This is a genomic window from Geodermatophilus sp. Leaf369 (genome assembly GCF_001424455.1).
Lineage (GTDB): Bacteria > Actinomycetota > Actinomycetes > Mycobacteriales > Geodermatophilaceae > Klenkia.
The window spans coordinates 1,417,704-1,475,374 of the sequence record NZ_LMQA01000001.1; the positions used below are offsets into that span (position 1 = coordinate 1,417,704).

General features: G+C 73.6%; 51 protein-coding genes and 1 pseudogene (1 of these 52 only partly in view). 24 read left to right on the forward strand and 28 right to left on the reverse strand.

Annotation, left to right across the window (positions count from 1 at the left end):
* From ASG36_RS07070 to ASG36_RS22570, 3 genes are all read left to right on the forward strand, one after another.
* Positions 1-112, forward strand: the 3' end of a protein-coding gene (locus ASG36_RS07070; protein WP_055761190.1) for a bifunctional phosphatase PAP2/diacylglycerol kinase family protein. Its footprint begins 1,313 nt before the window's first position; 112 of the gene's 1,425 nt are visible here — the last part of the coding sequence; its start codon lies off the left edge, out of view; its stop codon occupies positions 110-112.
* A gap of 100 nt (positions 113-212) precedes the next feature.
* The gene (locus ASG36_RS07075; protein WP_157498598.1) at positions 213-764 is read left to right on the forward strand and encodes a DUF6318 family protein; all 552 of its coding nucleotides are present in this window, start codon (positions 213-215) and stop codon (positions 762-764) included.
* Between the two features lie 410 nt (positions 765-1,174).
* Complete coding sequence (locus ASG36_RS22570; protein WP_235494669.1) at positions 1,175-1,657, forward strand: hypothetical protein; 483 nt, start codon at positions 1,175-1,177, stop codon at positions 1,655-1,657.
* Here ASG36_RS22570 and ASG36_RS07085 read toward each other — a convergent pair.
* The gene (locus ASG36_RS07085; protein ID WP_157498600.1) at positions 1,638-2,330 is read right to left on the reverse strand and encodes a hypothetical protein; all 693 of its coding nucleotides are present in this window, start codon (positions 2,328-2,330) and stop codon (positions 1,638-1,640) included. The two genes, ASG36_RS22570 and ASG36_RS07085, sit on opposite strands and share 20 nt — an antisense overlap.
* Positions 2,331-2,498: 168 nt before the next feature.
* On the opposite strand from ASG36_RS07085, the gene ASG36_RS07090 reads away from it, so the two are divergent.
* Positions 2,499-3,086: a DoxX family protein gene (locus ASG36_RS07090; protein ID WP_055761204.1), complete on the forward strand. Its 588-nt coding sequence runs from the start codon at positions 2,499-2,501 to the stop codon at positions 3,084-3,086.
* A gap of 11 nt (positions 3,087-3,097) precedes the next feature.
* A complete protein-coding gene (locus ASG36_RS07095) occupies positions 3,098-4,123 on the forward strand; it encodes a PHP domain-containing protein (protein WP_055761207.1) in 1,026 nt (341 codons plus the stop codon).
* Here ASG36_RS07095 and ASG36_RS07100 read toward each other — a convergent pair.
* Positions 4,108-4,848 carry a hypothetical protein gene (locus tag ASG36_RS07100; protein ID WP_055761211.1) on the reverse strand — a complete coding sequence of 247 codons (741 nt, stop codon included), beginning with the start codon at positions 4,846-4,848 and terminating at the stop codon, positions 4,108-4,110. The two genes, ASG36_RS07095 and ASG36_RS07100, sit on opposite strands and share 16 nt — an antisense overlap.
* A gap of 351 nt (positions 4,849-5,199) precedes the next feature.
* Between ASG36_RS07100 and ASG36_RS07105 the strand changes: the two genes are divergently transcribed.
* Positions 5,200-6,297, forward strand: coding sequence for an LCP family protein (locus ASG36_RS07105; protein ID WP_055761214.1), 1,098 nt, complete (start codon positions 5,200-5,202; stop codon positions 6,295-6,297).
* Positions 6,298-6,321: 24 nt separating this feature from the next.
* Here the strand turns inward: ASG36_RS07105 and ASG36_RS21815 are convergent, their stop codons facing one another.
* A complete protein-coding gene (locus ASG36_RS21815) occupies positions 6,322-6,483 on the reverse strand; it encodes a hypothetical protein (protein WP_157498602.1) in 162 nt (53 codons plus the stop codon).
* 144 nt (positions 6,484-6,627) lie between these two features.
* Positions 6,628-8,142, reverse strand: a complete 1,515-nt coding sequence (locus ASG36_RS07110; RefSeq protein ID WP_055761219.1) for a sugar transferase — start codon at positions 8,140-8,142, stop codon at positions 6,628-6,630.
* Between the two features lie 499 nt (positions 8,143-8,641).
* Between ASG36_RS07110 and ASG36_RS07115 the strand changes: the two genes are divergently transcribed.
* Complete coding sequence (locus ASG36_RS07115) at positions 8,642-10,210, forward strand: oligosaccharide flippase family protein (RefSeq protein WP_055761222.1); 1,569 nt, start codon at positions 8,642-8,644, stop codon at positions 10,208-10,210.
* Between the two features lie 71 nt (positions 10,211-10,281).
* On the forward strand, positions 10,282-11,292 hold the full coding sequence (locus ASG36_RS07120) for a glycosyltransferase family 4 protein (RefSeq protein WP_055761224.1): 1,011 nt from the start codon (positions 10,282-10,284) through the stop codon (positions 11,290-11,292).
* 21 nt (positions 11,293-11,313) lie between these two features.
* Here the strand turns inward: ASG36_RS07120 and ASG36_RS07125 are convergent, their stop codons facing one another.
* From ASG36_RS07125 to ASG36_RS07140, 4 genes are all read right to left on the reverse strand, one after another.
* Positions 11,314-12,906, reverse strand: a complete 1,593-nt coding sequence (locus ASG36_RS07125) for an FAD-dependent oxidoreductase (protein WP_055761227.1) — start codon at positions 12,904-12,906, stop codon at positions 11,314-11,316.
* Between the two features lie 82 nt (positions 12,907-12,988).
* Positions 12,989-15,043 (reverse strand): hypothetical protein, encoded by a 2,055-nt coding sequence (locus tag ASG36_RS07130; protein WP_055761230.1) that lies wholly within the window; start codon positions 15,041-15,043, stop codon positions 12,989-12,991.
* Positions 15,044-15,136: 93 nt separating this feature from the next.
* Positions 15,137-16,078, reverse strand: a complete 942-nt coding sequence (locus ASG36_RS07135; protein WP_055761233.1) for an aldo/keto reductase — start codon at positions 16,076-16,078, stop codon at positions 15,137-15,139.
* Positions 16,075-17,367 carry a glycosyl hydrolase family 28-related protein gene (locus ASG36_RS07140; protein ID WP_055761236.1) on the reverse strand — a complete coding sequence of 431 codons (1,293 nt, stop codon included), beginning with the start codon at positions 17,365-17,367 and terminating at the stop codon, positions 16,075-16,077. Before ASG36_RS07140 ends, ASG36_RS07135 begins: the two co-directional genes overlap by 4 nt.
* A gap of 280 nt (positions 17,368-17,647) precedes the next feature.
* On the opposite strand from ASG36_RS07140, the gene ASG36_RS07145 reads away from it, so the two are divergent.
* Genes ASG36_RS07145 through ASG36_RS07160 form a run of 4 tightly spaced genes read left to right on the forward strand, consistent with a single transcriptional unit; the run spans position 17,648 to position 22,680 of the window.
* Complete coding sequence (locus ASG36_RS07145; protein ID WP_055761239.1) at positions 17,648-19,348, forward strand: hypothetical protein; 1,701 nt, start codon at positions 17,648-17,650, stop codon at positions 19,346-19,348.
* Positions 19,341-20,240: a glycosyltransferase family 2 protein gene (locus ASG36_RS07150; RefSeq protein WP_055761242.1), complete on the forward strand. Its 900-nt coding sequence runs from the start codon at positions 19,341-19,343 to the stop codon at positions 20,238-20,240. Before ASG36_RS07145 ends, ASG36_RS07150 begins: the two co-directional genes overlap by 8 nt.
* On the forward strand, positions 20,237-21,589 hold the full coding sequence (locus tag ASG36_RS07155) for an oligosaccharide repeat unit polymerase (RefSeq protein ID WP_162245171.1): 1,353 nt from the start codon (positions 20,237-20,239) through the stop codon (positions 21,587-21,589). Before ASG36_RS07150 ends, ASG36_RS07155 begins: the two co-directional genes overlap by 4 nt.
* Entirely contained in the window at positions 21,586-22,680 is a 1,095-nt protein-coding gene (locus ASG36_RS07160; RefSeq protein ID WP_055761248.1) for a glycosyltransferase family 1 protein, read from the forward strand. The genes ASG36_RS07155 and ASG36_RS07160 overlap by 4 nt, the downstream gene beginning before the upstream one ends.
* Positions 22,681-22,686: 6 nt before the next feature.
* Here the strand turns inward: ASG36_RS07160 and ASG36_RS07165 are convergent, their stop codons facing one another.
* The 4 genes from ASG36_RS07165 to ASG36_RS07180 all read right to left on the reverse strand — a co-directional run bounded on the left by ASG36_RS07165 (position 22,687) and on the right by ASG36_RS07180 (position 27,781).
* On the reverse strand, positions 22,687-23,517 hold the full coding sequence (locus ASG36_RS07165) for a methyltransferase domain-containing protein (RefSeq protein WP_055761251.1): 831 nt from the start codon (positions 23,515-23,517) through the stop codon (positions 22,687-22,689).
* Positions 23,518-23,673: 156 nt separating this feature from the next.
* Positions 23,674-24,825: a glycosyltransferase gene (locus ASG36_RS07170; protein WP_055761255.1), complete on the reverse strand. Its 1,152-nt coding sequence runs from the start codon at positions 24,823-24,825 to the stop codon at positions 23,674-23,676.
* Between the two features lie 94 nt (positions 24,826-24,919).
* Positions 24,920-26,335 carry a glycosyl hydrolase family 28-related protein gene (locus ASG36_RS07175; RefSeq protein WP_157498607.1) on the reverse strand — a complete coding sequence of 472 codons (1,416 nt, stop codon included), beginning with the start codon at positions 26,333-26,335 and terminating at the stop codon, positions 24,920-24,922.
* Between the two features lie 294 nt (positions 26,336-26,629).
* Positions 26,630-27,781 (reverse strand): glycosyltransferase, encoded by a 1,152-nt coding sequence (locus ASG36_RS07180; RefSeq protein ID WP_055761260.1) that lies wholly within the window; start codon positions 27,779-27,781, stop codon positions 26,630-26,632.
* A 356-nt stretch (positions 27,782-28,137) separates the two neighbouring features.
* Between ASG36_RS07180 and ASG36_RS07185 the strand changes: the two genes are divergently transcribed.
* Positions 28,138-28,845 (forward strand): hypothetical protein, encoded by a 708-nt coding sequence (locus ASG36_RS07185; protein ID WP_055761263.1) that lies wholly within the window; start codon positions 28,138-28,140, stop codon positions 28,843-28,845.
* On the opposite strand, the gene ASG36_RS07190 is transcribed toward ASG36_RS07185, so the two are convergent.
* The 6 genes and pseudogenes from ASG36_RS07190 to opgC all read right to left on the reverse strand — a co-directional run bounded on the left by ASG36_RS07190 (position 28,826) and on the right by opgC (position 38,031).
* Positions 28,826-30,031, reverse strand: a complete 1,206-nt coding sequence (locus tag ASG36_RS07190; RefSeq protein ID WP_157498609.1) for an oligosaccharide flippase family protein — start codon at positions 30,029-30,031, stop codon at positions 28,826-28,828. The genes ASG36_RS07185 and ASG36_RS07190 overlap by 20 nt on opposite strands.
* 212 nt (positions 30,032-30,243) lie before the next feature.
* On the reverse strand, positions 30,244-31,095 hold the full coding sequence (locus ASG36_RS07195; RefSeq protein ID WP_157498611.1) for a hypothetical protein: 852 nt from the start codon (positions 31,093-31,095) through the stop codon (positions 30,244-30,246).
* A gap of 92 nt (positions 31,096-31,187) precedes the next feature.
* Positions 31,188-32,369 (reverse strand): NrfD/PsrC family molybdoenzyme membrane anchor subunit, encoded by a 1,182-nt coding sequence (nrfD, locus tag ASG36_RS07200; RefSeq protein ID WP_235494671.1) that lies wholly within the window; start codon positions 32,367-32,369, stop codon positions 31,188-31,190.
* A complete protein-coding gene (locus ASG36_RS07205) occupies positions 32,366-33,457 on the reverse strand; it encodes a 4Fe-4S dicluster domain-containing protein (RefSeq protein WP_055761272.1) in 1,092 nt (363 codons plus the stop codon). The genes nrfD and ASG36_RS07205 overlap by 4 nt, the downstream gene beginning before the upstream one ends.
* Positions 33,454-36,747 (reverse strand): annotated as a pseudogene (fdh, locus tag ASG36_RS07210) (formate dehydrogenase). Before fdh ends, ASG36_RS07205 begins: the two are co-directional and overlap by 4 nt.
* Before the next feature lie 33 nt (positions 36,748-36,780).
* Positions 36,781-38,031: an OpgC domain-containing protein gene (opgC, locus tag ASG36_RS07220; RefSeq protein ID WP_369794067.1), complete on the reverse strand. Its 1,251-nt coding sequence runs from the start codon at positions 38,029-38,031 to the stop codon at positions 36,781-36,783.
* Positions 38,032-38,111: 80 nt separating this feature from the next.
* On the opposite strand from opgC, the gene ASG36_RS21820 reads away from it, so the two are divergent.
* Positions 38,112-38,270, forward strand: coding sequence for a hypothetical protein (locus tag ASG36_RS21820; RefSeq protein WP_157498615.1), 159 nt, complete (start codon positions 38,112-38,114; stop codon positions 38,268-38,270).
* 138 nt (positions 38,271-38,408) lie between these two features.
* Positions 38,409-39,143 carry a hypothetical protein gene (locus ASG36_RS07225; protein ID WP_055761281.1) on the forward strand — a complete coding sequence of 245 codons (735 nt, stop codon included), beginning with the start codon at positions 38,409-38,411 and terminating at the stop codon, positions 39,141-39,143.
* Between the two features lie 125 nt (positions 39,144-39,268).
* Here the strand turns inward: ASG36_RS07225 and ASG36_RS21825 are convergent, their stop codons facing one another.
* The gene (locus ASG36_RS21825) at positions 39,269-39,751 is read right to left on the reverse strand and encodes a hypothetical protein (RefSeq protein WP_055761283.1); all 483 of its coding nucleotides are present in this window, start codon (positions 39,749-39,751) and stop codon (positions 39,269-39,271) included.
* Positions 39,752-39,764: 13 nt separating this feature from the next.
* Positions 39,765-39,914 carry a hypothetical protein gene (locus ASG36_RS21830; RefSeq protein WP_157498616.1) on the reverse strand — a complete coding sequence of 50 codons (150 nt, stop codon included), beginning with the start codon at positions 39,912-39,914 and terminating at the stop codon, positions 39,765-39,767.
* Positions 39,915-40,098: 184 nt separating this feature from the next.
* Here ASG36_RS21830 and ASG36_RS07235 point away from each other — a divergent pair, with 184 nt between their 5' ends.
* From ASG36_RS07235 to ASG36_RS07260, 6 genes are all read left to right on the forward strand, one after another.
* Positions 40,099-42,729, forward strand: a complete 2,631-nt coding sequence (locus ASG36_RS07235) for a bifunctional diguanylate cyclase/phosphodiesterase (protein WP_157498618.1) — start codon at positions 40,099-40,101, stop codon at positions 42,727-42,729.
* Positions 42,726-45,272 (forward strand): diguanylate cyclase domain-containing protein, encoded by a 2,547-nt coding sequence (locus tag ASG36_RS07240; protein WP_055761288.1) that lies wholly within the window; start codon positions 42,726-42,728, stop codon positions 45,270-45,272. Before ASG36_RS07235 ends, ASG36_RS07240 begins: the two co-directional genes overlap by 4 nt.
* Before the next feature lie 27 nt (positions 45,273-45,299).
* Positions 45,300-46,091 (forward strand): MBL fold metallo-hydrolase, encoded by a 792-nt coding sequence (locus tag ASG36_RS07245; RefSeq protein WP_055761292.1) that lies wholly within the window; start codon positions 45,300-45,302, stop codon positions 46,089-46,091.
* Positions 46,088-46,693, forward strand: a complete 606-nt coding sequence (locus ASG36_RS07250; protein WP_055761295.1) for a DedA family protein — start codon at positions 46,088-46,090, stop codon at positions 46,691-46,693. The genes ASG36_RS07245 and ASG36_RS07250 overlap by 4 nt, the downstream gene beginning before the upstream one ends.
* On the forward strand, positions 46,690-48,822 hold the full coding sequence (locus ASG36_RS07255) for a phage holin family protein (protein ID WP_055761297.1): 2,133 nt from the start codon (positions 46,690-46,692) through the stop codon (positions 48,820-48,822). The genes ASG36_RS07250 and ASG36_RS07255 overlap by 4 nt, the downstream gene beginning before the upstream one ends.
* A 137-nt stretch (positions 48,823-48,959) precedes the next feature.
* The gene (locus ASG36_RS07260) at positions 48,960-49,943 is read left to right on the forward strand and encodes a glucosyl-3-phosphoglycerate synthase (protein ID WP_055761300.1); all 984 of its coding nucleotides are present in this window, start codon (positions 48,960-48,962) and stop codon (positions 49,941-49,943) included.
* Here ASG36_RS07260 and ASG36_RS07265 read toward each other — a convergent pair.
* Genes ASG36_RS07265 through ASG36_RS07275 form a run of 3 tightly spaced genes read right to left on the reverse strand, consistent with a single transcriptional unit; the run spans position 49,936 to position 51,716 of the window.
* The gene (locus ASG36_RS07265; RefSeq protein ID WP_055761304.1) at positions 49,936-50,601 is read right to left on the reverse strand and encodes an HAD family hydrolase; all 666 of its coding nucleotides are present in this window, start codon (positions 50,599-50,601) and stop codon (positions 49,936-49,938) included. The two genes, ASG36_RS07260 and ASG36_RS07265, sit on opposite strands and share 8 nt — an antisense overlap.
* 30 nt (positions 50,602-50,631) lie before the next feature.
* The gene (locus ASG36_RS07270) at positions 50,632-50,922 is read right to left on the reverse strand and encodes a hypothetical protein (RefSeq protein WP_055761307.1); all 291 of its coding nucleotides are present in this window, start codon (positions 50,920-50,922) and stop codon (positions 50,632-50,634) included.
* On the reverse strand, positions 50,919-51,716 hold the full coding sequence (locus ASG36_RS07275) for a DUF427 domain-containing protein (RefSeq protein WP_055761310.1): 798 nt from the start codon (positions 51,714-51,716) through the stop codon (positions 50,919-50,921). Before ASG36_RS07275 ends, ASG36_RS07270 begins: the two co-directional genes overlap by 4 nt.
* A 59-nt stretch (positions 51,717-51,775) precedes the next feature.
* Between ASG36_RS07275 and ASG36_RS21835 the strand changes: the two genes are divergently transcribed.
* Positions 51,776-52,234, forward strand: coding sequence for a DUF5946 family protein (locus ASG36_RS21835; RefSeq protein WP_157498620.1), 459 nt, complete (start codon positions 51,776-51,778; stop codon positions 52,232-52,234).
* A 40-nt stretch (positions 52,235-52,274) separates the two neighbouring features.
* Entirely contained in the window at positions 52,275-53,024 is a 750-nt protein-coding gene (locus ASG36_RS21840) for a TetR/AcrR family transcriptional regulator (protein WP_055761316.1), read from the forward strand.
* Here ASG36_RS21840 and ASG36_RS21450 read toward each other — a convergent pair.
* The 3 genes from ASG36_RS21450 to ASG36_RS07300 all read right to left on the reverse strand — a co-directional run bounded on the left by ASG36_RS21450 (position 52,922) and on the right by ASG36_RS07300 (position 54,884).
* Positions 52,922-53,545 (reverse strand): TetR-like C-terminal domain-containing protein, encoded by a 624-nt coding sequence (locus tag ASG36_RS21450; protein ID WP_235494673.1) that lies wholly within the window; start codon positions 53,543-53,545, stop codon positions 52,922-52,924. The genes ASG36_RS21840 and ASG36_RS21450 overlap by 103 nt on opposite strands.
* Positions 53,546-53,677: 132 nt before the next feature.
* On the reverse strand, positions 53,678-53,983 hold the full coding sequence (locus ASG36_RS07295) for a hypothetical protein (RefSeq protein ID WP_055761322.1): 306 nt from the start codon (positions 53,981-53,983) through the stop codon (positions 53,678-53,680).
* A 10-nt stretch (positions 53,984-53,993) separates the two neighbouring features.
* Positions 53,994-54,884 carry a 1,4-dihydroxy-2-naphthoyl-CoA synthase gene (locus ASG36_RS07300; RefSeq protein ID WP_055761325.1) on the reverse strand — a complete coding sequence of 297 codons (891 nt, stop codon included), beginning with the start codon at positions 54,882-54,884 and terminating at the stop codon, positions 53,994-53,996.
* A gap of 52 nt (positions 54,885-54,936) precedes the next feature.
* On the opposite strand from ASG36_RS07300, the gene ASG36_RS07305 reads away from it, so the two are divergent.
* Positions 54,937-55,722: an endonuclease/exonuclease/phosphatase family protein gene (locus ASG36_RS07305; RefSeq protein ID WP_055761328.1), complete on the forward strand. Its 786-nt coding sequence runs from the start codon at positions 54,937-54,939 to the stop codon at positions 55,720-55,722.
* Here the strand turns inward: ASG36_RS07305 and ASG36_RS07310 are convergent.
* Together ASG36_RS07310 and ASG36_RS07315 are read right to left on the reverse strand one after the other, a co-directional pair.
* Positions 55,703-56,368, reverse strand: coding sequence for a Pr6Pr family membrane protein (locus ASG36_RS07310; protein WP_055761331.1), 666 nt, complete (start codon positions 56,366-56,368; stop codon positions 55,703-55,705). The two genes, ASG36_RS07305 and ASG36_RS07310, sit on opposite strands and share 20 nt — an antisense overlap.
* 7 nt (positions 56,369-56,375) lie before the next feature.
* The gene (locus ASG36_RS07315; protein ID WP_055761333.1) at positions 56,376-57,617 is read right to left on the reverse strand and encodes a hypothetical protein; all 1,242 of its coding nucleotides are present in this window, start codon (positions 57,615-57,617) and stop codon (positions 56,376-56,378) included.
* Positions 57,618-57,671: the final 54 nt, after the last annotated feature.

Below are 57,671 nucleotides of genomic sequence, written 5' to 3' on the forward strand. Positions count from 1 at the left end.
GGAGTCCCGGTCGGGGCCGCAGACCGTGGCCTACGACGGGGAGACCGGGTCGGCCGCCACGTCGTTCACCTTCACGAAGCGTCAGCGGCTGACTGTGTACTGCAACCGCTGATCCCGTTGTCCACAGCGGGGGTCGTCGCGGGCCTCTGACCTGCATAGACTCCCGTGACTTCTGTCGGGAGACGCGGGGGCGTGGGATGCGGGTCGGGTCTGTGCTGGCGGTGGGAGCTGTTCTCGCGCTGCTGCTCTCCGGGTGTTCGCGGGGGCAGGAGGCGAATCAGACGCTGCCGACGGCGTCGAGTTCTGCGTCCGCGGAGGCGACGCTCGAGCCGCTGGGGCCTCCCGATCTGCCGATGCCGGCTGAGGCGCGGGAGCAGACACCGACCGGGGCTGAAGCGTTCATTCAGTACTACATGGACATATACAACCTTGCCCTTCGCGATCTGGACCCTACGTTTATGGACCAGTTCAGCCAAGGGTGCGAGACATGCGACGAACTCATATTAAACCTGAGGGAGGACGCCGAGAGTGGATTGAACTATCAAGGCGGCCTTGTGGCGTTGAATTACGTCGACGCCACCATCATCGACGAGAGATCAGAAGCCGCCTTCACCCTGAACCAAGAAGCCTTAACCGTCATTGATTCGACGGGTTCCGAGCAGACAGACCTCAGTGGTCCCCCTGCATCGTTGAATTGCGGGGCCATTCTCAACTGGTCCAGCAGTTCGCAGTCCTGGCTGTTCACGCAATGGGACGTCAACTAGGGGTACTGCTGGTCGCGGGGCTCCTATTCCTCGGTCTGATCAGCTTCGATGTCGCTTCTGCAGAATGTCGCCAACTTCAGTGCGTCACCACAGGATTGAACGACGGGGCCGCATCCATCAGTGCCGAGGATGTCCAAGGTCCCATCGATGGCGTTTACGTTGCCACCAACCTCCCGCCCGCTGGGCCCCGTCTGTATGCCTGGCGCTTGCTCACGCAGTGCGAGTTGGCTGACACGAACATCGGGGCGTGCGGCACCACCAATCTCACGTGCGAAACGCGAGACGGTCGGGTGGTAAGTGCCTATCGAGTGCAGCGACAGCGGCTGGTACAGGTAGACGCCACGAGCGTCGATAACTTGCCAGCGCCCCCGGGCCTCGCCGCCGGGACTCTGTATGGGGGCTGGACAACGGTGGATATCGCGTGCGTCGACGTCACCGACCTGAACCCCCCGCCGTCCCCCGAGGAGGTCTTCCGCTACTTCCAGACCCTCCCGCTCCCCGAGCTGCTCACCCAGCAGCAGCCGCCGGGCAATGCGCTGGTCGGGCTGCCGGTCATCTTCTTCACCGACAGCCCGACGCAGCAGACGTTCACCGTCGACATCCGGGGCTTCCAGGTCGTGATCGTGGCGGGGGCGCAGTCCTACTCCTGGCACACCGGCGACGGCACCACCCTCACCAGCACCGACCCCGGCGCCCCCTACCCCGGGCAGACGGTCACCCACGACTACTCGTCCGGCAGCTACACGGCCTACGTCACGGTCACCTGGGGTGCGACGTTCAGCGTCGACGGCGGCGCGCAGGTCGCCGTCCCGGGCACGACCACCACGGACGGGCCGGCGGTCACCTTCGCCGTCCTAGAAGCGGGCGCCGTCCTCACGAACCCGTACGACTGAGCCGACCGCTGCCGGCGTGCTGCCCTCGCCCGCCGAGGCGACGCCGCGCCCTGGCCCGGGCGACGGCCCCCAGCAACGCGACCGCGGTCAGCGCCTCCCCGAGCTCCTCGACGAAGGTGGCAGCCGTCAGGGGCAGCGGCTGGGGCTGCACGACCGCGACCGTCCGGGTGACCACGTCCAGACCCAGGGCGGCCACCGCGTAGACGGCCAGTCCCAGCACGACGAGCCCGCTGCCGGCGACCCCCCACGCACGGCCTGCGGCCCACAGTGCGGGCAGACCCACGACGGTGCAGACGGTCCCCACGAGCAGGGTCAGCGTCGTCCCGTCGGAGGTCTCCAGCACCGAGTGCGCGCTCACGAGCTTGGCGAAGACCAGCCCCGCGCCGATCGCCGTGACAGCGCTCCACCAGAGCCGGGACGTCCCCCGCGTCTGCACCGCAGCGACGGCGGCCGCCACGGCGGTCGCGGCGAAGACCGCGGTGGTGAACAACCGCGGCAGCCCGCCGATGGCGTCCAGGTCGACGATCCACTCCCGGCCCGGGAGGGGGCAGGACCCCACGGCGCACCGCCACCGGACCAGGAACCCCAGGGAGAACAACCCCAGTGCCAGCCCGACGAGGGCCCACAACCACGTGTCGTCCCGCGGACCGGGAGATGCCGGTCGCGGGGTCACCTGACCAGTGTGCGCGCCCCGGGCCGGGCCGGGACCTGCGCCGTCGGTCACACCCAGGGTCTCCCCAGGCGTCCCCCACCGGACGTCACTACGGTCCTGACGAGGGTTGCCCGGCGGTCACCGCGGGCACAGGACCCGCCGACGTCGTCGATGGAAGAGGTACTCCCCATGTTGGTCCGCCGGATCGCTCGGCCGCTGCTCGCCTCCTCGTTCGTGTACGGGGGCATCAGCACGCTGCGGAACCCCCAGAGCCGGGTTCCGGGCGCCACCAAGATCGTCGGTCAGCTCGCGGAGCAGGCCGACAAGCAGCTCCCGGTCGAGGTCTCCAAGGACGTCGAGCAGTGGGTGAAGGTCGACGCCGGGATCAAGGTCGGCGCCGGCGCCACGTTCGCGCTCGGGGTCTTCCCTCGGCTGTCCGCCCTGGCCCTCGCCGCGTCGATCGTGCCGACCACGCTGGCCGGGCACCGCTTCTGGGAGGACAGCGACCCGGAGAAGAAGTTCAGCAACCAGGCGCACTTCCTGAAGAACGCCGGACTGCTCGGCGGTCTGCTGATCGCCGCCGTCGACACCGAGGGCAAGCCCTCGGCCGGCTGGCGCGTGAAGAACGTCAGCGAGCGCACGATCAACAAGGCCGAGAAGAAGTTCGAGAAGGCCTCGAAGAAGGCCGAGAAGGCCCAGAAGAAGGCCGCCCGCGGCCGCACCGGGCGCAAGATCCGCAAGCAGGCCAAGGCTGCCAAGAAGGCCGCCGGGCTCTGAGCACCACCGGCATGACACCCGCGGGCGCGCTCCGGAGGATCGCCTTCCTCCTGGAGCGCGCCCGCGAGCCGTCCTACCGGGTCAAGGCGTTCCGCACCGCGGCGGCCGTCGTCGACCGGATGGCCGACGGGGAGCTCGAGCACCGGGTGCGGACCAGGACGCTGAAGGACCTCTCCGGCATCGGCGACAAGACGGCGACCGTCATCCTCGAGGCCGCGGCCGGCAAGGTGCCCGCGTACCTGCAGGACGTCGAGGACAAGCAGGTGCCCGAGGAGCTCAGTGGCCCCGCCGCCGAGCTGCGGGCGGCGCTCAAGGGCGACCTGCACACCCACTCCGACTGGTCCGACGGCGGCAGCCCGATCCGTGAGATGGCCGAGGCGGCCCGCGACATCGGCCACGACTACCTGGCGCTCACCGACCACTCCCCCCGGCTGACCGTCGCGAACGGGCTCACCGCCGAGCGGCTGGAACGCCAGCTGGACGTGGTCGCCGAGCTGAACCTCGAGCTGGCCCCGTTCCGCATCCTGACCGGGATCGAGTGCGACATCCTGGCCGACGGCTCGCTCGACCAGGACGAGGACCTGCTGTCGCGGCTGGACGTCGTCGTCGCCAGCGTGCACTCCGACCTCCGCGCCCCCAAGGCGCAGATGACCGAGCGGATGCTGGCCGCGGTCACCAACCCGCACACCGACGTCCTCGGGCACTGCACCGGCAGGCTGCTGGTGGAGCGCCAGCAGGCCGGCGGCAAGACCCAGCGGCCACGACCGGAGAGCACCTTCGACGCCGAGGCGGTGTTCACCGCCTGTCTCGAGCACGGCGTGGCGGTCGAGATCAACTCCCGCCCCGAACGGCTGGACCCGCCAATGCGGCTGCTCCAGCTCGCCGCCGACATCGGGTGCGACTTCTCGATCGACACCGACGCGCACGCGCCCGGTCAGCTGGACTGGCAGGGCGCGGGGTGCGAGCGGGCGGCGCAGGCGGGGATCGGTTCGGACCGGGTGGTGAACACCCGGGCCGCAGATCAGCTGCGGGGCTGAGTCCGCCGGTCGGCCTCGACCGGCTCCGGGCTGCCCTCGTCGTCCTGGCGGCGGAAGGTCCAGCCTGCCGGGAGGACGAGCTTGGGTGCGACTCCGAGGAGGACGGCGAGCAGGAACCCCACGCCGGCGATCCCCTCGGTGCTCTCCTCGACCAGGGCGGCGGCTGCCGTCAGCGGGTGTCCGTGACCCAGTGCGGTCTCGACAACCCCCGAGACGGTGGACAGGCCCACCGACGCTCCGGCGTAGACGGCCAGCCAGGTGAGGACCCGTCGACGGTCGCGCCTGTCATGCCGGCTCAACCACCACAGCCAGGCGATGCCCGCTGCGGCCACGACTCCGAAGAAGGCGAGGGCGCGGACCGGGTGGGCATAGCCGTCGATGGCCTCCAGAACAGCCTTGTGCACAACGCTGCCGGCCTTGACCACGGCGATGAGCCCCGCGACGCCGGCGACAGCGGTCCACCACGTCCGGCGTCCGCGCATACGGATCGCACCGCTGAGCGCAGCACAGGCGACGCCGGCGAAGACCGCGGCCACCACCAGGCGCGGGGCGGAGAACGGCAGCTCCATGGAGAGCGGCCGAGCGAGCCATCGGGGAGCGTGCAGTACGCGGAGCAGGAAGCCGACGACCTCGAGTCCCACCACCACGACGCCCAGGCGCCAAGCCCACTTCGGCACCGGGGGACGCAACCGCGCCCGGTCGGTGAGGGCGAAGGCGCTGGACACAGGGTGTGTCTACTCCCTCACACGGCCATCTCAGGCGGAGGCGCTCCCGACCGTCACCCGATCGAGAGGACCGTCACGCACGCATTTGGGCGGGTCGTCAAGACGCCAGGCTCATGGCCGCCGGCGTGCAGCGCCTGCGCCGGCGGCCTGAACCGGGTATCCGCTCCGCGCCTGAAAAGACGTTGGTACCCGCACAGGTCCGCACGCAAGGCCTGGTGACACCTGGTGGGGTGCTCACGAGAGCATCACGGCCCGAACCGGTACCCCCTCCGCTTCACCCGTGCGGATGACCAAGCGCTCTTCTCTCTAAGCATCGCCGTACGGTCGTCACCCGGGGACACGAGGGAGACCATGAGCGGCACCGACGGCGACACCGGCACGGACGATGCACAAGACGGGCTGCTCGACGACCACGTCCATGCTGCCGGGACCCCGTCCCGCCGGCGCCGCATCGTGCGGCGAGTGGCCCTGGGCATCGGCGTCCTCACGCTGGTCGTGGCCCTCGTCGTCGGCGGCGCCGCCTGGTACCTGACCGACCGCTACGCCGGCAACATCGACCGGGTGGGCGACGTCTTCGCCGGCCTGGACCCCGAGAGCCGTCCCGCACCGGCCACGCCGGAGGACGGCACGGACGCCGAGCCGGTCACCTTCCTCCTGGTCGGGTCCGACACCCGGGCCGACATCGCCGGTGGAGAGCTCCCGGACGCGCGGTCGGACGCGATCATGATCGCCCGGCTGTCCGGCGACCGGCAGCACGTCCAGGTCGTGTCCATCCCCCGCGACTCGTGGGTCGACATCCCGGGGCACGGCAAGAACAAGATCAACGCCGCCTACGCCTTCGGTGGGCCCAGCCTGCTGGTCCAGACGGTGGAGCAGCTCACCGGCGTGCGCATCGACCACTACGCCGCGATCAGCTTCGAGGGCCTCATCTCCATGACCGACGCCCTCGGCGGGGTGGACGTCGAGGTCGCCGAGACCACCAGCTGGGGTCCGTACACCTTCACCCAGGGCACGAACCACCTGGACGGCGACCAGGCCCGCTGGTACGTGGGCCAGCGCTACGACCTGCCCGGCGGGGACTTCGACCGCGTCCGGCGGCAGCAGAACTACCTGCGGTCGCTGTTCACCAAGCTCTTCCAGCAGGGCACGTTCTCCAGCCCGGGACAGCTCGACGAGGTGCTCCTCGCGGTGACCAGCTCGATCGCCGTCGACGACTCGCTCGGCAACGGCGGCCTCCTGTCCCTGGCCCTCTCCGCGCGGGGCGTCACCCCGGACGGGGTCGACTTCTTCACCGCGCCCGTGCTGGGCACCGGGACCGAGGGCGCCGCGAGCGTCGTGTACCTGGACACCACGACCGCCGAGCGGATGTGGGGCTACCTGCAGTCGGACTCACTCGGCCAGAACGCCGACGAGTTCACCGACGAGGCGCTGGACGCCGTCCCCAACTGACCGGGCCGGCGACCCGCGGACCGGTCAGCGGTCGGCGGGGACGGCGACGCCGCCGTGTGCCGCGGCCAGGACGTCGTCCAGGTACAGGTCGCGCGCCTCGTGGTGGTCTGCCATGCGGACGGCCGCACCGAGCACGAACGCCAGGGTGATCGCGGCGAACACCCACACCAGCAGCATCAGGACCATGAGCCGAGCATCGGCAGGACCGGGTGCGTTGTGTAGCCCACGGCCGGGCGACTCCACCCGTCCGGGTGGTGACCCTGGGTAGGACGCAGACCGGCCCGGACCTGGGCAGGTCCGGGCCGGTGCGAACTCAGGTGCTGCTGGGGGTCAGTACGCCCCGGAGCTGCGGACGACGGCGCCGACGGTCTTCGCCAGGATCATGAAGTCGAAGGACAGCGACCAGTTCTCCACGTAGCGGACGTCGATGCGCACCGACTCGTCCCACGAGAGGTCCGAGCGGCCGCTGACCTGCCACAGGCCGGTGATGCCCGGCTTGACCAGCAGGCGGCGACGCATGTCGTGGCCGTACTGCTCCACCTCGCGCGTCACGTGCGGACGGGGGCCGACCAGCGACATGCTGCCGCCGAGGACGTTGAGCAGCTGCGGCAGCTCGTCGAGGGAGTAGCGGCGCAGGAACGCACCGACCCCGGTCACCCGCGGGTCGCTCTTCATCTTGAACTGGACGTCGTTGCCCTCGTTCTGCAGGAAGAGCGTGTCGACCTGGCGGTCGGCACCGGGCACCATGCTGCGGAACTTCAGGACGTGGAACGGCTGACCGTCCAGACCCACGCGCTCGTGGCGGTAGAACACCGGGCCGGGGCTGGTCACCTTGATCGCGATCATGATGGCGACGAAGACCGGCAGCAGGACGAGCAGCAGCAGCGAGGCCGACACCTTGTCGAAGGCGGTCTTGGCCAGCCGGCGGGGCCCCCCGAACTCGGGGCGCTCGACGTGCAGCAGGGGCAGGCCGGACACCGGGCGGATGGCCACCCGGGTGCCGACGACCTCGGTGACGGCAGGGGCGAGCAGCAGCTCGGCCTTCGTGGACTCGAGCTCCCAGCCCAGGCTGCGCAGCGCCGGACCGTCGAGCTCGGGGCACGGCAGCACGGCGACGGTGTCGACCTGGTAGTCGCTGACGACCTCGGCGACCATCGACAGGTCACCCAGGACGGGCAGACCGTCGAAGGACGGCGGGACGGTGCCGCCCACCGCCGGGGGCACGAGGCAGCCGATGACGCGGTAGCCGTGGTGGGCCTCGCGGTCGATCTGCTCGTGCAGCGCGGCGACGGCGCTGCGGTGGCCGACGATGATCGTGGTCTGCACGTGCTCACCGGCGGTGCGACGGCGGTGCAGGATCTTGCGGTGCACCCAGCGCTGGGCCAGCGTGAGGACCGCGGCCAGCGGGATCGCCGTCATGACGAACCCGCGGGCCAGGTCCAGCTTCAGCGCCCAGGACACCAGCGCGGCGCCGGCGAGCAGCATGAGGGCTGCGCGGAACACCCGGCGGTACTCCTCGGGGCCGATCCAGAGGAACCGCTCCTCGTAGGAGCGGGAGGCCCCCATGACGAGCAGCCACACGACCGGCATGAGCAGCGCGAACCAGCGGGCGGCCGGCTGGGAGACCGCGGTGACCGGCGCGGCCGGACCGAAGTGGAAGAGGTAGCTCACGGCCGTCGCGGCCGTGGCGGCGAGGACGTCGCCGGTCGCGATGCTGCGGCGGTAGGTCGTCCGCCACGCGCGGCGGGCGTCGGTGCCCTCGCCCCGGAGTCGGGCGGTGGCCGCTCGGGCGTTGAGACGCCGGTGCGCGGGCCCACTGGGCCGGTGGTCCTGGGTGAAGAGCAAGTCTGAAACGCCCCCGAAGGCATGGGATCAGGGCACGCAGGTGCCCTCCGGTCCGGCCCGACGCTGGGCTCGCTGACGGGTCCCAAGCTATCTGCCCTCGTCACGGAACGACACCGCAAGCGAGCATCGTCACCCGATGGATGACCACGATCGGGGCCGCTCGTAGACGCTTCGTGCACAAATCGTCACTCTGGGTCGAGTGACAGGGGGCGTGCTCACCCCGAGGCTCCACCCAGAGTGATCTGGGCGACTCGACACCTCTACCTGAGTGACTCCCGTCATGTCGGGCGTGGCGTCCCCTGCAACCCATGTCGCCTGAACGAGCTCGAGCCGGCGCCCCTGGCACGCCTACCCTGGTGCCGACCTCGGAAGAACCGGTGGCAGAGGACGAGAGGGGGGACCCGTGGAACCCTCGGACCGCTCGGAAACGGGCACGAGGGCTGCTCCTGTCGTCGGCGTCCAGCTCGACGACCCCGCCACGGGGACGACCGAGCCAGCGGTGCAGAGCGGACTGGACACCCGGAAGGGTGCGTTCGCAGGCGGACTCTGGAACGCGGCCTCGGCCGTCCTCCCCATGGGCGCCACCCTCGTGCTGTCCGTCGTCGTGAGCCGCGAGCTGGGTCCCGCCGTCCTGGGCCAGCAGAGCCTGGTCGCGTACGTGAACTCGTTGATGGTGTCCGTCCTCATCTTCTCGTTCACCTCCGCCAGCGTGCAGATGCTGGCGGCCACGAACGCCGGGGACGACCGGGACCGGCTCGCCTGGTTGTCGCGCTGGTCCTTCGCCGCCCACCTGACCGGTGGTCTCGTGTCGGCGCTGCTGCTCGTGTCGATCGGGTTCGCCCGCAGCGACTACCAGGCGCTGTGGTTCCTGGCCGCGGCCACCGCGATGGTCGACTCGATCGGCTGGGCACACGCCAGCCGCGACATCGCCCGGCACGGGTGGGGGCCCACGGCGTCCCGCAGGCTGGTCGCGCAGGCCGTCAGCCCTGCGCTCGCCATCGCGGCCGTCTACGCCGGCCTGGGCATCGAGGGCGTCTTCACAGCCCAGTTGGTGGTGGCCGTCGTGCTGCTGCTCGTGCTGCGCCGGGTCGACCGCCGCACCCAGACCCCGTCGGTGGCCGGCACGGACCGTCCCGCATGGGCCCCGGTACTGCGGCTCTGGTCGATGTTCTCCCTCTCGGTCCTCATCACCCAGATCGTCGAGCGCCGCCTGGAGCTCGTCTTCCTGGACTGGTTCCACTCCCCGGAGACCGTGGCCATGTTCTCCGTGGCCTTCAACGTCGTGGGCATCCCGACGATGGTCTCCGCAGCGCTCATCGGGGCGTCGATGCCGGCCATCGCAGCCCGGCACGCCCGCGACCCCGGATCGGTCACGGCTGCTCTGAGCAGGGCCGCCCGCGTGGTGGTGGCCGTCAACCTGGTCCTCACCGCAGGCACCATCGCCATCGGCCCACGGCTGGTCACCACCGCGTACGGGGAGGACTTCGCCGAGGCCGGCACCCTGGTGCGCCTCCTGGGCCTCACGCTCCTCATCCTGCCGCTGGGGCACCTCTACAGCGCGCTGTGGACCGGTACCGGCCACCTGCGCCCGGTGCTCATCGCGGGAGGAGCAGGCGCCGTCGTCGACATCACCCTCGCGTGGACGCTGGTGCCCCCGTTCGCAGCCTCGGGTGCCGTGGTGGCCTCGCTCGGCGCCGCAGCCGTGTCCGCGGGTCTCATCGCCGTCCACACCCACCGCCGCGGCATCCGGCTGGAGATCAGCCCGGGCCGGTTGGCCGTGACCACGGCCATCGCCCTGGCTGCGGGCGGGGCTGCGCACGGCACCCTCCTCCTGGTCGGCGGTCTCGCCGGTGTCGTGCTGGCGGTCGTCGCCTTCGGCCTGGTGCTCGCGGTGACCGTCCGCTTCCTCGGGCTGGTGGGCCGGGAGGACACCGCGTGGCTGGCCGGGACCTTGCCCGGCCCGGTCGGACGCGTCTTCGCCGGCTTGTCACCCCGACCGGCCCGCACGGCCCCCACCAGGGCCGGGGGTAGGCACCGGGGCTCGCCCGGCGGACCGTCGGACGGTTAGCCTGGCCGCCGCTGTCGGCGAGCGGGCTGACCCCGGAACACCAGGAGAGTCAACTGCGCATCACCCATGTCGTGGGCACCGACCAGTTCGCCGGCCTCGAGCGCTACGTCGTGGAGGTCGCGTCTGAGCAGTCACGCCGCGGCCATCACGTGTCCGTCGTCGGGGGTGACCCGGCGTCCATGCAGCGGCTGCTGACCCCCGCCGTCGAGTGGCACCCCGGTGCCACGCCCCGGGACGCGCTGCGGGCACTGGTCCGGCAGGGGCGGCGGGACGTCGTGCACAGCCACATCACGAAGGCCGACTTCGTGGCGCTGGCCGCAGCACCCGTGAACCGCGGGCGGCGCTTCTCCACCCGTCACCTGACCGCCCCGCGCGGCCACGGTCCCCGCGCCCAGCGCCTGGCGCCCCTCGTGCGCCGGGCGCTCCACCGTGAGATCGCGGTGAGCCGGTTCGTGTCCGACGAGGTCCGGCCTGCCTCCGACGTCGTGCTGCTCAACGGGGTGCGGGAGCAGCCGGACACCAGTCCTGACCGGCAGCACGTCGTCCTCATGGCACACCGACTGGCCCCGGAGAAGGACACCGAGACCGGCATCCGCGCCTGGGCCCTGTCCGGTCTCGCCGACCGTGGGTGGACGTTGGTCATCGCCGGCCACGGTGCCGAGCGGGACCCCCTGGAGCAGCTGGCCCGCGAGCTCGGTGTCGCAGACAGCACGGACTTCGTCGGCTGGCTCCCCGACCCCACCGACGCATTCCGGACGTCGGGGGTCCTGCTCGCCCCGGCCCTCGCCGAGCCCTGCGGGCTCAGCATCCTGGAGGCGATGTCCTTCGGTCTCCCCGTCGTCGCCTCGGCCTCGGGGGGCAACCCCGAGACCGTCGGCACCGCCGCGGGAGCGACGCTCTTCCCCGCCGGGGACGCCAACGCAGCCGCCGACCACCTCCGGGCCCTGGCCGACGACCCCACCCGGCGGGCCACGTACGGACGCGAACTGCAGGAGCTGCAGCGAGCCGAGTTCAGTCTCGGCGTACACGTCGACCGGCTCACCGAGGTGTACCAGCGCGGGGAGTGGGGCGGCCCGCGATGAGGCCCTCGGAGCGTGACCTGCTCAGCGGCGGGCCGGCAACCCCGCCAGGTGATGGGCCAGCCGCAGGCTGAGCGCGACGATCGTCAACGTCGGGTTGGCGTAGCCGGCGATGGGGAAGACGCTGCTGCCCGCCACGAACAACCCGTCGAGACCGTGTACCCGGCTGTCGGTGTCCACGACGCCCTCAGCGGGGTCCACGCTCATCCGGGTCGTCCCCGCCGGGTGGTAGGCGTCCACCACCTGGGCGCGCCATGCCGCGTCGTCGACCATCGCAGGCAGCTCGGTGACCTCGGCCAGGCCAGCGCTCCGCAGGTCGTCGGCGACCCAGCGGCTGAAGACGCGACTGGTCTCGATCTCCTGGTCCGCCAGGCGCCAGCGCACGTCGGCCACGGGGAGCCCGAGGGGGTCCGAGGCCGCGCCCAGGGTCACCCGGCTCTCCCGGTCCGGGACCTGCTCCAGCCAGATCTGCAGACGCACCGAGGACGACGGCCGCCCAGCCGACAGCCCGCGCACCCACCGCCGGTAGGCCGTCCGGGCGACCGCAGGCACCGAGCCCACGGCCCGGACGACGTCCCGGCGCAGGGATTCCGGGCGGGTCCGCGCGACCGCCGATCCGAGCAGTCGGCGGACGGCCTCCAGACCCGGGTCGTCGTGCTCGTGCACCAGGACGGCGTTGGCCGCCACCAGCCGCGAACCCTCCTGGGCGGCCCGGCTGAGACGGACCTTCGGGTAGAGGCGACGGCGGCCCCGGTGCAGGTGCGAGGTCCGGTCCTGCAACCAGGACCGTCGCGTCGGGTGGATCTCCAGCGTCTCCACCACGGGGTGGTCCTGCAGGTACCGCCCGGTGACTCCGCGGCCGGTGCCCAGCCCGATGCCCTCGGGGTCGCTCAGCATGAGGATCCGGGCGTTCTCGATCGCGCCGGCGGCGAGCACGACCCGACCGCCCCGCAGCTCGACCTCCGCACCGGAGCGGTCCCGCAGCCGCACTCCGACCGCTCGTTGCTCCTCGACCAGGACACCGACCACGGTGGCGTGCTGCACGGTGGTGACCGTGCTGGAGCGGGTCAGCCGGCGGCGGTGTTTGCTCCCCAGGTGCGGGGTGATCGTGTACTCGCTGAAGTCTGCCTGGAGCTTGTCCGGTGACCACGGGATGGGGCTCACGGAACGGTGCTCGGCCCACCGCTCCGCGTCGTAGCCACGGCCGCTGAGCCCGAACCACGCTTCGGCTGCGGTGTACCAGGGCTCCAGGTCGCTCGGCCCCAGAGGCCAGCCGCTCCCGGGGACCCACGGACGGACCGCCAGGTCGGAGTCCCGCAATCGGGTGCACTGCCCGTGCCAGAGCTGGGTGGCCCCGCCCAGCACCCGCGCCCGGCCGCCCTCCAGCCCACGGTAGGGGGCACCGGACACCTGGCCGACGTTGAGCTTCGAGGAGGCGGCCTGCGCCTCGACGTCGCGCGGGTCCCCGCCCGACTCCAGCAGGACGACGGGGCGCCCGCGGTCCTCCAGGCCGAGTGCCACTGCCAGGCCGGCCGCTCCACCACCGACCACGAGCGTGGCCTGCGGGTCGAGGCGGCCCAGTGCCACCTGCCCGGCGGTGTCGAGGTCGATGATCATCGGTGCGGCCTCACAGAGGTAGACGTTCTGGAGGGCCCCATTGTGCCGCGCCCGGCCGGGTCGCCCGGGACCGGACCTGGCCTCAGCGTCGACCGTGTCGCAGGACCCACTCCGCGCGAAGCCGTCTCGGCAGGCGCCGCAACCGTGGCACCGCCCGCTCCCCTCGGTCGACGGTCGCCAGCACCGGCCGCAGGGGTGACGGGGTCAGTACCAGTGACCCCGGCAGCCAGTAGGTCGGCTCACGCCACTCACCGGCTCGCACACCGAGTCGGGCCAACACCCTGCGGACGGTCATCGGGCTGGCCAGGGGGACGGCGTGGTCGTTGCCGAAGTCGTCGCCGAAGGGCTGGCGACCCCAGGCACGCGCCTCGGCCGGAGACGGCCGGCGCCAGAGCCCGAGCAGCGGGGCCCAGGTGGCCGACCGCAGGTCGACGGCGAGGTCCGCGGCCGGGCCTGGGTCGGTTCGGGCATAGGCATCGACGGCGTCCAGCACCCCGGTCCGGTACTCCTCGAAACGCCACCGGTCGGTCTCCGGATTGCGCTCGTGGGCCAGGACGGGGACCACCCGGGCGCCCTCGTCGGCAAACCCGACGGTCGTGCCCTCCGCGCCCATGCACAGGGTCTCGATCAGGCGGACGAAGTCCTCGGCGTCACCGTCGGGCACCCGGCCACGGCCCCCGTCGATCATCCAGCCCTCCGAGCGCTCGAAGAGCTCGGGACCCATCGCTTCGGGGGCTGCCCGCGTGAGGCCCACGTAGAGGTGAGCCACGGGGAGCGGGCGATCGGTGCCGGCCAGCACGTCCTCGAAGACCCGCGCGGCCTTCCCGCTCCACCCCACGTCGACGAGGGCGACCCGAGCGGAGGGGTCGGTGACGCCCTCCTGGTCGAGGTAGCGGAGCAGCCGTTCCCTTCCCGACCGTGCGCGTTCCCGCGCGATGCCGGCCAGCGGCTCCTGGGCGACGGCACGGACGATCTCCCCGGCCAACCCCGCACCACAGGGCCGGTCGGCACGGCCGGCAGCGCTCAGGCCGCTCACGGCTGAGCCCGCCAGGTCCTCCGGCCGCAGGTCGATGAGTGCCAGCAGCTGGCGCGGCGTCTTGTTCGCTGCAGTCTCCTGGTCGGGCACCCAGGGGCGGCGTGAGTCGTCGGCCCGCGCGCCACCACGGGCGGACAGCTGCCAGGAACGACGCGAGCCGTACAGGTAGCGGCAGTCGATCGCCATGCCGGCTGCGTCGGCCAGCCGGCTCACCACCTGCTGCAGCAGCTCGCCGTCGCGCGACATGAAGTACAGCCGGTCCAGACCCCGCTGCCTCGCCTGCCCGAGGACCCACAGCCCGAACCCCACCAACACGGGTGCCGCGACCGATCCGGCGATCCCGACGACGTCGGCCGCCTCGTCCACGAGACCGCGGTGACCAGCGGCGAGCCTGGCGTACCGGGCGGCGGCGGCCAACCGCGCAGTCGCGCCGTCGGTCTCGTCCGAACGGTGCAGGAGTGCCTGCTCGCGTGCGGTGAACGCACCCTGGGGCAGCCAGGTGGCGCGCCAGCCGGCGAGGCGGGCGTGGGCGACATCGGACCAGCGGTCGTCACCGTGGTGGCTCATCGTCGCCGGCGGCACCCCCAGGTCCGCAGCAACGGCGGCGAACAGGCCCCCGTGCTGCTTGCTGGCGCCGGCCTCGCACGACACGTAGACGGCGTCGCCCGGACGGAAGAGCCCTCGCTCCCCCAGGACGTCCCGCAACCAGCGGGAGGACAGACACGTGTCGGAGACGAAGACGACGCCGTGACCGGTCCCGACCCGCTCGGCCTCGAGCCGTTCGACCATGCCGGGCACGGCGACGAGACCCTCGGCCTCCACCTGCGCCTCCACCTCGGCCAGGCGGTCAGCGGCATCGCGTGGCAGACCCAGCCGGGCGGCTGTCTCCCGAGCGATGACGGCGAGCGTCGGGTGTCTGGCCTTGTCCACGGTCAGCACCTCGACCGCAGCCTCGCGGGCGGCGGCGTAGGCCGTCGGGGAACACCCGGTGACGCCCTCCGAGGTCAGCTGACGGCCGACGGCCTCGAAGACACTGCGGGGGGTGCCGGTCATCCGCACGAGCACCGTGTCGAACACGTCGAACGACGCGATGGTGCGCATCAGACCTCCTCCGTGACGCCGGTCCCACGACCGCGCGGCGGAGACTGTAACGGGACCCACGGGTGCCGCGGTGTGACCGGGGCGGCCGGGTCCTCAGTCCGGGGTGGTGCCCCGCGTCGTCCGCGCGGCGAGCGACCGCACGGCGGAAGCCAGGTCAGGAGTGAGGGGGTCTCCCCCCACCGCGGCCAGGTTGACGGCCACACGCTCGACGCGGGTGGTGGCGACCAGCACGTCGGTGACGTCCCGGGCCAGACCAGCGGCCACCAGGGCGGCGGGCAGTCCGCCCGCCCCGGCGTAGCGGGTACCTGCGGCGGCGGCATGCCACTCCTGGCGGGCATCGGCGTCCGAGACCAGGACGGCCTCCATCGCCCGCAGGTGCGACCCTCCACCGCCGAGCAGGCCGTGGCCCACCCGGGTCGTCACGTGGCTGGGCAGCGGGACCGGCGCGTCCAGGACCCCGACCGCCAGGTGGGCCACGGTGACGAGCTCCCCGCCCCGGCGCACGGCTGCCGCGGCCGCGTCGTTCTGTGTCGCCACACCGACGGCGCCGACGTCACCTCGAGAGAGCAACGCCGCCAACCGGGCGAGCAGGTCGTCCGTGATCTCCTCGGCGCGGACCTCGTGCAGCAGGAGCCGGTCGATCCGGCCCCCCAGCAGTCGGAGCGAGGCCTCCACCGACGACTGGACCGCATCGGGGTCGAAGCGGCCCCGCATCGAGGACTGGGACTTGGCCTTGAGGGCCCGGGTGACCCGTGTCGGCAGGACGCGACGGGCGATGCTGACGAGCTTCTTGCCACCGGCTCGCGAACCTAGGGCGGGAGCCAGCCCCACCTTGGTGCTGACCAGCACCGACTCGGAACGGCCGGCCAGGAAGGCCCCGAGGCGGGCCTCTGCGCGGCCGCCCCCGTAGGAGGGCGCGGTGTCGAAGGCGCGGAACCCCGCCTCCCACGCCGCGTCGAGCAGGGCGCCCGATCGACGGTCGTCGGCGAGACCGTCGAGCTGGGCCGTGCCGAAGACGGGACGCACGGAGCTCACGGTGAACTCTCCTCGTCCTCGACGGCCTCGCCGTCGCGGGTCCAGTCCTGCGCGCTGAAGTCCGTGCTGTCCTCGTTGCTCTCGAGCAGGGTGCCCGGCCCGTCACCGTCGAGTGCGAGACCGGTGAGCTGGACGTCGGTGATCTCTCCGCCACTGCCCCCGAGCAGGCCCACCCACCGCGAGGCGTCCTCACGGGTGTCCCGCAGCTCCAGACCGGAGATCTCGACGTCCTCGATGGTGCGGCCCTCGGTGCCGTTGAACACGAGCACCGCCCCGTGGTCGGTGTCGGAGTCTGTGTTGGCGCCGGTCACAGTGCCTCCCTCGACACGCACGCCACTGACCCCGGCGGTGTCGTAGCTGCCCTCGGCAGCGATGTAGACACCGGCAGCAGCCGTGTCCGACACCTGGATGTCGGTGAAGGTGACGTCCTCGCCGCCCACCACAGACACCCCTCGGGCGTCCGAGCCCTCCACCACCGGGGAGACGACCTCGATCCGGGCACAGGGGTCGCCGTCGGGGGCGTAGGAGACCACGGCCACGCCGTCGTCGCCCACGTCGCGCACCAGCGGGGACAGGACGCGACCGTCGCTGGCCCCCTGGGTCATGTGGATCCCGTCGGCCCGGGTGTTGCTGACCTCGACGGCGTCCAGGACAAAGTCGGTGGTCCCTCCGACGTAGATGCCGGCTGCGGCAGACCCCGTGACCCGCACGTCACGCACGACGATGCCCGAGTGCTCGTCGAGACGCAGGCGCTGCTGCTCGTAGGCGTCCCACCGCTGACTGGTCTCCTCGACGGCCAGGGTCAGGTCCTGCACCACGACGTCGTCGGCGCTGATGGTGAGCGAGGAGAGCTGCTCGTCGGTGGCCAGCAACGTGCCCCCACCGGTCAGCACGACACCCTCGGTGGTGACGGTGAGCACGTCGTCGACGGCGTAGGTCGCACCCTCGGCGAAGAGAACGCCCTGACCCGGGTCGGCCGCGTCGAGAGCGGCCTGGACGGCCTCGGTGTCGTCGGTGGTGCCGTCACCGACGGCACCGAACTCCTCGACGGTGAGCGCAGAAGCCAGGTCGACCGGCGGTGGGGTGTCCGCACCGGTGGGCTCGGCATCGTCCCCCCGGCCGAAGAGGAACCAGGCACCGCCGGCAACGACGAGCAGCGCGATGACGATCCCGAGCACCAGCAGGCGGCGGGAGCCGGCGGGGCCGGTCCCGGGGGCATCGGCCTCCGGCGCACCGGCGGCCAGCGGGGCCTCGCCGAGCTCGGAGGAGGAGGATCTGTGCGAGGGCATCCGGGAGTTCCCGTCGTCGGAGGGGGGCGGTCGACCGGGCGAGACGTGCCTCTCATGAGGGACGTCAGACGCGTCGTCGCGCCCGCTCCAGTGCCCAGCTCGTGGATACTGGGCCGGTCTGATCCCGCCACGGGGGCGGGAGGCGTGAAGTCCCCAGCGTACCCACGCGGCACGCGACGACGATCAGACCTGGAGGTCGGAGAGTGTCGTTGGCCCAGCTCAGCCCGCAGAAGGACGCCGCCACACGGCGTCGGACCCACCTCGACGGAGGGATGCACCGGTGACCACCCCGACTCCCCTGCCCACCGACGAGGTGGCAGACGCCCGCGCCGGGCGCCCGGCCCGTTCGGGCCGCCGCCGTCGCCTGCTCGTGGGAGCCCTGGTCGGTGCGCTGGTGCTCGGAGCCGGGGGCGTCGCGCTGGCCGCGACCGCCGAGAGGCCGGTCAGCGCCGAGGCTCTGGTCCAGAGCTACGCCGACCCGGACGCGGTGGAGAACCCCCTCACCGGGACCGTCGGCGGTGACGCTGCAGCCAGGAACGCCACCTACGTGGAGACCGAGCTGGTCTACCTGAACGGCACCGACCTGTCCACCCAGGTCGCCACGACCCTGGGGATCGACCTCGCCGAGGTCGATCTCGAAGCGGCCCGCGTGGGCGATTCCAACGTCATCAACATCACCTCGACCGCCCCGGACCGGGCCGGCGCACTCGCTCAGGCCCAGACCGCCGCCGACGTGTACATCGCCGGCCGCGTCCAGCGGCTGACCGACCGCATCAACGCCGTCCTGGCCTCAGTGCAGAGCCAGATCACGGCCAACGAGCAGGCGATCGCCGCACTGCCCGACCCCCCGATCACGGGCTTCGACTCGAACGAGCAGCAGCGCGGTGCCCTGGGGCAGCAGAGCGTCGACCTGCTCAACGCGCGGGACACCCTGCAGCGGGCCGCGGCCGACACCAGCCAGATCGCCGGCCAGATCCAGCAGGCCGACGTGCTGCCCAGCGGGGCCGTGTCGGACAACGTGCTGACCATCGCTGCCGCCGTCCTCCTCGGGGCGCTGCTGGGTGCCGTGCTGGCGCCGGTCGTCTCCGCCCTCCGTGGCCGGGTGCGCGACGACCAGGACGTCGCCAACCTCGGCGTCCCGGTGCTGAGCCCCGACCTGCCCTCGGCGTCGGCTCCCCGCCGGTCGTCCGCCCTCCTCCGGGCCGTGCAGCTGCAGGCACTGCAGCTGCCCGCCGGTCCGGTGAACGGCGGTTCCCTCGCCGTGGTCGCGGCGACGCCCGGGGTCGGCGCGACCTTCACCGCGGTCGCCCACGCCCTGCACGCCGCCCGCCGCGGCAAGACCGTGCTCGTCACCTCCGACGGCCCGGGGGTCGCCGACGGCGTCGGGGGCCTGCAGGACCACGTCGACCTGACGCTCACCCCGAGCAACCCGGTCGCCGGTCTGGTGGTCGTCCACGGCCTGCGGACGACGCCGGTGCCCGGCCTGCTGGTGCTGGTCCTGGGCGAGGCGACCACCGACCACGTCGCGGACGCCCGGAGCATCGACGACCTCCTGCCCGACGGGTTCGTCCCCACGGCCACCGCCGCCGGCTGGTCCGTCGTCGTGGACGCCCCTCCCCTGGACGTCTCCGACGAGGGCGTGCGCGCCGCCCGTCAGTGCCGGGAGACCCTCGTCGTCGCTGCCGTGGGCTCGTCCCGGGTGGTCGACGTCGACCGGGCGGTGCAGATCCTGCACGCGGCCGGCACCACGCCCGCCGGCGTGCTGGTCAACCGCCTCCCGCGGGGCGCGGCACGCTCCGCGTCGTCCTCCTCGGACCGTCAGCCCCTCGAGGACGAGGCCGCGGAGAGCCGGCGACACCGTCGTCGCGCCGCCGAGGACCGGGACCGTCGACCCGAGCTCGACGCCGCGCCTGTGACCGAGGAGATGCCCGTCGTCCGTCCCGAGGCACCGAACGTGGTCGCCCGGCCGCGGCATGGCTGACCCGGTCGACGCCGCACCGGCGCTGTCCCTGGTCGTCAGCACGGTGGGCCGGCCGGTCGACTTCGACCGGCTGATCACCTCGATCGAGGAGACGGTCCCCGCGCACCTGGTCGAGCTCGTCGTCTGCGACCAGAGCGCGGACCAGTCCTGCGCCGCCGTGCTGCGGGAGCGGGACCCTGCCTTCCGCTGGGTCGCCACCACGTCGGGCCGGGGCGCCTCCGTGGGCCGCAACGCCGGCCTGGAGGTGGCGACCGCCCCCCTCGTGGGCTTCCCGGACGACAACTGCTGGTTCCCACCGGACACCCTGTCCGCGGTGGTCGCGACCTTCGCTGCCGACCCGGGCCTGTCCGGGCTGAGCGGTCAGCAGCAGACCCTGGACCGCCGTCCCTCGATGCTGCGGTGGCCCTCCACCGGTGGCCCGGTCACCCGGACGAACTTCATGAAGACGTCGATCATGAGCACGATGTTCTTCCGCCGGGACGTGATCGACAGGGTCGGGCACTTCGACGAGGGCATGGGCGTGGGCTCGGCCGGCTGGTACGGCGCCGGCGAGGAGTCCGACCTGTTGCTCCGGGTGCTGGCCGGTGGTGGACGGGTGCAGTACGTGCCCGAGCTCGTGGTCCTGCAGGACGAACCCCGGGACGACGCGGACGCGGCCTTCGAGCGCAAGATGCTCCGCTACGGCTGTGGCAACGGGCACCTCTGGCGTCTGCACCGGCTGCCCCGGTGGCTGCTGGCCTGGTACTCGGCACGCAAGGTCGTCGGGGCCGTGGTCCGTCGGGTGCGAGGCCAGCGGAACCTGGCCCGGGCCGACCTCGCCTACCTGCGCGGCACCTGGGCCGGGTGGACCGACCGTCGCCCCCGCGAGCTGCCGGTCGGGTCACGGTCGTGACCGCGCCGGTCCGCCGTCGCGGCGGCACCTGGTGGATCTCCCCCGTGGGCGCGCTGGCCCTGGTCGTGCCGATCACACTGCTGCTGACCGCCCGGCTCGACGACAACGCGTTCCGGCTGTTCTACCGCTCCCCGAAGTCCGTCACCGGAGAGACCCTGCTGCTCATCGCGGTCACCGTGCTCGTGCTGGGCGCCACCGCCGCGGTGACCGCCTCGCTAGCGCCGTCGGGCAAGCGCCGGTTGGTCCGCACCCCCGGCGTGGTCCCCCGCCGGCTGTACTCGGCCGGTCAAGCGCTGTTCTGGCTCACGATGGTGGGCTACCTGCTCTACTTCGCCGTCGGCGCGTCCAACGGCCTGCGTCCCGCGGACGTCTTCAACGCGGTGTTCAGCCAGAGCAACTACAGCGGCGACCTCAAGGAGCAGCTGTCCGGCGTCGCCGGCATCACCACGCTCACCCAGGTCGGCATCGCCTTCGTCATCGTCGCGACGTACCTGCTGCTGCAGGGCCGCGACCGGCGGCTCGCCGCCCAGCTGGGGTTCGTGTTCTTCCTCAGCCTGCTCCGGTCGTTCATCGCCAGCGAGCGCCTGGCGCTGGTCGAGGTGTCCGTGCCGGTGATCGTCGTCCTCGTGCTCGCAGGTGGCAGGTCCCTGCGGCGGGGCAAGCGGGCCGCGGCCCGGCTCGCCCCCCTCGTCCTGGCCCCGCTGCTGTTCCTGCTCTTCGCCGCCTTCGAGTTCTCCCGGAGCTGGCAGTTCTTCAAGACCCGGACCGACGAGTCGTTCCCCGTCTTCGCCCTCATCCGGTTGGCCGGCTACTACGCGACGTCGTACAACAACGGGCAGCTGCACCTGGTGCACGACCCCTACCCGGGGCGGATGCCGCTGGACTCGATCGCGGCCTTCTGGTCGGCCCCCGGCATCGCCCAGCTCGGCCTGTACGACCGGCTGTCCGCCCCGGCGCCGGTGACGGCGCAGAACGTGCTGGAACGGTTCGGCAACCCCGAGTTCAACAACCCGGGCGGGGTGACTACACCCTTCGTCGACTTCGGCCTGCTCGGCGGGTTCCTCTTCTTCGTCCTCTGCGGCGTGGTCATCGGCCTGCTGTACCGGGGCTTCGTCGACGGTTCCCCGATGGGCGCCCTGCTCTACCCGATGGTCGTCACCGGTCTCTTCGACCTCCCCCGGTACCTCTACTGGACCCAGGGGCGCGTCGTCCCCGCCGTGGTGTGCCTGGTGGCCGTCGCCCTGTACGTGGGGCGCCCCGTGGGCGTCAGCCGGCAACCGCTCCCCCGCCGGCGGTTCCCCGCGCCGCCGGCAGCAGTGGGCAACCGCGTCCCGGAGGCCGTCCGATGACCGCGCCCACCCGCTGGCTGCTCATGGCCGGCCACGTCGCGGCCAGCGGCCGCGGCGGCGGCATCGTCCGCTACACCGTCGAACTCGCGAAGGCGCTGCGCCGGCGGGAGGACGTCGACCTGCACCTGCTCGTCGACCCGGCCGCCGCCGACGGCCTCGTGGACCTCGTGGACGGCCCCGACCGGCTGGTCCGGCTGCCGGGCCTGCCCGGGCTGGCCGTGTCCGGGTACGAGCGGGCCCTGCTGGGCCGGATGCTCGGCGACCGGTTCGACGTCGTACAGGGCACCAAGCACCTGGTCCCCCGCGGCGTCTCGGCGTGGACGGCGCTGACCGTGCACGACATGCTGCTCTACGACCGGCCGCAAGACTTCGGGACGGCGAAGCGCACCCTGCTGCGGCAGCCCTACGCGGCGTCCATCCGGCAGGCCGACACGCTGCTCTGCGTGAGTGCCGCGACGCGGGAGCGACTGGTCGCCTCCGTGCCCGGCACGCGTCCGCGCAGCGCGGTCGTGCCGCTGGCCACGAGCCCGGCGTTGCGCACCAGCGAGCCGGTCCCGGTCCCCGCGGTGGCCGACCGGCCCTTCGCACTCGTCGTGGGCGACACCCAGCCGCGCAAGAACCTCCCGACCGTGGTGTCCGCGTGGCGCCGCGTCGCCGCCGAACGCCCCGACGCCGTGCTGCTGCAGGTCGGACCGCCGCCGTGGGGCGAGCAGGACTACGGGCCGGACTTCGACGCCCTGGTCGCCTCGGGCAACCTGCACCAGCTGCAGGACGTCACCGACGGGGTGCTGCGCTGGGCCTACGAGCACGCGTCGGTGGTGCTGACCCCCAGCCTCGCGGAGGGGTTCGGGCTCCCGGCCGCCGAGGCGATCGACCTGGGCACCCCGCTGGTGACCTCCACCGACGCCGCCCTCGTCGAGGTGAGCGGCGATCGCGCCGTCCACCTGGCCCCCGACGACGTGGCCGGCTGGGCGCGCGTCGCGCTCGAGCACCTCGCCGTCCCGGTGGGGACCCGCACCCCGCCGGCGGTGACCCGCAGCTGGGACGACGTGGCGGCCGAGACGGTCGCCGCGGTGATGACCGGCCGCTGAGGCCGGTCAGGCGGGCCGGGTGCCTTCGACGTAGAGGCTCTCCCCGCGCCGGGCGGGAGAGTCGGGTACGGGCTGCACGGCCCCCGACCCGAAGCTGCACTCGTGCACGTCGACGAAGCCGGCAGCCCGCATCAGCGCGATGAGGGTCTCGGCGTCCCAGACGGAGACATGACCGTGGTCGTAGACCACCTCGGCGACGGCCAGCAGCTCCGTGGGCCGGCCCGGTCGTTCGCTGGCGATCAGATCGGTGCCGGAACGCAGGCCACGCACGCGGTCGGCGTAGGTGAGGGCGTACCTGCCGAAGTCCGGAACCGAGATGCGCAGGACGCCGCCGGGCTCGAGCAGACGGAAGGCCTGGTCGGTCGCGGCCAGGCCCACGGGCGCGGGCAGGTGCTCCAGGACGTGTTCGAGGAAGACCCCTCGCACCGACCCGTCGGGCAGCGGCAGCGGGCGGCGGAGGTCCCAGATGACGTCGGGGTCGACGCCCCACGAGCGGTGCAGGCCCCAGAGGTCGACGTTGACCCAGCCGGGGGCGTTGTAGGTGCCGCTGCCCAGGTTGAGCAGCAACGGCTCGCCACCGGCCAGCAGGGACCGGAACCTGCGGACCGACCGCGGGGCCATCATGCGGGTCCCGGCGATCTTGACGGCTGCACGCTGGCGGGGCCCGAGGACCCGGCGGGCGCGACCGACGAGCGAACTGGTGGGGACCACCGCACCGGCGCCGGTCCGCGGTGCCAGGTAGCTGCGCAGGTCGGCCCCGGCGACCACCGGCGTCGCATGCCCGACCGGGTCGAGGGTCTCCACCCGCTGGTCCCAGGCAGCGGTCAGGTCGTCCATGCGTGCTCTCCTCGTGACCCACAGTCACCGGATACTGCTCCCGTCCAGACGACGGAGGAGGAGTCGACCCGGTCTCGAAAGGCGAAGATAGAGCCCAGCAGCCGTCTACGAAACCGTCTCGGTGCTCCCGACCTCCCAACGGGTGACGCCGGAGGGTCACCGTCCGGCGAGCACGCCCTGCACGACGGCGTCCATGGCCGCGCGGAAGTGCGCCCGCGAGAACCCCTCGGCGTGGGCGCGCACGCCCGTCGCCTCGTAACGGGAGGGCTGGAAGTCCCGCAGCGCTTCCGCCCAGACGTCGACCTCGGCCGCGAGCGTCGACTGCTGCGGCACGAGCTCCCCGGTCACCCCGGGGACGACGGAGTCCCGGGCCCCACCGGCGTCGACGGCGATGACCGGCGCGCCGCAGGCCTGCGCCTCGACCGGCACGATGCCGAAGTCCTCGACGCCGGGCATGAGCAGGGCGGCGCACCGGCGGTACAGGTCCAGCAGCCCCTCGTCGCTCACCCGGCCGACGAACGTGGTGTTCGGTCCGGCCAGGGCCTCGACCTCGGCACGGGCCCGGCCGTCGCCGGCGACCACCAGCGGCACACCCGCCGCGGCAGCGGCGCGCACCGCCAGATCGGGGCGCTTGTAGGGGACGAGCCGGCCGGCCAGGAGGAAGAAGTCCTCCCGCGGGATGCTCGGGTCCGGCGTGTAGGCCTCGGTGTCCACCGGCGGGTGCACGACGACGGCGTCGCGCTGCCACCAGTCGCGGATGCGCTGGGCGACGGCCTCGGAGTTGGCGACCAGGGTGTGCACCCGTGCCGCGGCCTTGACGTCGACCGGGCGGTACGCGGCGGCGAAGAGCCCCAGGGCCAGTGCACCGGCCCGGCCGCCCACCTCGCCGTCCCGCATGGAGGGGTCCCAGACCCAGCGGGCCGGGGAGTGAACGTAGGAGACGACGGGGGCATCGGTGGCGTGCACCACCTGGTTGGCGAAGGCGTGGTGGGACGCCACGACGACGTCCGAAGGCGGCACGTGCAGCCGGCGCACGGCAACCGGGAGCGCCGGGAGGAGGTGCGCGTAGGAGTCCCCCCGCAGCAGGCGGCTCAACGCCGTCGTCTGCACCCGGGGCTTGAGGTCGGCCGGCATGACACCGGGGATCCCGACCGGGGCCAGGACGGGGGCCTGCGGCCACAGGCGGGCCAGCTGCTCGACCACGGCCTCGGAGCCGGCGAACTCGGTGAAGCGTTCATGGACCAGGGTGATCCGCGGCGCTGCGGGCCCACCTGCCTCGAGCGGGTCGGTCTGCGGGTCTGCCGCCACGGCTGCGTCCTCCTCGTCGGCCCAGCGGAATGGACCCAGCCGGGCCCAGCGCGTCCCGCCGGACCGTGGACGAGGGTCCCATGCGCCGCCCCGGTCAGCGGAAGTAGCCCCCGGACTGTCGGAGTCCGCCACCGTTGCGCGTCACGCCTGCCATGCCGAACTGGCTCGTCGGCTGGTTGACCACGAGGGCGGCCGGCCGGCTGTCACCGGTGATCGTGATGGACTGCAAGGAGATGTTCCGGATCACGCCGGCGGGGGTGTTGGCGATGAGACCGAGCACCCGGCTCATCGTGCCGCGGTACCCGGAGACGTTGATGTCGGAGATGAGCACGTCCTCCACAGCCAGGTCACTGGTGCCGTTGTAGAGCATGACCGACCCGTGGTCGATCGTGGTGTCGGCGTTGGCGTTCACCACGGTCCCTCCGAGCACTCGCACCCGGGCCACGCCCGTGGTGCCCCAGTTGCCTTCCGCCGCGATGAAGAGGGCCGACGCGTAGGTGTTGCGAACGTCGACGTCCAGCCAGGTGATGTCCGTGCCCCCCACGACGGACATCCCACGGCCGCCGCTCGTGCCGTCCACCCGGGGAGAGACCACCTCGATGCGCGTACAAGGGGCCCCGTCACCTCGATAGGACACGACGGCGACGCCGTCGTCGCCGACGTTGTGCACGTAGGGAGCCACGACCCGCCCGTCCCGAGCGCCCTGGGTCATGTGGATCCCGTCGGCGCGGGTGTTGGAGACGTCGACCCGCTCGATGAGGAAGTTCGACGTCCCGTTGCCGATGTACATGCCTGCGGCTGCCGAGCCGACGACCGCGACGTCCCGGACGGTGATCCCGGTGTGACCGGCGATGCGCAGGCGCTGCTGCTCGTAGGCGTCCCAGCGCTTCGAGGTCCCGGAGATGCGCAGCGTCACATCGTCCAGGGTCACCCGGTCGGCGGCCAGGACGAAGGACGAGCGGGCCTCACGGGTGGCGAGCACGGTGCCGCCGCCGGTGATCGTGATGCCGTCCCGGCGCACCGTGAGGACGTCGGCCTGGACGAAGGTCCGGCCCTCGGGGATGACGACGACGTCGCCGTCCCGTGCTGCGTCGAAGGCCCGCTGCAGGGCGGCGGTGTCGTCGGTGACGCCGTTGCCGACGGCACCGAACTCCGTCACCGAGTACAGCCGGACGGCGGCATCGGTGTCACCGCCCTCGTACGGCGGCGCGGGCTCGATCGTGGGGTCACCGGAGACCGGGGGCGTGCCCGGGTCGACGACGACCGGGTCCACGACGACCGGCTGCTCCGGGGCGGGCGCCGGCACCGGGTCGGGGGCCGGAGCCGGTGCCGGCGCCGGCTGTGCGGCCGTCGGCACGGTGACGGGCACATCGGGCGTGGGCACGGCGGCGGGGACCGGGACCTCGACGGTGGTCGGTGGCGCCTGCGTCGTCGACGACGTCCCGGCAGCGGCCGGGTCGCCGGGGACCTGTCCGCGGGCCTGGGTCGCCACCGGGTACGGCTGGGCCACGGCGGGGCTCGACGGTGGCATCGACACGACGCCGGTCTCGGGCGAGCTGGTCTGTGCCGAGGTCAGGCTCGGGACACCGGCCCCGACGAGCACCACGAGGGTGGCGCCGATCAAGAGCCGTCGGCGTCGCCGACCGGCGACGTTCGACGGTGTCTGATCTGTGTGCACGACGCGCTCCCTGGGACTCGAGTGTTCTCGAGTGCCCATCGACGCGGGAGCGGTGGGACTGGAGGTGCTGGGGGCCGAAGGCGCCCCCTCCTCACCCGAAGGGGCGACGGGTGGGGCCTCCAGACGTCACAGCGTGAGCAGGAAGTCCAAGAGCGTCGTCGACCGGTGGCTCCAGTCGCGGTCGTCCGCCACCTCGGCTCCGGCCTCGTTGCGGTCGTCGGCCACGAGCAGACCGGGGAGGATGCCGGCAGCGGCGCTCGCATCCGCCGCCACGAACACACCCGGCGGTGGGGTGCTGCTGCCGGCGAAGTGCGGGGTGGCCAGCACCCGGAGTCCAGCAGCGAGGTACTCGTAGAGCTTCATCGGGCTGCGTCCGCTGTTGGTGACACCGGGGGTGAAGGGCATCAACGCGGTCCGGTACCCAGCCAGGGCGGCCGGCACCCGGGCGTAGTCGATCGCCCCGCGCAGCCGGACGTTCTCCCCCAGACCGTCGGGCCGGACGGGCGGCGGAGGGCCGAAGAGGTCGAACCGCACGTGTGGCCGCAATCTCGCCAGGTCGCGCAACCAGGCCCAGTCCAGCCGGTCGTCCAGAGCGCCGACGTAGACGACGGCGTCCTCGGCGACGGTCCTGGCTCGTCCGCCACGGAAGAACGGTGCGTCCACCCCGTTCGGCAGCACCAGGCTGGGCAGGTCCCGAGCACGGGAGGGCAGCCGGTCGAGCACCTCCTGCGACGTGGCGACGACGGCGTCCGACTCGGCGAGCGCGCGATCCTGTGCCGCCCGCATGCGCTCACCGGTGTAGACGTCGGTCGGGCGGTAGACCGTCGTCCGGGCACCCACCATGGCACCGAGGCCGGCGAACATCGGCTGGTCCATCAGCAGGAAGTCCGGGCGCTCCAGACCCGACGCCCGGATCGTCCTACGGAGGCTCGGCACGGCCGTGTGCAGCGCCAGGTTGACCGGCCACCCAGCGGTCAACTGCACCGGCAACGTGGTGAAGGGGACCGAGGACATGCGCCCGTCGGCGTCCGCGGTGGGGCCGCCGAGCGTCGCCGACAACCGCGAACGGAGCCCGATCCGGTTCCCGAGGCCCAGGAACTTCACCGGGGACAGCGGAGTGGACATGTGCCCGACCTGCATCCCCTGCCGGGCGAACTCCCGCGACAGGTGGTGGCTGCCCACCCGGAAGACCCCGCTCTCCGGAGTGTGGCTCGCGAACAGCACGCGCAGCCGAGCGTGGCGTACGGCCGCGTCCGAGGCGTCCTCCACGGCGATCACGACAGCGCACCCCTGCGGTCTCCCGACCACCCGGAGCGGGACGGTCTCGCAACTGACTGACGCATCATCATCACCCTCAGTGTCCCCCACCCGGGGTGCACTTCGGAGTGACACCGGTCGCACGGCGGCCGACAGCCGAACTGCCCGCCGCAGGAGGCCCCTGCTCCCGCCGGCCCGAGGGTGGTCGGACACGGACGTGGCCGGCGCAGACCGGGGTCAGGGGGCATCGACGCACCTGCGCGCCGACCCAGCTTGACAGCGGGTGAACAACCGACCAACAGTTCACCTGATCGGGCGTTCACCAGGCGAGCGCCCTCACTCACGCCGAGTGCAGAGCCTGGACCGAGAGAGGTGTCATGTCGCTGGGCACGCCCACGTCCCGGTACTCGACCATCCGGCGAGCAGGGGCCCTGGCCATGGAGGCATCCCGGCCGCCGGTGCTCGTGGCAGTGGTCTGTCTGGCTCTCATCACGCTCTTCGCGATCACGGGGTTCCTGGCGAGGCTCGACGTGGCCGCCGCCCAGTGGTTCGAGCTCGATGCTGAGCTGCGTGGGGCTGCGGTCTTCTCCGCCCTGCTGCTCCTGGCCGCCGGCACCTCGACCGTGGGGGTCTGGCGACGAGACCGTTCCGGGCGGGCCGTGCTCCCTGTCGGGGTCCTGCTGTGCTTCATGGCCGTCGACGAGGTCACGGCGCTCCACGAGACCCTGGAAGCGACGACCGGGGTCGACTGGCAGGTGCTCTACCTCCCCGCCTTCGCTGTGGCCGGTGTCTGCTTCCTCCTCGCCCTGCGCCGGTACTGGGCGATCCCCGCGTTCCGGGGCACCTGGGTGCTCGGTGCCGTCTGCTGGGTGGTCTCCCAGGTGCTCGAGTTCCTGCAGTGGGACGGCGACGTCCAGCGGACGGGGTACTCGGCGATGATGATCCCCGAGGAGCTCCTCGAGATGCTGGGCAGCGCGTCGTTCCTGGTGGCGATGCTCGTCGTGGTGGCAGCGATGCGGGAACGGCACCCTGACCCCGGCGTCCGCGCGGACGGGAACGGCCGGCTCAACTCGCCGGCCCCGTGAACCGGCGCCGCATCAGCTTCCACAGGACGAAGGCGCTGCCGAGCACGACGAGCTCGGTGAGCAGGATGGCCAGGCTCGCCCCCACCGCCCCTGCCCAGTTCGCTCCAGCCAGGAGCAGCGGGACGCCCACGACCGCACCAGCCACGGTGCTCGTGACGATGATCCTGGTCAGCCCCCCGGGAACGAGCACGTAGGCCGAGAACGCCAGCGACATCGACACCACGACCAGGGAGACGGCCATGGCCGAGGCCTGCCCGAACCCGACCTCGATGGTCCCGGAGAACACGACCCCGTCCAACAGCGGCGTCAGGACCGCCATCCCGACGGCGACCAGCACCCCCGCGGCCACGGTGACCAGCACGGCGGTGCGGGTGCGGGCCGGGCGGTCCTCGTCGGCACCGCCGGAGACCCAGCTCTGCAGCGCGTTCTTGAACGGGAAGAGGAGTGCCCGACCGAGCAGCTGCACGCGGTAGAGGGCGGCGAACAACGCCAGCGACGCGGGGGAGACCGTGGCCACCAGGGTGACCGAGAACCCCGTCCAGGCGTAGGCAGCCAGCGAGCTGAGGATGAGGCCGGACTGCTCTCGCAGCGACGTCCCGATCGCCCGGGGGCCCGGGACGGTGCGGGTGGCCCGGTCACCGCGCAGCCGCACGAACGCCAGGACCACGGCGAGGACGTTCGCGACGATCGTGAGCACCGGGAACCCGATCAGCGGCATCCCGGACCAGAGGGCGACCGAACCGAGCACGGAGACGGCGACCTGCGGCAGCGTCTCGTACAGCGCGACGAGGCCACTGCGCCCGAGCCCGGTGAAGTACCAGGAGCTGGTGAGCCCGACGAGCCCGGAGCCGACGGCGGCCAGGACCACGACGGCGGCGTGGCTGGGTGCGACCAGGAAGGCGATCAGGCCCACGACGGGCAGGACGACCGCAGCCACCGCCAACCGGGTGAACAGGCTGGTCCAGTAGACCTCCTGGAGCTCGACCGGCGAGTCACGCCGGACCGCCACTGCGTGCGCCCCCACCAGGCCCCAGCCCATGAGGACGACGACGGCGGCCGCAGCGCCCAGGGTCTGACCCAGCACGACGGCGGCGAACCCGGACGCACCGGCCGAGGACGTGATCGCCGGCAGCGCGACCAGCGGCGCCAGAGCCGTGGCGGCGGTCAGCCCGTAGAACTCCAGCACCCGCCGGACCGGGGGGCGGTTCCGCGACGGTGGGCGGGCTGTCTCGAGCTGGGCCATGCGGGTTCCGGGGCCTCTTCCCTCGTCGGGCGGGCACCCGTCACGGGACGCCCCGAACGGCACCGGCGACGGCAGCCCTCCCCTCCGAGGGTAGTCAGCCAGAACGCCCGGACCGCTCCGACGACGGCGCCACCGCCCATGACACCGCCCACAGCTCAGCCCCGGGCGTGCTCCCGCAGCAGCTCGAGGTCGGTGGGGTCGTAGAGCCGGCTCACCACGTGGTCGTTCCCACCGTTCAGGTTCGTCCGGAACAGGGCCGAGTCCTGCGAACCCAACTGGACGGGGAAGTCGGCGGCCACCTCCCGGACCTGTCCCACCGGGAAGCCGCCCCGCAGGGCGTGCCGGTGCAACCAGAGGTCATCGGTGCGCCGCACCAGGTCGGGCACGCCCGCACCCCCCTCTGCCAGCCGAGCCTGGAGGACGGCGGGGTAGGCGACGCCGCCCATGCCGATCGGCACCCGCGCGAACGACGGACCGGAGCTGCGCGAGTACGACCATGCCTGGTACGGCGCCAGGGCGGACTCGTCGGCGGTCAGCCGCATCATCCGCGACCGGTGCGCCCAGACCGTCGTGGGGTCCGCCCTGTGGGCGTCCACCAGGTCCTGCAGCCAGCGACGCGGGTAGAGGACGTCGTCGTCGGCGGTGACCAGCAGGGCACCGTCGGCAGCGTGCGCCAGGCAGTAGGGCAGGTACTTCTTGTGCGGTCCCCACTCGGCCGGGGCCTCGTGGACCTCCAGACCACGGTCGACGAGCCGCCGGAGGGCACCGGTCGGCGTCGCGTGGTCGGCGGGGTCCAGCCAGAGCACGAGACGGTCGGGCCGGAGCACACCGGCCGCGATCGTCTCGATGGTCCGGTGCACCCCGCGGACCCGCCGCCCGTGCGTGGTGAGCGAGACGACGACACCCGACGCGCCTCCACCGGTCACCGGTCTGCGCCCGGCCACGTGCTGGCTCACCGCCCGCGCCGTGCGTACGGCGGCCAGAGCCTGGTTCACCCGTTGCTGCACGGGGTGAACCTAGACCGACCGGATCCGCTGCGGGGCGTACTGACCCCTGCGGGATCCCGGCGCCCCCCACGCACGTGCCGGAGGAGCGCGACTCAGCCCGCGGCAGCCGCTTCCCTAGCAGCCATCCGCGCCCGCTGCGGGACGACGACGTACTTCGGGTCCTTGCTCGACGCCATGCCGGCGTCGAAGACGCCGAACCGGGTGAGCAGCGACCCGGCCGCGAGAAGCGTCCCTGACGCAACAGCGCCCCACCGCTTGCCCCCGACGACCGTGGCACCCACCGCGCCCGCGGCGGTGCACGCCTTGGCGATCCGCAGGAGCTTCCCGGCCCGGCCGATGTGGTACGGCTCGGAGACGATGCCGTGGTCGTTCTCGACCTTGTGCATCGCGACCAGCTCGACCGCGGCACCGGTGACAGCGGTGCGGCGGGCGGGGCCGGCCTGGTCGACCGGGGTGAAGACCATCGACAGGCCACCGCCGGCCGCGAGCGCCGAACCGCAGAAGACGAAGGGCAACTGGTCGCCGGGCTCGTGCCAGGACGGCGTCGCGGTGTTGGCCAGCAGCACCGCGGTGTAGGCGGCCATCGGGCCGCCGAAGACCGCGGCGCCGATGCCGGCGGTCTTGCGCAGGCCGACCGAGCGGACGAGCGTGGGCAGCCACCCACCCGAGCGGCGCACGGCCGGGACCTGGCCCAGCAGGTGCAGGGCCGCGGTCGCCCCGGTCAGCGCGCTGAACGGGGACAGGATGTAGGAGCCGACGCTCAGCGGGGAGGTCGGCTTGAACACCCGCAGCATGTGCAGGAACCGCTCGGGGCGGCCCAGGTCGTGGATCAGGAAGCCCACCGAGGCGATCGCACCGCCACCGGCGATGAGGTGTCCGGTGCGCGCCAGGGCGGGACGGTCGGTGAACTCGGCCATCGCACCCAGCACCGACGCCGAACCGGCCGCGCCACCCAGGAACAGGTACAGCGGCACGTCGGGGGTCTTCCACACCGCGGACTTGACGATCTGCCGGCCGTAGTAGGACTGGAAGTCCGCATCGCCGACCGTGGGGTCGCCGTCCCGGCCACGCCCACCGCCGCCGCCCTTGCGCTTCCGCTTGGTCCGCTTCTGCGCCGAGGGACCGTCGGCCTTGCGCCAGCCGCCACCCGGGGTGGCCACCCCGGAGGTGCCGGGGCGGTGGTCCAGCGGCGCGTCGACCGGCTCGGACGGGCGCCCGACGATCGTCGAGTCCGGCGAGACCTCCGGGGCCGACCGCTTGCCTGCGTCGCTCACTTCCGCCGTCCCAGGAACGAGGTGACGGCCACGCCGACCAGCATCGCGGCCGCACCGGCCGCGTGCTTCCACATCGAGGGCAGGTCGCGGGTGGTGACGATCGGGTCCGGCGGCAGGCCGTAGACCTCCGGCTCGTCGAGCAGCAGGAAGAACGCCCCGGCTCCCCCGACGCCGTCGTCCTCGTCGCGGCCGTACAGCCGCGCGGTGGTCACGCCCTGCTCGGTCAGCGTCGCCAACCGCGCGTCGGCACGCTCCTGCAGCTCGGCCAGGTCACCGAACTGGATCGACTGGGTCGGGCACGCCGTGGCACACGCCGGCTGCAGACCATCGGTCAGCCGGTCGTAGCACATCGTGCACTTGAAGACCTTGCCGTCGTCCTTGCGCTGGTCGATCACGCCGTACGGGCAGGCCGGCACGCAGTAGCCGCAGCCGTTGCAGATGTCGTCCTGGACGACGACGGTGCCGAACTCGGTGCGGAACAGCGCACCGGTCGGGCAGACGTCCAGGCAACCGGCGTGCGTGCAGTGCTTGCAGACGTCCGAGGACATCAGCCAGCGGATCTCCCGGTCACCCGAGGGCGCCGTCTGCGGGTCGAACGAGCTCAGCGCCTGGGCGTTGAGCACGCTGGCCTGGTCGATCGTCACGCCGTCGGTCTTCGCGTGCGCCGGGGACTCCCCCGAACCGCAGGACCCACCGCACCCACCCGCCGACTGGGCACCCTGGCCCGGGGCCGCCGGCACGCCGATCGAGGGCATCGGCAGGTCGATCGCGCGGGACTGCTCCACGAACGCGACGTGCCGCCACGAGTTGGCCCCGAGCATGCCGGTGTTGTCGTAGGACATCCCGGACAGGCCCATGGCGTCCTTCAGACCGTCGGCATCGTCCATGGGGAGCGTGTTCCACTCCTTGCAGGCGACCTCGCAGGCCTTGCAGCCGATGCAGACGCTGGTGTCGGTGAAGAACCCGACCCGGGCCGGGTGGTCGTCCTCGTACCCGGCCTCTCCGGACACGTCCGGCAGCGGCCCGTAGAGCCGGTTCTCGTCGTCCTTGCCGGTGAAGACCGGGCTGGCTGAGCTGATCTGGGTCACGGGGTCCTCGGTCCGTCGCCGGACGGGTTGGTCTGTGTGGTGTTCGCCTGGTGGCCGCTCTCGCCGGTGAAGGACGCCGCCTCGACCGGGGACCGGCCGCCGACCGGGACGCGGCCGGACTTCACGCCGGCCCGCTCGCGGTAGGCCTCGACGAAGTCCACCAGCGCCGGGCCGCGCGGGCGCCGTCCGGGCTGGATGTCGCAGGTGGCGACCTTGGACTCCTGGATGTGCACGTTGGGGTCCATCACGACGCCGAACAGGTCGTTGCCGCTGTCGCCGACCGACAGACCCTGCTCGCCCCAGTGGTACGGGACGCCGATCTGGTGCACGATCCGGCCGCCCTTGAGCTTGAGCGGGCGCACCCGCTCGGTGACCAGGACCTTGGCCTCGATCGCCGTCCGGGCACTGACCAGCGTCGCCCAGCCGCCGTTCTCCAACCCGCGCTCGTCGGCGAGCTCGGGGCTCACCTCGACGAAGAACTCCGGCTGCAGCTCGGACAGGTAGGGCAGCGTGCGGCTCATCCCGCCGGCGGTGTGGTGCTCGGTCAGCCGGTAGGTGGTGAACGCGTACGGGTAGACGTCGCTGGTCGGGGGGTTGCTCCGGTTCCAGGCCGCCTCGATGACCTCGCGGCCCGGGTTGGACTGCTGGGCGTAGAGCGCGTTGGAGACCGGCGACTCGTCGGGCTCGTAGTGCGTCGGCATCGGGCCGTCGGCCAGCCCGGTCGGCGCGAACAGCCACGCCTTGCCGTCGTTCTGCATCACGAACGCGTCAGCGCCGGAGATGCCGTCGGCACCCTTGGCGCCGGGCGCGGGCCGGTAGGACGGCGGCTTGGTCGCCTCGAAGTCCGGGACGTCGTGCCCGGTCCACTTCTGGGCGTCCTCGTCCCACCAGACGTAGGCCTTGCGCTCGCTCCACGGCTTGCCCTCGGGGTCGGCCGAGGCGCGGTTGTAGAGGGTGCGCCGGTTCGCCGGCCACGCCCAGCCCCACTCCGGGGACACCCAGGACTGCTCCCGGCCGGGCTTGCGCCGGTCGGACTGGTTGACCTCGTCGGCGTAGACACCGGTGTAGATCCAGCAGCCGGCCGACGTCGAACCGTCGTCCTTGAGCTCGGTGTAGGAGGACAGCGTCTTCCCGTCCGGGCCGACGCCGTTGATCTCGCGCAGCACCGCCTCGGCGCTGGGCTCGACGAAGGGACCGTGGGTCGGGTAGTCCCAGGTCAGGTCCAGCAGCGGGCGGTCGCGCGGGTCGGTGGAGTCGGCCAGCCGGTCCCGCAGGATGCGGCCCAGGTGGTAGTAGAACCACAGGTCGCTGCGGGCGTCGTCCGGCGGCTCGACCGCCTGACGGTGCCACTGCAGCAGCCGCTGGGTGTTGGTGAAGGTGCCTTCCTTCTCCGTGTGCGTGGCCGCCGGCATGAAGAAGACCTCGGTGCCGATCTGCTCGGTGACGAGCTCGCCGGTCTCGATCTCCGGGGCGGTCTTCCAGAAGGTGGCCGACTCGATCATCTGCAGGTCGCGGACGACGAGCCAGTCCAGGTTGGCCAGACCCAGGCGCTGCATCTTGCCGTTGGCGTGGCCGACCGCGGGGTTCTCCCCCACCAGGAAGTAGCCGGGGATCTTGCCCTGGATCATGTCCGCGACCTGGCGGTAGGAGCCGTGGTCGCCGTTGATCTTCGGGATGTTGTTGAACAGGTAGTCGTTCTCGGCGGTAGCCGCGTCGCCCCACCAGGCCTTGAGCAGGCTGACCATGTAGGCCCGCGTGCCGCCCCAGAAGCCGTTCATCTCGTCACCGACGGCGCAGAAGTCGTCCAGCGTCTCGTGCTCGGTGGCGTGCGGCATGGCCAGGTAACCGGGCAGCAGGTTGTACAGCGTCGGGATGTCGGTCGAGCCCTGGATGGAGGCGTGCCCGCGCAGGGCGAGGATGCCGCCCCCGGGCCGACCCATGTTGCCCAGCAGGGCCTGCAGGATCCCGGCGGTGCGGATGTACTGCGCGCCCACGGTGTGGTGCGTCCAGCCGACCGAGTAGACCCAGGCCGTCGTCCGCTCCCGGTTGCTGTTCGCCGTCACCGTGCGGGCGACGTCGAGGAAGACCTCGGCCTCGATGCCGCAGATGTCGGAGACCATCTCGGGGGTGTAGCGGGCGAAGTGCCGCTTCAGCACCTGGTAGACGCAGCGGGGGTGCTGCAGCGTCGGGTCGGTGGCCGGGGTGCCCGAGACCTTCGAGGGCTCCGGGATGGTCGCGCCGACCTCGTCGGAACCGCTCGCGCTGGGCTCCTGGGCGCCCTCGAACTGCCAGCTGGCCTTGTCGTAGGAGTTCGACTCGTCGTCCCAGCCGGAGAACAGGCCGTCGAGGTCCTCGGTGTCGACGAAGTCCTCGCTGACGATGGACGCCGCGTTGGTGAACGCGGTGACGTAGTCACGGAAGTCGAGCTCGTTCTCCAGGACGTAGCTGATCAGCCCGCCGAGGAAGGCGATGTCCGTGCCCACCCGCAGCGGCACGTGCTGGTCGGCGACCGCGCTGGTGCGGGTGAAGCGCGGGTCGATGTGGATGACCTTGGCGCCCCGCGCCTTGGCCTCCATGACCCACTGGAACCCGACCGGGTGGCACTCGGCCATGTTCGAGCCCTCGATGACGATGGCGTCAGCGTTGACCAGGTCCTGCTGGAACCCCGTGGCGCCGCCGCGCCCGTACGTCGCACCCAGACCGGGCACGGTGGCGGAGTGCTATATGCGGGCCTGGTTCTCGATCTGGATGGCCCCCATGGCGCTGTAGAGCTTCTTCATGAGGTAGTTCTCTTCGTTGTCCAGCGTCGCGCCACCGAGGCTGGCGATCCCCATCGTGCGGTTCACGCGCTTGCCGCCGTCGGTGTCCTGCCAGCCCTTGGTACGGGCGGCGAGCACGCGGTCGGCGATCATCTCCATCGCCTCGTCGAGCCCGAGGTCGGTCCACTCCGTGGCGTACGGCGCGCGGTACTTGACCGTGGTCACCCGGGTGGGGCTGGTGACCAGGGACTTGCTCGCGCTGCCCTTGGGGCACAGCCGGCCGCGGCTGACCGGGGAGTCCGGGTCGCCCTCGATCTGGACGATCTTCTCGTCCTTGACGAAGACCCGCTGGCCGCAACCCACGGCGCAGTAGGGGCAGATGGACTTCACGACCCGGTCGGCGGTGGCCGTCCGGCTCGTGACGTTCTCGGTCGCCTTGCTCCGCGCTGCGTGTCCACGACCCAGGGGGTCGGAACCGGTCAGCTGGCGGAACACCGGCCAGGAGTCGAGCCAGGTCTTCACCCGGTAGATCGTGCCACCGTGCGCGCAGCGGTGCGCGGGCGGTCACACCCGAGGGCGTGGATCCCGCCGGGCGGCGGTCCACCGGTCCCGGGACCACGCCCACACCCCCATCGCGACGAGGGCTGCCACGGCGATGGCCACCGAGACGACCCGTGACCGGTCCACGGGGAGGACCGCCGCGACGAGCAGGGTGCCGACGGTCAGGATGACGAAGGAGTCCAGGCTGCGGCGCCCCACCACCTCCAGCGGTGCCAGCAGGGGACGGGGCAGGCGTGAGGTCGCCAGCGCCGTGCACCGGTAGAGGACGACGAAGGCGAGCCAGGCGAGCAACACGCGGCCGGGACCGGCGTCGCCCTTGTCGAAGACCCACCCGGCGACCGGCTCCGCCCGGTCGAGCAGGGTGGCGGCCAGTCCGGCCGCGACCACGACCACCAGGCCCCCGGTCGCCACGGCCACCACCCGGGGCGACTGCACCCGGGCCTGGAGCCCGCGGGTCCGCCACGTCCACCCGACGGCCAGCGCCGACAGGAACAGCAGCTGCCAGGCCGCCCAGTTGAACTCCAGCGGCCCGTCCGCGGGCAGGGTCGTGACGACCGGGGCCACCTGCCCGACGACGTACAGCGCCGCGGAGGCGACCCCGAGCCAGCCGAGGCGTCCCCGTCGCAGCAACGCGGTGGCCGGCACCGCGAGGAGCAGCAGGACCACGTAGAGGCTCAGGATGTTGACGTTGACGGGGTTCAGCTGCAGCGTCAGCGCGGCCAGGAGCGCGTGCCCGTCGAGCGGGTGGCGGTGGGCGACCACGAGGCCCGACGCGAGTGCGAGCAGCACGGCTGCCACGTGCGTCAGGTAGAGGAGTCGGGCCCGCCGCACCAGGCTGCGCGCGGCTGCGCCTCCCCCGCCCCGGGCGACCCTGCCGGGGAGCACCATGCCGAGCACCAGTCCGGAGACGAGCACGAAGCCCGAGGCCCCGTCGACCCAGGGGAGCAGGTGCAGCGCCCGGGTCGGTGGGGTGTTGGGCGCCAGGTGGGCGGACGTCATGCTGACGATGCAGAGACCTCGGACCGCGTCGAGGGCCCGGTCCCGGTGCGGCACCCGCCCGGTCGCGGGAGGGGACGGCGCGTCCAGCACGTCGACCCCGATTCTCCGGTGGTCACGGCCGGGGCGCCGGAGGCGTCGACACGCGGACCTTCTGGGGGCACAGAACCAGTGCCGGTCGGAGGGGCGGTGCCGGCACGCGGCCCCGCGCCGCGGATGGAGAGCGCGATCACAGGACGAGCGTCCCGCTGGGCGCACCGGTCACGTGCGTCACGTGGCGGAACCCGCCACGGCCTGTCGCGCACCGTGAGCGATCGACCACCGACAGGATCCCGGCCATGAGCTTCTGGGTCGACGCCTCCCTCTTCGCGCTGCTCGTGTGGGCCAGCCAGCACGCGCTCTTCCTCGTCTGCGCCCTGGCGTGCGTCGTCGGTCCCCGCCTCGCGTCCCCCGTGGACGTCGAGCTCGTCCCCGCCCCGGAGCCGGCGCGCGCCTGAGGGGCGACGCGCCGTGTGACCGGACACGCCGTCACGCCCTCGACGACACGCCAGCACGCGCTGTCCGCAACCACCTCCGGAGTGTCACGATCAGGTGCGCCGGAGAGTGACCGGCGGCGGCACCGAGGGGGACCCACCATGGACGACCAGCCCGTGCGACGAGGCAGCCTCCCTCCCGTCCCCCCGAAGGCCAGCAGGCACGCCGCCGCACCCGCGCCGGGCCCGGTCGGGCTCCCGCCCGCGGACCGGCTGTCCGACTCCGGCCGGCACGCCGACCTCTCCGAGGACACCACCGTCACCCCGGCGCCCGTGCTCACCGAGACCGGCCGGCACGCTGCCGTCGACGAGCCCGACGGCGACCTCCCCGGCGGTCGCGTGCTGGTCCACCGCCCCTCGCACCGCCGGTGGATCCCGGCCGGCGTCGGGGTCACCGTCGCCGCCGTCGTGGCCGCCGTCGTCCTGACGACCGGGTTCGCGAGCAACCCGGCACCGACCACCGGCACGGACGACGCGGCGGGCACCGAGGCCGTCGTCGCCACCACCCCGGCGGCCACCACCACCGCCGAGCTGCCGATGCCCGCGATCCCCACCATCGACCTCACGCCGGGCACCCCGGGCACCGCCGGGGCCGGGAGCCCGCCCACCACGGCGCGGACCACGTCGGCGCCCAGGAGCACCCCGGTCGTGCGCACCACCACCCCGCCCCGCCCGCCCGCGCCGGTCACCCCGGACGCCCCGGTCGTCACGAGCACCCCGGTGGAGACCTCGACCTCGTCCGCCTCGAGCACGGCGGAGAGCAGCGCCCCGACGTCGGAGTCCACGACGACGACACCCAGCTGCACGACGGACTGCACGACGACCCCCACCACGTGATCCCGCCCGGACGGCGGGCGCGTCGCTCGGGGACACGCCGGTGGGACTGGTCCGTCACGGCCTGAGGTGACTAGCGTCCGTGCCTGCAGTCATCAGGCGGACACGGGGAGCGACACGGTGGGTGGTCATCGAGCGGCGGGGCACGGCTCCCGCCGTCGGGCGCCCGCCCGGCCACCCCAGAAGCAGTGGCTCCCGGTCGCCCTCGCCGTCTGGACGCTCAGCTTCGCCGCCGTCCCGCTGGCGGTGCTGGCCCACGGGGCCATGAGCGACCCGGCCACCCCCGTCGTGGACAGCGCGACCACCCGCGCCGAACCGGCGTCGGCGACGACCGCCGCCACCTCCGTCGCGCCCGTCCCCACCACCCCGGCCACGGCCACGGCGACGGCGCAGGCCGTCGACCCGGGCGTCGTCCCGCCGGTGGTCGACGAGGTCACCGCCCCGACCGCGTCCGTCCCCACGGAGACGACGACCCCCGCATCGAGCACGGAGCCGACGCCGGACCCGACCGCGTCCACCGAGCCGACCGCGACCGCCACGGCGACGACGGCCACGTCGGAGACGACGACCAGCCCGTCGGCGCAGGCCACGACGTCCGCGGCCAGCACCACCGGCTGACCTGCGTCAGCTGGGCGCGAACTCCCGGCGCAACAGCTCGTCCACGTCGAAGCGGACCTCGTCGGCGAGCTCGGCGAGGTGCATCGACGCACCGATCCACAGGCCGGCCGCGCACGCCACCACAGACCACGCCAGTGTGATCCACAGGATGAACATCGACCCCTCCTCGGGGGTATGGCCGCACCAGTGGTGCGGGTCACTGGAACCTAGTGTGACGCGTGGGGTTCAGCCAGTCATTCGGTGGACGGCGCGTAACTATCTGGTCACGGAGCGCTCCCCCTTCGGGTGACAACCACGCGGGGGGCTCCACCTGGAGCCTCCCGGTCCCGAAGATCTGCCCGTGACCACTGGACCCCGCGCCTCCGTGGCGACCACCGGGTCCCCCTCCGACGGTCGTCTCCGACGGGCGACGTGTCTCGTCCTCCTGGCCGCAGCAGCCACCCTGGCCGCCGGCCGGCTGCCCGGCGCGACGGGCACGGCGGCGCTCGTCACCCTCACGTTCGGCGGCCTGGTCGCCTCCGCCGTCGCCTGCCTGCGGCTGGCCGGGCGCAGCGGCCACCCGGCGGTGTGGCGCTGGTACGCCGCGGCCACGCTGGCCACCACCCTGGGCTCCGGGCTCGTCCAGGTGGTCTTCGGCGACGCCGTCCCGCCGACCGCCGGCGCGCTCCCGGGCATGCTGCTGGCCCTGGTCCCGGTGGCCCTGCTCATCCCCGGGGCGACCTGGCGCGGACTGCCCCTGCAGCTCGCCAGCTCGCTGTCGCTGTTCGTCGTCGCCTGCCTGCTGTGCCTGCTGACCGTCTTCGTCCTCTTCCACGGCGGCGACCTCGACGCCGGCACCACCGACGGAGCCACGCTCTACGCGCTGGGCATCGTCGTCGCCCTCACCACCGGCGTCAGCCTGCTGCTGACCACCAGCAGCACCGGGCCGCTGCGCCGGGTCGCCCTCGTGGTCCTCGCCGCCCAGCTCGCCAACGCCCTCTCCAGCTCGATCGGCGCCCTCCGCGAGTTCGTCGACCCCACCGCGACGGACCCCCCGGCGGTGGCGTGCGCCGTGGGGGTGCTGGGCTTCGGCCTGCTGGCCGTGGCCGCGCTCGCCGACCGCTCCCCCGCACCGACCGTGCCCGCCGACGTCCTGCTGTCCCCGGTCGGAGCGCTCCTCCCGCACGCGACCGCCCTGGTCGGGGGGACCCTGCTGCTGGTGAGCGTGCTGGTCACCGGCGAGCTCAGCCGGGTCGGCGTCGTCCTCGGTGTGGTCGGGCTCGCCCTGCTCGTGCTGCACCAGGCCGTCGCCTGGCGGGACCACCGGGCCCTGACCGCCGACCTGACGCGCAGCGAGGCCTACTTCCGCACCGTCGTCCGCTCCAGCGTCGACCCGGTCGTCGTGCTGGACGACCAGCTCCGGGTGGCCTGGGCGTCCAGCGGGGTCTCCGACCTCCTCGGGCGGGACGCCGACCGGGCCGTGGGGCACCTCATCTCCGAGGTCGTCCACCCCGACGACGCCCCCGGTCTGTTCGCCGGGCTCCGCTCGACAGCCGGCGACGAGGGACCCGAGGGCCGCACCCGCACCGCCCGGCTGCAGCACCGGGACGGGAGCTGGCGGCTCATCCAGGCCCGGGTCCGCGACCTGCGGGCCGACCCCGACGTCGGGGCCCTGGTGCTCTACTGCCGCGACGTGAGCGGCCGTCGCGGGACCGACGGCGCCGACGTCGCCCTGGTCACGGCCACCGACCCGGTCACGGGACTGCCCACCCGCCCCGAGCTGGTCCAGCGCCTGGCGACCCTGCTCCGGGACCGGCCCTGCCGCCCGACCGCCCTGGTCAAGATCGGCGTCAGCGGCCTGGGTGAGCGCCCCCACCCGGCGGCCCTCGTCGAGCTGACCGCCCGGTTCGCCCGACTGCTGCGCGGGGACGACTGGCTCGTGCGGTCCGGGACCGGCGAGTTCTCCGTCCTGGTCGCCGGGTCCGTCACCGACGCCGAGGCCGTCGCCCACCGGCTCACCGGTTCCGTCGACCCGGACACCCCGCTCGGCGGGCTGCGGCTGTCCGCGGCTGCCGGCATCGCCACCCTCGAGGACGACGCCGACGCCGGTGACGTCCTCCGCCGCGCGGGCACCGCGCTGACCAGCGCCCGGGCGGCCGGACCCGGGCGGGTCCGCAGGCACAGCGTCGCCCTGCTCATCGCCCAGAACCGCCGCGACGCGTTGCGCCGGGACCTCGAGGTGGCCCTGGAGCGCGACGAGCTGCGGCTGGTCTACCAACCGATCGTGGACCTCGCCCTGCACCGCACCGTCTCGGTCGAGGCCCTGCTGCGCTGGTCGCACCCGACCTGGGGCGAGGTGTCCCCGGCCGAGTTCGTCCCGCTGGCCGAGGAGTCCGCCCTCGTCGTCACCCTGGGCCGCTGGGTGCTCGGCGCCGCGACCCGCACCGTGGCCGCGCTGCCGACGAGCTCGGTGGCCGTCGCGGTCAACGTCTCGGCCCGGCACGTCCGGTCCGGGGAGCTGCTGACCGACGTGCTCACGGCCCTGGAGGACAGCGGCCTCCCGGCCTCGCGGCTGACCCTCGAGCTCACCGAGTCGGTGGTGCTGGACGACGTGCACGTGGCCGACGAGCTGCTCGCCCTGCACCGGCTCGGGGTGCGGATCGCGGTGGACGACTTCGGCACCGGGTGGTCCTCGCTGGCCTACCTGGTCGGGCTGCCCATCGACGTCCTCAAGATGGACCGGCAGTTCCTCGCCGACATCGAGCACGACCGGCAGCGCCGGGCGCTGTGCCGCTCGGTGCTCCACCTGGGCAGCAGCCTGGGCATGGACGTCGTCGTCGAGGGCGTGGAGACCCCGGCCGAGCTGCAGCTGCTGCGCGACATGGGCCACCGGTTCGTCCAGGGCTTCCTGCTGGCCCGGCCGCTGGAGGCCGTCGACCTCCCCGACCGGGTGGCCCGCAACGCCGTGGCCCCCACGGGTCTGCCGTCGTGACCGCCGTCCCGCGCTCCAGCGTGGTGGCGCTCGTGGTCGGGGGCCTCGTGCTGACCCTCGCGCTCCCGTCGTCCCCGCCGGACGGCTCCGGCCGGCAGTGGGACAACCTCGCCCTCGGCCTCCTCGCGGCGGTCGCCACCCTGCGGGCGGCCCGGGCCGCCCGCGGCCTGGACTCCCGGGCCCGCACCCCGTGGCGGCTCCTGCTCGTCTGCGGAGGGCTCTTCTCCCTGTCCGGGCTGGTCACCGGCAGCGGCCTGGCGCCCGCGTTCGGTGGCGTCGGCATCGGCGACCTGCTGCTCGGCCTGGCCGTCTGCCTCCCGCCGGTGGTCTGCGTGCTGCTCGCCCGGCAGGTGAGCAGCACGCGCGGACCGACCCTGCTCGTCGACGGCCTGCTGGTCACGCTGTCCCTGCTCGTCGTGACCGACCTGCTGGTGTTCACCGCCGAGGGCGCGGGCGCCCTGGGCCCGCTGGCCGTCGGCTACGGCAGCTACGCCGCCGTCGCCGTCGGTCTCGGCGGAGCGCTGTGCACGGTGTCCACCCGCGCGCTGCGCCAGTCCGCCACGGCCGTGGTGGTCGGCATCGCCCTGAGCGCACTGGCGTCCTCGATGCTCGCGGTCTCCCTGCTGTACCCGCTGCAGCTCTGGCAGGCGGTCGGGGACGGCGCCGTCCTGCTGGCCCTGGAGGCCTTCCTCCTCGCCATCGCCGCGGCCCCGCGCACGGTCGCGGCCGACCAGGGCCCCCGTGCCCGGGCGCCCCGGATCAACCCGATCGGCCTGGGCATCACCGTCGCGGCGCTCTTCGGCCTCCCGCTGGCGCTGCTCGTCGCCGTGCTCCGGGGCCAGCAGCCCTCGCCCGTGGCCCTCGCGGGGGTGGCCGCCGTCGTGGCCCTGCTGCTGGTGCGCACCAGCCTGCGGGTGCGGGACAGCGGGCGGCTGGTGGCGGACCTGGTGCGGACCGAGGAGGACTTCCGCGAGCTCGTGGAGTCCAGCACCGACGGGGTGGTCATCGTCGACGGCGACCTCCGCCTCCAGTTCACGTCCCGGGCCGCGCGCAGCCTGCTCGGTCTGGACGACCCGGGTGCCGGGATCCCGCTGCTCGACCTGGTCGACGCCGCCGACCGTGAGCGCGTCGGGCAGGAGCTGGCCGTGGGCGGCTCGGTGCTGCACTTCGGCGTCCCGGCCGACGACGACGGGCACACCGACCTCGAGGTCACCCACCACGACCGGCCCGGCAGCGACCGCCGGGTGCTGCACCTGCGCGACGTCACCACCCGCCGCCGGCGCGAACGCGAGCTCGAGCGGATGGCCTACACCGACCACCTCACCCGGGTGCCCAACCGCGCCCTGTTGTTCCAGGAGATGGGCAACGGCAGCGCCGAGCGCTGCCTGCTGGTCCTGGACCTCGACGGGTTCAAGGCGGTCAACGACGAGGCCGGGCACGAGGCCGGGGACCAGCTGCTGGTCGAGGTGGCCCGTCGGCTGCGCTCGGCCGTCCGCGAGCAGGACGTCGTCGCCCGGCTCGGGGGCGACGAGTTCGCCGTCCTGGTCGAGGGCACCCTGCGCGAGGCCCGCGACACCGCCCAGCGGGTGGTCGACGCGCTCGCCCACCCGCACCGCACCGCGGCCGGCACCTACGCCGTCGGCGCCAGCGTGGGGGTCGCCCAGCTGCACCCCGGCGGGGGCCAGCTCGCCTTCCGGGAGGCCGACGCGGCCCTGCGGGCGGCCAAGCAGGCCGGCAAGGGCTGCGTCCGGGTGTGGGACGACGGCCGCGGCTCGCACTCCACCGACTCCGACGTCGCCGCCGCGCTCGCCGACGGCCAGGTCCAGCTCCGCTACACCCTGGCCGGCTCCGCGGAGTCCCCCGTGCTGGCCGTGCACGCCGCCCCGGTCTGGGTCCACCGCACCGCCGGCACCCTGCCGGCCGCCGAGCTCTGGGCCGCCGGTGGCCGCCAGGGCCAGTCCGCGGCCCTCCAGCACTGGCTGCTCACCACCGCCACGGCCGAGGCGGCGTCGCTCGTCGGCGAGCTGACCCTCGCCGTCGACCTGCCCGCCGGGCACGTGCTGCCCGAGCTGCTGGTCGCCGACGTCCGCACGGCCCTGGCCACCTCCGGCCTGCCCGCGCCCCGGCTCTCGGTGGCCGTCACCGAGGAGGCCCTGGCCACGGCGCCGGCCTCGCTGCCCCGGGCGCTGCACGTGCTGCACGCCGACGGCGTGCGGATCTGCCTGGACGACTACGGCATGGGCCAGACGCTCTACAAGCACCTGTCCCGCATCCCGCTGGACTCCGTCCGCGTGGACCTGTCGGCCCTGGGCGCCCGGGGCGACGAGACCCGGGCCCTCCAGGTGCTCGCGGCCATCACCGCGACCGCCGACGCCTTCGGGATCACCACGATCGTGCACGGCGTGGAGGCCACCCCCCTGCGCGACGCCGCCCTGGCGACCGGCGTGCGGATGGTGCGCAGCCGGGCCACCCCCCAGCTGGTCGACATCAGCGGGGTCCGCGCCCTGCTGGCCGAGGGCGCCCCGAGCGTCGGTGGCCGCTGACCTGCACCTCTGTTGTTCACTGACCCCGTGCGGACACCGGCGGCCACCTTCCTGGGCCACTCCACCGTCCGTCTCGAGCTCGCCGACCGGGTGGTGCTCACCGACCCGCTGCTCACCGGCGGGGTGGGTCCGCTGCGCCGCGTCGTCCCCCGGCTCCACCCCTCGGCGTGGGCCGACGTGGACCTCGTGCTGATCAGCCACCAGCACGGCGACCACCTGCACCTGCCCTCGCTGCGGACGCTGGGCCGCGGCACCCGCGTCGTCGTCCCCCGCGGGTCCGGGGCGTGGCTGCGCGGCAAGGGGTTCACCCGGGTCGAGGAGCTGGCGCCCGGTGAGGTGCTCACCGACGGCGCGCTGACCGTCACCGGGGTGCCCGCGCACCACAGCGGCCACCGGTGGGGCCCACGTTCCGAGCGCGGCCCGGACGCCCTCGCGATGGGCCACCTGCTCTCCGACGGGACGACGACGGTCTACGCCGCCGGCGACACCGACGTGTTCCCCGAGATGTCCTCCCTGGGGCCCATCGACCTCGCCCTGCTGCCCGTCTGGGGCTGGGGCACCTCCCTGGGCCCGGGGCACCTCGACCCGGCCGGCGCGGCCCTGGCCTGCGCGTTGCTGCACCCGCGGCACGCCGTCCCGGTGCACTGGGGCACCCTCGCAGCCGTGGGGACGACGACACTTCCGCGCGTGGGTCCCCTCATGCGCCGGCTGCTCGTCGACCCCCCGCACGACTTCGCCGCCGCGGTGGCCGCCGCCGGCCTGGACACCACCGTCCTCGTCACCGCCCCCGGCTCCCCGATCGCCTGGCCCGCCCCGTGAGCGTCACCGTGCTCGCCTCGGGGTGGACCGACGGGAGCTCGCTGGGCTACCCGGTGCTGTTCGGCGGCGTCCTGCTCGGCTCGATCGTGCCCGTCGTCCCCACCGGGCCGCTGCTGTCGGTGGCGGCCGCGGTCGCGATGACCACCGACCGGCTGGAGATCGCCCTCGTCCTGGTGCTCGCCACCCTGGCCGCCTTCCTCGGCGACGTCGTGACGTTCTCCATCGCCCGGTTCGGCGGCCCGTCGGCGGTCCGCTGGGTCTCCCGCGGCCAGCACGCCTCGCGGCTGGAGGAGGTGCGCACCCAGTTCCGGGCGCACGGCTGGCAGATCGTCGTCGCCGGCCGGCTGCTGCCCGCCGGCCGCATCCCGGTGCTGGTCGCCGCCGGCGCGCTGGCCTACCCCTGGCGCCGGCTGCTCCCCGCCTCGTTCGGCGCCGCCCTGCTGTGGGCGGTCGCCTACGCCCTGCTCGGCGTGGTCAGCGGCGGCATCTTCGACAACCCGCTGATCGCCACCCTGGTGGCCACCGGGCTGGTGCTGATGGTGGGGCTGGTCGGCAACCTGGTGGCCTCCCGGCGCCGGAAGCGGAAGCAGCCGGTCGAGTGAGCGCCCCGCACCGTCCCCCCGGCCGGGTGCTCACCTCCGGCCGCGCCGCCGCCCGGGTGCTGCTGGTCTGGCTGCTCGCCACCCTGGCGCTGTGGGGCCTGGACCGCTGGCTCACCGGCTTCGCCATGGACGCGTGGTGGCAGCCGCCGGTCGCCGCGTTGCTGCTGGGCGTGCTGGCCGGTGTCGTCTGGCCGCTGCTCATGCGCATCGCGCTGCCGTTCGCGTTCGTGACGCTGGGCCTGGGCGGGTTCCTGGTGCTCGGCGCCGGCGTGCTGGGCGTCTTCTACGCCATCCCCGGGGTCGAGGTCACCTCGTTCCGGACCTCGGTGGTCGTCGCGGTCGCGATGGCCGGGGTGGCGGCGGTGATCAGCAGCGCGCTGGCCCTGGACGAGGACGAGCTGTTCCACCGGCGGGCCCGGCGCAAGGCCGGCGACGGCACCCGGGACGACGTCCCCGGCGTGCTGTTCCTGCAGATCGACGGCCTAGGGCACGCCATCGCCCGCCGCGCCGTGCGGGACGGCACGATGCCCACGCTCGCCGCGTGGCTGCGCGCCGACAGCCACGTGCTCACCTCCTGGCACACCGACTGGAGCTCGCAGACCGGGGCCAGCGTCTGCGGGATCCTGCAGGGCGACAACTTCGACGTCGTCGCCTTCCGCTGGTACGAGAAGGAGCGCGACCGGGTGGTCACCGTCTCCCACCCGGGGGACGCCGCGCTGGTCGAGGCCCGGCACAGCGACGGGGCCGGGCTGCTGTCCGGGGGCGGCGCCGGGCGCGGCAACCTGTTCACCGGGGACGCCGACCACGTCTCGCTCACCATGAGCGCACTGCCCAAGCTGGTCGCCCGGGGCTCGCGGGCTGCCGACGCGCGCTTCGGCGCCGGCTACTACTCCTACTTCGCCAACCCGGTGAACACCCTGCGCACGCTGGCGGTGTCCCTGGTCGACGTGTGGCGCGAGCTGCGCGCGGCGGGCAAGCAGCGTCGCGCCGACGTCCGCCCCCGGGTGCGGCGCGGGGGCGTCTACCCGCTGGCCCGACCGGGGACGACGGTCATCGCCCGGGACGTCGTCGTCGCCGCGCTGATCGAGGACATGGTCGCCGGCCGCCCGGTCGCCTACGCCGACTTCCTGGGCTACGACGAGGTCGCGCACCACTCCGGGATCGAGCGCTTCGACACCCTCGAGGTGCTCCGCAGCATCGACCAGCAGATCGGCCGGCTCTGGCGGGCCACCCAGCTCGCCCCCCGGCCCTACCACCTGGTCTGTCTCTCCGACCACGGCCAGACCCAGGGCGAGGCGTTCGCCGACCGGTTCGGCGAGACCGTCGAGGAGCTGGTCGGCCGGCTCTGCGGCGGTGTGCCGCAGACCCGCCGGCACCGCGGCCGGCACAAGCCGCTCGCCGGCCCCTCGGACAGCCGCCGCCCCGCGGAGGGCTGGCAGGTGGGCGCCGCGCTCGCCGAGGTGTCCACCGGGGACGGTCCGATCGCCCGCCGGCTGCGCGCCCGGGTGGAGACGGCCGGCTCGGCCGAGCACCGCCCCCGGGACGTCACCGGCGAGCCCGGCCGGACCGCGCGGGTGGCCCCCGGGGTGGTCTGCGTGGTCAGCGGGCACACCGCGCTGGTCAGCTTCACCGACCTGCCCGGCCGGGCCACCATCGAGCAGATCGAGCAGCGCTGGCCCGACCTGCTCCCCCGCCTCGTCGACCACGCCGGGGTGGGCTTCGTGCTGGTGCAGACCGCCGAGTTCGGCCCCGTGGTGCTCGGCCGCGACGGACTGCGCCGGCTGGACTCCGGCGTCATCGTCGGCGAGGACCCGCTGGAGCCCTACGGCGAGCACGCCGCGGCGCTGGTCGCCCGGGCCTCGACCTTCCCGCACTGCGCCGACCTGATGATCAACAGCCGGTACGACCCGGAGACCGACGAGGCCTCCCCCTTCGAGCCGCACGTGGGGTCGCACGGCGGGCTCGGCGGGCCGCAGCAGCACGGCTTCCTGGTGTACCCGTCGTCCTTCACCCCGCCCGGGGAGGTGGTCGGCGCCGAGGCGCTGCACCGGGTCCTCCGCGGCTGGCTCACCGACCTGGGCCACCCCGACCCCCGCGCCGCCGCGAGGGTGGAGGCGGCCGGCGGGTGAACGACCGGTGGACGGCGGGAACGGCCTGGTCAGGCTCCGTTACGGGCGTGTGCCCCGCGCCGCGCCGGACGTGAAGATCGCGTGAACCCGCCCCTGCGGACGCGACAGGAGAGGCAGGGGTGTCTGACAGTGGGCGCATGAGACCCGACGCCCGCGCCTGGTTCGAGCACCGCACCACCTCGGCCACCTCCCTGGCCGAGATCGACGTCCCCGCCCTGCTCGCGGCCAAGCGCCGCGGGGGCCACCGGGTCTCGGTCGTGCTCCCCGCGCGCAACGAGGCGGCCACGGTCGGCGGGCTGGTCCGCGACCTGGTCACCCGCTGGGTGGAGGACGTGCCGCTGGTCGACGAGGTCCTGGTGATGGACTCCGACTCCACCGACGACACCGCCGCGATCGCCCGGGCTGCCGGCGCCGACGTCGTGGCCACCGCCGACGTGCTGCCCGGCCACGGGTCGCGCCGCGGCAAGGGCGAGGCGCTGTGGAAGTCCCTGGCCGCCACCAGCGGCGACCTCATCGTGTTCGTCGACTCCGACCTGCTCAACGACGTCAGCCACTACGTGCCGGGCCTGCTCGGCCCGCTGCTCACCGACCCGCGGGTCGACTACGTCAAGGGCTGCTACACCCGCCCGCTGTCCGTGGACGGCGAGGTGCGCGCGGCCGGCGGCGGCCGGGTCACCGAGCTCACCGCGCGACCGCTGCTCAACGCGCTGTGGCCCGAGCTCGCCGGCTTCGTACAGCCCCTGGGCGGGGAGTACGCCGGACGGCGCTCCGCCCTGGAGCAGGTGCCCTTCGTCTCCGGGTACGGGGTCGAGGTGGGTCTGCTGGTCGACCTGCTGCAGGTCTGCGGCCTGCCCGGCCTGGCCCAGGTCGACCTCGGCACCCGGGTGCACTCGCACCAGACCGACGAGGCGCTCGGCGCGATGGCCGGTCAGATCCTGTCGACCGTGCTGGCCCGCTCCCAGCGCGGCAACCGGCACCGCTCGGCACCGGGCGGGCTGCTCACCCAGTTCGCGCACGACGGCGAGGGCTTCGTGCCCACCAGCATCCCGGTGGCGGTCGACCAGCGGCCGCCGATGGTGACCGTGGCCGACTACGTCGAGCGGTTCGCCGCCGTCAGCTGAGCGCGGTGGCGTCGAGGTCGGCGGCCAGGTCGCCCGGGGTGTCGTACAGGGCCACGGCGCCGGCCTCGCGCAGTTCGTCGTCCCCGAAGCCGCCGGAGCGAACGGCGATGGCGGGCATGCCCGCCCGCTTCGCCGCCTGCACGTCGAAGACCGAGTCCCCGATCAGCACGGCGGGTGCGTCCTCGGGCTCGCCCAGCTTGCGCAGCGCGGTCTGCAGCAGGTCCGGCGCGGGCTTGGACGCCTCGACGTCGTCGCTGGTGGTCCAGTCCTCGGCGAGGTCCCGGGCGTCGAGCAGGTCGAGGTAGACGTCGACCTGCGACTGCTTGCCCGAGCTGGCGAGCACCAGCCGGTGGCCGCGGTCGCGGACCGCCACCAGCAGGTCCCGGGCACCGGGCAGCGGGGACAACTCGCCCAGCAGAGGCTCCACCTCGGCCGCCCAGCGGTCCCGCACCTCGTCGCCGACCCGGTCCTCCAGCTCCTGCCCGCCGATCGCGGCCACCAGCTGGTCCCCGCCCATCCCGATCAGCCGGTGCAGCCGCCACACCGGGAAGGTCTTCCCCACCGAGCGGAACGCCCGGTACCAGCCCAGCGCGTGGTGGTAGTTCGAGTCGACGAGGGTGCCGTCGACGTCCAGGACAGCGATCACGGGTGCGGGCACGGTCCCCGCGGTGCCCAGGGGCCGGTGGGCTCAACCCGAGGTGGTCTGCTCCGCGCAGTCGGCCAGCAGGGCGTCGGCGACGGGCAGGTCGTCGACGTCGAGCTCGACGTCGGCGCCCTCGTCGTCGACCGCGCCCTGCTCGGCGAACGTGTCCAGCGTGCTGCCGGAGACGTCGGCGTCCAGCAGGCCCGCGGCGAAGCAGTCGGCCAGCGCGGCGGGGGCGCCGTCGTCCTGCAGGGCGGCGCTGATCGTCGAGGCCGCGGGCGGGCTGCCGCAGCCGGCCAGCAGCAGCGCGCCGACCAGCAGCAGGGGCGCTCTCACCCGACCAGCACCTCGACGTCCTCGGCGGAGTCGTCCACGCCCCAGTACCCGGCCGCACCCTGGGCCTCGGGGAACGCCGCGACGTAGGACCACAGCAGGTCCTCCCGCCGGGTGCCGTCGACGGTGAGGTGGGCGTAGCTCGCCACGCCCTTGTAGGGGCACTCGCTGCGGGTGTCCGAGGCCGTCAGCGCCGCCGGGTCGACCGCCTCGCGGGGCAGGTACCAGCGGGTGGGCAGGCCGGTCTCGTACAGCGCGACGGCCCGGTCGGTCCGTGCGACGACGGTGCCGCCCACCGTGACGGTGACCGGGCGGCTGCTGCGCCGGGTGTCCACCCGGTGGAAGGGGTCGCGCGGGTGGCCGCCGAAGACAAGCTCGTCCTCCTCGTACCAGGCGTCCAGCTTGCCGAAGTAGAAGGCGACGAGCCCGGCCAGCTCGGGGACGGCGTCCAGCGGCTCCGGGTAGCCCCAGACGGCGTCCTCCACCACCCGGTCGCCGACGGTCAGCGACCAGTAGACGGCGTCGCCCTTGAACGGGCAGTGCGTGCTGGTGGCGGTCGGGGTGAGCAGGTCGAACCGGACGTCCTCGCGCGGCACGTACCACTGGGGCAGCAGCGCGCTCTCGTGCAGCAGCACCGCCCGCTCGGTGTCCACGACGGTCTGACCGGCCAGGACGCCGCGGACCCGCTGCGGCACCGCGTGCAGGTAGAGGAGGTGGGCGGGGGCGGCGGACAGGTCGACGTTGAACCGCCCGCGGTTGGCGTGCGCGAGCGGGCCGGGGCCGGTGGTCAGCGACATGCCGCACAGTCTCCCCCCGGCGGCGGGCGGGCCGCCGCTGCGTGCGGCAGGATCGCCGGGTGCCGTCTGACCCGTCCCCGGCCGCCGCTCCCCCGGCTCTGCCCGAACCGTCGGGCATGGTCTCCCGCTGCCCCGGGTGCGGCGCCGTGCTGGCCGCGGTCCCCGGTCTCGAGGTCCGGCACGAGGGCGCCTCCCCCGCCTGCACCCGGCTCTTCGACGTCACGGTCCGGGGCCTGCGCGACGAGGCCCCCAGCGACCTGCGGGCCGCCGGCGTCCTGGAGCTGGCCGAGGCCACCTACGACGCCCAGCACCCGCTCGGGGACGACGCGGCGGTACTGGCCCGGCTGCGGCAGCTGCTGGGCGACGGGTCGGCGGCCCCCGCCGTCCGGCCCGAGCAGTGGACGACGACGGTCGCCGACGTCGCCGCCGACCTCGACGTGGTGGACCTGCCCGCGCTGGTCCGGTCCTGGTCGGCCGCCGTCGTCGGGGACTGGACGGGCGTCACGACCCGCCGCTGACGCGCTTCCCCCGGACGCGACCCCTGCCTACGCTGCCTGCGTGCAGGAGGGCAACGACCGGCGGGCGCGGAAGAAGGCACTGACGCGCACCGAGATCCGCGACGCCGCACACCTGCTGTTCGCCGAACGGGGCTTCGACGCGGTGACCATCGCCGACGTCGCCGAGCGGGCCGACGTGGCCGTGCAGACCGTCTTCAACCACTTCGCGACGAAGGAAGACCTGTTCTTCGCCGACCGCACGCCGTGGGTGGACCGGCCCGCCCAGGCGGTGCGGGAGCGACCCGACGGCGTCGGGCCGGTCGCGGCGCTCCGCCGGTTCCTGACGGCGGAGATCAACTCCTACCCGGGAATGGTCACCCGCCTGGCCCGCCGCCGGTACCTCGAGGTGCTGAGCGCCTCGGCGGACCTGCGCATCGCGGAGATGCGGCTCTACCGCCTGGCGGAGCGCACCCTCGCCCGCGCCGTCCTGGAGGCGTGGGGGTCCCCGGTCGGCGAGTCACCCCGGTTCCAGCTGTCAGCCGACCTGGTCGCCGGCCAGTTCCTCAGCGCCGCCCGGGTGCTGATCGTGGCCCAGCGGCGGCTCATCCTCGACGAGCAGGCCGACGTCACCGACGCCGACATCGCGGCCACGACCACCGCGGTCTTCGACTCGCTCGCGGCCGGGCTGCAGGTGCTCGACGACCGGGCTCAGGCCGAGAGCACCGCTGTCGGCTCGACGACGGGCAGCAGCACCTCGGCCACCAGCTCGTCGACCTCACCGGCGGTCAGCGGCACCGCGAAGGCGGTGTAGCGCTCCCACCACAGGGCCTGGACCAGCGTGCCCAGCAGCGCGCGCCGGTTCTCCGGGACGACGACGCCCCGGTCGGCCGAGCGGTCGGTGATCTCGGTGAGCACCGCGGCCAGCGGCTGGACGACCGCCGAGTCGAGTCCGGCACGCAGCTCGGGGTCGTGCCGGGCGGCGCCGACCAGGCTGGCCGCGGCGCGCTCCTCGCGGTCCAGCGGGCGCGTCCAGGGGCCGAGCAGCTCGGTGAGGTCGCCGCGGACGGAGCCGGAGTCCTCCGGGGTGCGGACGAGCTGGAAGCCGGTGACCGCGTGCCGGGCCAGCGCCGCCATCGTGGGCCAGCGCCGGTAGATGCCGGCCTTGCCGGCCCGGGCACGGGCGGCGACCCGGTCGCTGTTGAGCCGGCCCCACCCCTCATCGGCCAGGATGTCGACCGCCACCGAGGTCAGCTGGTCGCTGAGCTCGGGGCTGAGGGGCCGTCCCGGAGAACGCACCAGCGCCGGTGCGGGAACGTCATTGGTGCTCGTCACAACCCCATGGTGCCTCTAGGAGTGGAGTCACCACAACGACCGACGTCCGACAATCCCGCGTGTCCCTTACGCCGTCAGCCTGGTGTCACTCGGCGTGACGAAAACAGGTCGTCACGTGTTCAACCAGTCACCTCAGCCGGCGGCGGACTCCACGTGCACCCGGATCCCGGCGCCGTCCTCCACGAGCCAGCCGTGCTGCTCGGCGTAGCGGAGCATGCCGACCCAGCCCGGGTCGGTGTCCGGCAGCTGCGCAGCGGCCCGCAGCGCGGCCGTGTCGAGCACCGCGTCGTCCGGCCCGTCGAGCCGGCCCAGACCGGCCGCGCGCAGGGCGGCGTCGGCCTCCGCGGCGTCGACCACCCCCAGCGCGAGGTGCAACCTCGTCAGGTCGTCCACGTCGACCACCCGGACGTCGTCCGGGCCCAGCACCTCGACGATCACGTGCGCCTCCTCAGACGTGCCAGGGGAACCGGCTGAAGTCCGCCGGCCGCTTCTCCAGGAAGGAGTCCCGCCCCTCGACGGCCTCCTCGGCCATGTAGGCCAGCCGGGTGGTCTCCCCGGCGAACAGCTGCTGACCGACGAGCCCGTCGTCGATCGCGTTGAAGGAGTACTTGAGCATCCGCTGCGCGGTCGGGCTCTTGGCCACGATCCGCCTGCCCCAGTCCAGCGCGGTGGCCTCGAGCTCGGCGTGCGGGACGACGGCGTTGACCATGCCCATCCGGTGCGCGTCGGCCGCGGAGTACTCGTCACCGAGGAAGAAGATCTCCCGGGCGAACTTCTGCCCGACCTGGCGGGCCAGGTAGGCCGAGCCGAACCCGCCGTCGAAGCTGCCGACGTCGGCGTCGGTCTGCTTGAACCGGGCGTGCTCGGCGCTGGCCAGGGTCAGGTCGCTGACCACGTGCAGGCTGTGCCCGCCGCCGGCCACCCAACCGGGGGTCACCGCGATGACGACCTTGGGCATGAAGCGGATCAGCCGCTGCACCTCCAGGATGTGCAGCCGCCCGCTCACCCCGGCGCCGGCCTCGTAGCCGTACTTGCCGCGCACCCGCTGGTCCCCGCCGGAGCAGAAGGCCCAGCCGCCGTCCTTGGGGCTCGGGCCGTTGCCGGTGAGCAGGACGCAGCCGACGTCGGTGGCCAGCCGGGCGTGCTCCAGGACCTGCAGGAGCTGGTCGACGGTCTGCGGCCGGAAGGCGTTGCGGACCTCGGGGCGGTCGAAGGCCACCCGCACGACGCCGGCGTCCACCGCCCGGTGGTACGTCAGGTCGGTCAGGCCCTCGAAGCCCTCGACGGTCTGCCAGGCGGCCGGGTCGAACGTCTCGGAGACGCCCTCGAGTGCACTCACGCAGGCGACCGTAGCCCGCGCGCGCCCGACCCAGAACCCGCAGGGTGGGCCCATGCGCGTCGGCACCCTGAACCTGGCCTCCGGGCGCGACTCCTCGGGCCGGTCCGCCTCCCGCGACGACCTGTCGGGCGCCCTCGCCGACCTGGACGTCGACGTGCTGGCACTCCAGGAGGTCGACGTCGAGCAGGCGCGTTCGCACCGGGTGCACCAGCCCGCCGCGGTGGCCGAGGCGGTCGGGGCCACCGACTGGCGGTTCGCCCCGACCCTGGCCGGCACGCCCGACCCGTTCGCCTCCTGGACGGCGCTGGACGGCGTCCTCCAGGGGCCCGGCGACGCCGTCACCGGACCGCACTACGGGGTGGCACTGCTCAGCCGGCTGCCGGTGCGCCGCTGGCACGTGCTGGGTCTGCGGGCCGGCCCGCTCAAGCTGCCGCTGGTGGCACCGGACCCGCGCACCGGCGGCCGGAAGCTGTGGTGGTTCCCCGACGAGCCCCGCGCCGCGATCGCCGCCGAACTCGACGGGGTGACCGTCGTCGGCACGCACCTGTCCTTCTCCGCCCCCTCGGCAGCCCGGCAGCTGCGCCGGGTGCACCGCTGGACCCGCTCGCTGCCCGGCCCGGTGCTCGTCGCCGGCGACCTCAACCTCGGCGGCTCGCTGTCCTCGGTGGTCACCGGTGGCCGCCGGCTGGTCAGCGAGCGCACCTGGCCGGCCCCGGACCCCAAGGTGCAGTTCGACCACCTGCTGTCCCTGGGCGGCCTGGTGGGCACCGACCCCGTCGTCACCCGGCTGTCCCTCGGGGACCACCGGATGGCCGCGGTCACCGTCGTGCCGGGCTGACCTCCGTGGCCGGGAGCCGGCGGTCGACCAGCCGGAACAGCAGCAGCAGGGCGATCGCCAGCACCGCGACGAACGCCAGGTTGCGCAGCGCGGTCGGGTAGCCGATCTCGACGACGTCCATGAACGGGTAGGGGTACCAGTCGGTGAGCGCGCCCAGCGCCAGCGCGTAGCCGATCCAGCCCAGCGGCCAGGCCATCGACCAGCCCACGGTGTGCCCGGTGACCCGCGGGCGCGGCCCGAAGGCCAGCCAGCCCACGACGGCGAGCAGCGGCGCGGCGTAGTGCAGCCCCGCGTTGGTCCACCACCCCAGCCCGACCGGGTCCAGCGTCGGGCCCAGCACGAACACGTAGACCAGCCCGGTCACCGTGATGCCCAGCAGCGCGGTCAGCCGGAGCACCCGCCAACCCCGGCCGTCGTGGTCGGGGTCCCGGGTCAGCGGCAGCACCGCGGCCAGCAGCAGCAGGTTGCTCTGGACCGTGAAGTAGGAGAAGAACCGCAGCACCCGCATCCCGGTGCCCGGGTCGTTCGTCGGCACCAGCACGTTCGCGCCGGTCACCGCCCGGCCGAGCTCGGTGAGCACGGAGACGGTCACCAGCACCGCGAGCACGGTGTGGAAGACCCGGGCAGCGGTCCGTCGGTCTGTCACCGCGGGATCATCGCCCGGCGCGGGCCCGGCTGACCAGCACCGTGCCGGACCCCGCCGCCAGCAGCAGGCCACCGCCCAGGGCGAGCAGGCCGACCGGGGTGCCGGTGGCGGCCAGCTGCCGGGCGGGGGTGACGGCGACCGGGGCCACGGGGACGGCGACCGGCGCGGAGGACGTCGCGCTCGGCGTCGCGGGTGGGGTCGTCGGCGGGGTGACCGGGGGCGCTGCCGCGACCGGCAGTGCGGCGCTCACGTCGAGGACGTCGCCGTCGGACAGGTCGACCGACACGGTGGTCGGTGCGGCGTCCACCCCGGCCGGCGGAGCGACGACGACCACCACCGGCTGGGCGACGACGGCGGGGAAGTCGAACGCGCCGTCGGGACCGGTCACCGTCGTGGCGGGAGCGTCGGTCGCTGGATCGACCAGCGGCTCGCCCTCGGGGGTCTCCAGGGTCACCGTCAGGCCCGCGACCGGGGCCTCGGGGGTGGCCGGTGGCGGGGTGACGGTCCCGGAGAGGGTCGCGGCCAGGGCGGCGACCCAGAGCTGCGCGGTGGGCGTGGTGCCGACCGTGGGCCGGCGGGTGGAGACGAGGGTGACGGAGGTGACCTCCGCGGTCGGCCGGAACCAGGCGGACGCTCCCTCGGAGTCCAGACCCGTGGCGTTGTCGGCGGTCCCGGCGACGGTGACGGCACCCCCGGCCGAGCTGATCGCCGGGACGTTGCCGGCCTCCGGGCCGGGGCACACCCCCGGGTCGGTGCTGTCGGCCGGGTCTGCGCCACACAGGGAGAACGCGGCCTGCACCCCCAGCTCCGCCGCGGTGAGGGGCTGCTGGTCGACACCGGTGCCGGTGACCACGAACGACTCGGCGTCGACGTCGCCGAGCGCGAAGCCCCAGGAGCCCGCCGGTGCAGGGGAGGCGAGGGTGAGGACGGTGGTCGTCGCCTGGGCACCGGTCCGGACCGAGAGGTAGGACTGCCCGGCCGACGTGCCGAAGACGGCCCCGAACGGGGTGGCCGCGTTCAGGAAGAGGGCGGACGTCGTCGGCGTGGTCGGCGCCAGCCCACTGGTCGTCGACCGCTCGATGCCGGGGAAGCCCACCACCGCGGTGTCGTAGCTGCCGGCAGCGGCACCCCCACCCGTGGGCAGCCCGTAGGTGCCCCGCGGCGGGGCGGCCGCCGCGACCCCCGGGAGGGCGACGGCACCGACGAGAGCGGCGGCGAGGGACGCGAGGACGAGGCGCGGCAGGCGCATCCGGTGGACTCCGCAGTTCGAGGGGTGACCCGTGCCCGACGATCCTGCACGCTC

Excerpts from the sequence above, each read along its gene's own strand:
- ASG36_RS07090 (WP_055761204.1), top strand. The coding sequence starts at position 2,499 with ATGTTGGTCCGCCGGATCGCTCGGCCGCTGCTCGCCTCCTCGTTCGTG.
- ASG36_RS07095 (WP_055761207.1), top strand. The coding sequence starts at position 3,098 with ATGACACCCGCGGGCGCGCTCCGGAGGATCGCCTTCCTCCTGGAGCGC.
- ASG36_RS07105 (WP_055761214.1), top strand. The coding sequence starts at position 5,200 with ATGAGCGGCACCGACGGCGACACCGGCACGGACGATGCACAAGACGGG.
- ASG36_RS21815 (WP_157498602.1), bottom strand. The coding sequence starts at position 6,483 with ATGGTCCTGATGCTGCTGGTGTGGGTGTTCGCCGCGATCACCCTGGCG.
- ASG36_RS07125 (WP_055761227.1), bottom strand. The coding sequence starts at position 12,906 with ATGATCATCGACCTCGACACCGCCGGGCAGGTGGCACTGGGCCGCCTC.
- ASG36_RS07130 (WP_055761230.1), bottom strand. The coding sequence starts at position 15,043 with ATGCGCACCATCGCGTCGTTCGACGTGTTCGACACGGTGCTCGTGCGG.
- ASG36_RS07140 (WP_055761236.1), bottom strand. The coding sequence starts at position 17,367 with ATGCCCTCGCACAGATCCTCCTCCTCCGAGCTCGGCGAGGCCCCGCTG.
- ASG36_RS07150 (WP_055761242.1), top strand. The coding sequence starts at position 19,341 with ATGGCTGACCCGGTCGACGCCGCACCGGCGCTGTCCCTGGTCGTCAGC.
- ASG36_RS07160 (WP_055761248.1), top strand. The coding sequence starts at position 21,586 with ATGACCGCGCCCACCCGCTGGCTGCTCATGGCCGGCCACGTCGCGGCC.
- ASG36_RS07165 (WP_055761251.1), bottom strand. The coding sequence starts at position 23,517 with ATGGACGACCTGACCGCTGCCTGGGACCAGCGGGTGGAGACCCTCGAC.
- ASG36_RS07185 (WP_055761263.1), top strand. The coding sequence starts at position 28,138 with ATGTCGCTGGGCACGCCCACGTCCCGGTACTCGACCATCCGGCGAGCA.
- ASG36_RS21820 (WP_157498615.1), top strand. The coding sequence starts at position 38,112 with ATGAGCTTCTGGGTCGACGCCTCCCTCTTCGCGCTGCTCGTGTGGGCC.
- ASG36_RS07225 (WP_055761281.1), top strand. The coding sequence starts at position 38,409 with ATGGACGACCAGCCCGTGCGACGAGGCAGCCTCCCTCCCGTCCCCCCG.
- ASG36_RS21830 (WP_157498616.1), bottom strand. The coding sequence starts at position 39,914 with ATGTTCATCCTGTGGATCACACTGGCGTGGTCTGTGGTGGCGTGCGCG.
- ASG36_RS07260 (WP_055761300.1), top strand. The coding sequence starts at position 48,960 with ATGAGACCCGACGCCCGCGCCTGGTTCGAGCACCGCACCACCTCGGCC.
- ASG36_RS07275 (WP_055761310.1), bottom strand. The coding sequence starts at position 51,716 with ATGTCGCTGACCACCGGCCCCGGCCCGCTCGCGCACGCCAACCGCGGG.
- ASG36_RS07305 (WP_055761328.1), top strand. The coding sequence starts at position 54,937 with ATGCGCGTCGGCACCCTGAACCTGGCCTCCGGGCGCGACTCCTCGGGC.
- ASG36_RS07315 (WP_055761333.1), bottom strand. The coding sequence starts at position 57,617 with ATGCGCCTGCCGCGCCTCGTCCTCGCGTCCCTCGCCGCCGCTCTCGTC.